This window comes from Streptomyces axinellae, assembly GCF_039532135.1.
In the GTDB taxonomy this organism is placed as follows: Bacteria; Actinomycetota; Actinomycetes; order Streptomycetales; family Streptomycetaceae; genus Streptomyces; species Streptomyces axinellae.
Genome location: NZ_BAAARJ010000004.1, coordinates 171,386 through 227,911, shown reverse-complemented (window position 1 = coordinate 227,911; position 56,526 = coordinate 171,386). Strand labels below are relative to the sequence as shown.

Below are 56,526 nucleotides of genomic sequence, written 5' to 3'. Positions count from 1 at the left end.
CGCGCTCGGCGATCCGCTCCAGCTCGGGGATGGTGAACTCGCCCTCTTCCAGGACGTTGAGCAGGTCACTGGGCAGGTCTATGTCGCTCTTGTCCAGCTCGTCCACGAGCAGCACCCGCGGCGGCGGCTCCTCGCCGGAGGCGGTGGGCGCCGCGGGCAGCAGCGCCGTGCCCAGCGGGCCCAGGCGCAGGTAGGAGCCGATGGGCGGGCGCTCCGCGGGCGCCTTCCGGCCGGCGACGGCGCGGTCCAGCTGGACGTCCTGGAGTCTGCCGATCGCGTCGTAGTGGTAGAGGCCGTCCTTGAGCGTCGTGCGGCTGACGATGGGCCAGCGCAGCACCTTGCCCAGGCCCAGCTCGTGTGCCACCGCGTGCGCGAGGGTGGACTTGCCGGTGCCGGGGTTTCCGGTGACCAGCAGCGGGCGGCGCAGATACAGGGCCGCGTTGACCGCCTCGACCTCCTCGGGACGCGGATGCAGGCTCTCCACCAGCCGCCGCCGCGCGCCCAGCCGCCGCGCCGTGTCCCCGCCGACGCCGCCGGTCGCCTCGGCCCCTTCGTCCCCGGCCCCCTCGTCGCCGTCGTCGCCGTTCGCGTCCGACCGCGCGCGGGTGAAGTCGCGCCATGGCGGTGGCTCGGGCAGCCCGCGCACGCCTTCGTGCGGCACTCCCGCACCCCGGTAGATGCGCCAATCGCTCACGGTGTGCTCCTCACGGCAGTCGGCGGTCTGTGCATGAGCGGTGGTTCGCGCAGCGGTCCGTCCCCCGGGGCCCTGTGGGGCGGATCGTAGAGCAGGACGACGTGCCGTGCCCAGGCCGATGTGGGATCGGGTGCGTCGTCGTCCGCGTTCCCGTTGCGCAGTGTTCTGATGCGCACCGGGAGCTGGCGTGCGGTGCGTGCCTCGCGCAACAGCTCGGCCGCGTGCGCGTGGAACTCCGCACAGTCGGTGTGGCCGGCGTCGGTGTGCCGCCACAGCGCGACGGCGTGCCCCGCCGCCAGCGCGGCAGCCATGGCACGCGCCCCCGGTCCGCTGCCCGCTCGGGCGCAGTAGACGGGCACGGCGCCGGGCGCCGCCGTCAACAGCCTTCCGTACGCGGCCTGTCCGCCCTCCGTGGGCGGCTCGTCGTGGCCGGTGCCCGGTACGTCGCGCCGCAGGGGGACCGCCTCCAGCGGGCCGGCGGCCACGGCTTCGGCGCGGGCCCGCCACTCGGGGGTGACGCCGTGGTCCTTGCGCAGCCGGTCGCGCAGGACGACGAGCCTGCGCTGGCCCAGCGGCAAGGTATGCGGATTGAACGGGTCGGCCGGGTCGTAGGGGCGGGCGCGCCACTGGTCCACGGGCTCGTCGAACAGGGCGCGGGGCAGCATGAATTCGACCGCCGCCAGGTGCTGGTCCACATCGCACTGGGAGAGCGCGAGGGAGAGCGCGCCGCGAACGGCCTCCTCGAGTGCGGTGCGGGGCACGTCCTCACGGCTCTGCGCGACGGTGGTCATCGAGCGCGGCGGCTCGCTCTCGGATGCCACGTCGTATCCCGGCGCCGATGACGGCTCTCCGGATGCTTCGGGATTCCCGCCGGTCTCGTCCTCGTCGGCCGCTTCGGTCTCCAGGAGCGCCACCCGCCAGGCGTGCCGTCCTGTGCCGTAGATGTCGGGGTCGATCTCCACGAGGACGTCGGCGCGGGCGGCCACGGCCGGACGGTGGACGTTCAGCAGCTTGGGCACGAGGGCCCGGACGACGTCGTTGCGCAGCGTCAGGGTGGTGGCCTCCACCCAGGAGTGCAGATCGGCCAGGGCACGCGCCGCCTTCGGGGCGCGGGGCGTGCCCGTGAGGGTGAGGGCCGCGTACACCTTGGCTGCATACAGGACCACGGCCTCCAGCGCCAGGTCGCGCGAGGGCTCGTCGTCCGGGGCCCGTCCGTCGCGCGGGTCATAGAGCAGCCCGGCGCCCTCGCGCCAGCTGCGCGGATCGTGCTCGCGCAGCGTGTAGGGCGACTGGAGGACGTGATTCCGTGCCTCGTTGGCCAGTTGGAGCACCTGGCCGGCGCCCGTGGGCGGCTCCAGGTCGGCGAACAGCGCGTAGAGCTGCGCCCTGCGGTCGGCGGTGAAGCCGTGCGCCGGCTCTCCCGAGGCGGGGCCGAGCCTGGCGTGCAGCCGGGGCCAGCTGTCGCCCAGGCCGTAGTAGCGCCTCAGATGGTGGCGGTCGTGTGCCGTCAGCACCTCGTGCAGCACCCGGGCGCCCCGGGGGCCGGTGTCGCACAGCTGTCGCAGGGCCGTCACCGGCGTGGCCAGCCCGGAGCCCTGCTGACGTCCCTTGCCCTTGCTCACCCCGATGACCGCGCCGCGCCGCACATCGACGACCGGGCCGCCCGAGCACCCCTCGGTGAGCTGGCCGCCGCTGAGCATGACGGGGCCGGCACTGCCGCCGGTGGCCGTGCCGCCGCCGGAGAAGTACATCGGCTCGTCCTTGACGGGGCCCGGCATCCAGCCGTACAGACCGATCTCGGCGGGCGTGAGCGCCGAACGGTCGCTCAGCCACAGGCAGTCGGCGTCCTCGGCTCCCGGCACGCGCACCAGCGCGAGGTCAGGAAAGGGCCACGGCGACGGCGGTGTCCGTGGATCTTCGGGCAGGGGCAGCCCGAACGCCAGCTCGCCGCTGTGGACTTCTTCGTCCCCGATCGTGATGCCGATGGCCCGCTCCCCCCTCCACACGGCCGCGGCGCCCTTGCCCACGACATGGGCGCATGTGAGGACCCACCCTGGCGCGACGAGAAATCCGCTCCCCCAGAACTTTCGCGGGCTGCTGTCGCTGGATCCGTCATACCCCTCGCCGGGTGCCCCGATGCGCACGACGGACGCGCGGACGGCGCCCTCGAAGCCCGTGGGGGCGTTCACGCGGCACAGGGCGCGCACCGCAGCACGCCGGATCGTGGTGTCCCGCATCTCGCGGCTCGCACTCCGGTCACAACCATCCCCCTGTACGCCCTGTCCCTCCGTGGCTTCACTCTGTGAAACGTCTGTGGTAGCAGGCTAGTCGCCGGGTACGACAGACGGGAGGGGCAGCCCCTCAACGGGGACGCCTGGGACGTGAGTTGCCGCTGCGCAGCCGTGGGGCGGACAGCGGCCACGAGTCCTCGCCACGTTGTTCGGGCGGATCGTACAGAACGACGAGATCCCGCCCCCACAGCGTGACCGGATGGCGTTCGAGATGCAGGTGCCTGCGCATGGAGTGCACGAGGTCGAGCAGGTCGTCGGCATCGGCGGCGCGGCGCACCAGGTCGTACGCCCCGGCCTCGAACTCCTCGCGCTCCTGGTGCATCGCGCCGACGCGGCGCCACAGGACGAGCCCGTAGCCGACCGAGAGCGCGAGCTGGAGCGCGTCCGCCCCCTCGTCCGTGCCGTCGTCCAGCGAACCGCAGTGGACCGGGACGGCGTTGGGCGGCGCGGCGAGGAGGCGGCCGTGGACCGCGCGAATGTCCTCGTCGGGCTCTCGCAGGGGAACGGGCACCAGTTCGGGGCCGAGCCCGCGCTGGACCCCGTCCCAGCGGACGATGCGGTCGAACGCGCCGTGGCGGGCCCGTGGGGCTACGGTGACCGGGCACCGCACCCCGAGGGGCGAGCCGTCCGGCGGCACCCGCCACTGATCGACGGGGAGTTCCAGCAGCCGTGTGGGCAGCGAGAAGTGCACCGCCGGCCCGGGCTCCCCGATGTCGGCGAGCCCGAGTACGGCGGAGAGGGGCTCCGCCAGCTCTTCGCGCAGCGCGTCGCGCGCCGGCGCGTGGTCTCCGGCGCGCGCCGTGAGGGTGCTGCGCTCGCCGTGCAGCAGTTTGACCTGCCAGGGGTGGCGGGGCGTGGCGCTCTCTGCGGTGGTGAGGGCATCGATCTCGACGAGGACTCCGTGATAGCCGCGACCGGTGGCGGGATGCGACGCCATGGACCGCAGGAGGCCGCGCGCGTCGCTGTCCGCACCGGGGGCCGCGGCGCCCACCGCCTCCACCCAGGCGTGCAGTTCGTCACGCGGCCCCTGGCGGACTTGCCCTGCGCACGCTGCCCACACGTGGGCCGCGTACCGGGTGAGCGTGCCGGGCATCCGGTCGGCGTCCAGGAAGCGCAACAGGGCCGCGCCGTCCCGCCAGTTGACCGTTCCAGGCCGTCGGCCGGAAATATCCGGCAGGTAGGCGAGCGGCGATGCCCGCCGCACAGCGGTGTGGACGACGGCCCCGTCGGCCGGTGGTTCCAGCCGGGCGAAGATGCCGTACAGCTCGGCACGCGCACTCGGCGTGAGGAGCGTCGGCCGGGCCGTCCCGGCCGCCGTCCGGCCCGGCCAGCCGCCGTCGCCGGTGGACAGGCGGGCCGCGTGGTACAGGTCGTGTGCCCGCAGCGCGGTGGCCCAGGCGGAGGCGGAGGAGGCCGAGACCGCCTGGGCCGCGGCGACAGCGGACACCTCCAGCAGGCGCATCGGGACCGGAGTCCAGTCCAGCGGATCAGGCGAGGGGCCCAGCATTCCCACGACCTCCCCCGTCAGGGTGTCGATCAGCGGGGCTCCGGGGTGCGGCTTGTGGTCCTGCCGCGCCCTCCCGGAAGTGCTCCGGAAGACGAGACCGGCGCCCGACGGCCCCTGCGTCCATCCGAACGCCGTCAACGCGTGGGCGGCCTCGGCCGGATGCTGTGTGAAGTCCGCAAGCCACAGACACTCCGGGGCGTCGGCACCCGGCACGTGGAAGAGCCCGAAAGAGCCGTCCTCCAGTGCCCCGGCCGACTCGGCGCGCAGCCGCTCCCTCTGGGACGTCACCACGGTGACGGGCTCTCCGGAGTTGTCGGGCGAGGGGAGGGAGAGCACCCATTCAGGGGCGATGAAGAACCCGTTCGTCCAGGAACCTTCACCATCCGGCGGCTCGACGCGGACCACGGCGTCACGCACCGCGTTCCCTACCCCGTCACGCACCGGATCCTCATGCGGGCGCGGTGCCGGCTCGGGCTGCCGGGTGGAGCCTGGCACGACCTGCCTCGGGGAGGGCGACACGTCCGCCTGCGTGGCGGGTGCCCGGGGTTCCGCCGGGGCGTTCTTGCTGACCCCGCGCTCGAAGCGGCGGATGACAGCTGCCGGAACCTCCGCGAAGGCGGGCGGCAGAGTGCCGGACCCCGCCGGGTCGGCGAGCAGTCGGCCGGTTTCGGCGCCCTGTACGGTTTCGGCCTGCCGGATGGTGCGCGATTCCGGGCGGGTGAGGCGGGCTAGGGCGTAGGCGGGGAAGTTGCGCGCGCGGCGGCCGAAGTGCCGCTCGACGTATTCCGACAGATGCTTGAGAATCAGCACCGCCTCGCCCTTGGGAAGGGAGCGCAGCAGCGTCTCGCGCACGCCGGGCACGAACTCGTACCAGCCGGTGTCCGCTTCGTACCGGCCCGCCCCGGCCCCGTGCGGGCTCACTCCCGCCTCGTTCCGGTCTCCCTCGGCGGGGGGCCGGTCCGCTTCCGCCGCGCCGGCATTCGGGCCCTCGCTCATCTCCGCCCCCGCCCCAGCGCCCTGGGAGCGTCGCAGCAGCCCGCTCAGGACGACCTCGGCCATGACCTCGGGGCCGGTTCCGGCCAGCATCGTGCGCTGGACGAGCCGCATCACGGGCAGCGCGAGCGGCACCGCCGCCAGGCAGACGGCGAGTTGGACGGCCTCGCGGGAGGCGGACATGCGGAAGGCGCGCAGAATCTCGGCGGGCTCGCGGACGGCGGCGCGCGGCCGGGGCCCCGCCGAGGGATGCTCGGAGCGCACCCATCCGGCGGCTCCCGGCCGGCTCACTCCGGTGCTGCCGGACAGCAGCCGGGCCCAGGTTCCGAACGCGTCCTGGTTGAGGGCGAGCACCGGGACGGGCAGCGCTCCCGCGGGCGGGGCGGGCGCGGCATCCGAAGCGGTGAACGCGAGCCGTGCCGCCGGGCCTTCGGGCCGCCGGAGAATGCCAGGGCGTGCGGGCAGATGCGTGCGCCGCCACATGCGCTGGGGCAGCGGCTGGACAAGCGCGACGGGCGCCGTCAGGGACCAGTGGTGCAGCAGCCGTTGCATCCGGCCCTGCCGCCACAGTGGTCCCGCGCAATCGCTGAGGACGAGGGTGAGCTGCCGCCCCGTGGGATCGCCCAGCGGGGCCGCCGGCCTGGCTCGTTCGTACCCCGCCTGGTCAGGGCTCGCGAACAGGGCGCCGTCCGGGCCTTCGCGCACATAGTGGACGCGCACCTCCGTGAAGGCCCCTGTGACGGCGCAGAGCTGGGCCAGCTCGCTGAGCGCCTCCTGCCACAGCACGGTGGAGCTGGAGAGGTCCATCACCAACTGGAGCCGTGCGGCCCGCCGTTCGGAGGGGCGCAGCACCGGCAGCATCAGCCCGCTCTCCGCCGCACGCTCAGCGGTAGCCTGCTCATCCAGTCGCCGCGCGGGAACCCTGCTGGGCGGCTGGTAGCCCTTCAGGGGGCGCAGTGCCCGCTGGAGCGGCAGCGTACGGGGCAGTGCGGTGGCGGCGGGTACGCGTACGGGCACGGGCTGCCCGGCTCCGTGCACCCCGCGCACGTTCCTGCCGCTGGACGTGCCGGTGGCGGGCCGCCCGGTATGAAGAGTGGCGGTATCCGGTGCGCCGGTTTCCTCCCCGGAGGCAGCGTGGTCTCCGGCGGACACCCCGGCGGTATCCGGTGGCCCGGTCGGTGCGTGGCCGGGTGCGGGGTCCGGTTGGCCCGGGTCGGTCACGCCCCCGGCGGCCCGGCCCGCCGGGGGCGTGACCGTGGCCTCGGCAGGGGTGACGTACCGGGCCAGCCACAGGGCGTCCGCCAGCTCCCGTGGGCCGACGCAGTCGTATGCGCTGCCCGCGCCAGGGCTTGCTGCCGCGCCACCGACCGCGTCTGCCCCCGTGCCCGCCCCCGCCCCCGTGTACTCCGCCGCACGGCGCAGTCGTGCCGCCAGCTCGGCGAACAGGCCCGAGCCGTCGATCCGTTGACGGGAGTCGGCCCGTTGCCGCGCGACAGGGCGCGGCTGCGGGGTGGGTGGTGGCGACGGCGAGTGTGGCGGGGGCGGCGGCTGGGTCATCAGCGGGGCCCGCGCTCGCCGGCGTCGAGGGGGCGCATGAGCAGGTCGGCGAGCCTTTCGCGGTCGGTGTCCTGGCCTGTGGCGGCCTGCTGGGTCAAGTAGATGGCGTTCAGGAGCTGGTCGGCGGCGCGCAGTGAGCCGGGACTGCTGGTGAGGAAGGAGCGGATCAGCTCCTCGCGTTCCGCCACGCCCTCGTCCCCGAAGTGCGCGTGCACCATGGCGGCGAGGCGGTCGGCGCCCGCTCGGACGTTACCGGGCGAGGGCAGGTCGAGGTGGAGACACCGGCGCAGCAGCGGCGCCGGGAAGTCGCGTTCCCCGTTGCTGGTCATCACCACGAGGGGGAACGCGCGGCACTGCACCCTGCCACCGGCTACCACGGCACGTTCGCCGTCGTCGGTGAGCACCTGCGTCTCGGGCTCGCGATCGGCGATCCGCTCCAGCTCGGGAAGCGTGAACTCGCCCTCCTCCAGGACGTTGAGCAGGTCGTTGGGCAGGTCGATATCGCTCTTGTCCAGCTCGTCGATGAGCAGCACGCGCGGGCGTTCGTAGGGGAGCAGCGCGGTGCCGAGGGGGCCGAGGCGCAGGTAGCGGCCGATGGACTGGCCGCCGCTCGGGATTCGGCTCACCTCTTCGCGGCGGCCGGGCCCCCGCTCGGAATCGGGATCGACCGCGGGGTCGGGGGCGGACCCGGAATCGCGGCCTGAATCGGGTGCGGAGCCGGGGTGGGATGCAGACGCGGGGTCAGTCGCTGGTTCGGGTGCGGGTGGCGGGTCAGGTGCGGGTACATGCGTTCGGCCGAGCTGGCTGTCCTGGAGACGGGCGATGGCGTCGTAGGCGTACAGCCCGTCCCGCAGCGTCGTCCGGCTGACGACGGGCCAGCGCAGCACCCTGCCCAGCCCCAGCTCGTGGGCGAGCGCGTGCGCCAGTGTGGACTTGCCCGCGCCCGGGTCGCCGGTGACCAGCAGCGGACGGCGCAGATACAGTGCCGCGTTGACCAGCTCCAGCTCCTCCGTCCGCCATGCGGGGCCGGCCCCTGAGTGCGCGTTGACGCCGAGTCGGCGAGTGGACTCCGTACCGAGGGGCGGCACCCGCGTGTGGACCGGGCCGCCGTCGAACGCTCGCCACGGGGGCGGCGGCGGCAGTCGGTCGATCCCGTCGTGGGGCTCTGCGGTACCCCGGAAGACGAACCAGTCGGGGACGCTCACGGGTTGCTCCTCGTCATTCGGTGGTCCTGTTGGCGGGTTGGCCCTGTCGGCGGGCGTGCGGGTCGACGAACCGAAGGCGCCCTGGACGGCACGCACGCGGGACGAGCACGTGAGGGGCGTACGGGACACGGGGGCGTGTGACGGCCGGGCCGGGGCGCGCGCTGCTGGTGCGACAGGTTCATGGGGAGTCCAGTGGGTCGGTGAGGCGCGGGACGGGGCGGCGCGGATCGTCGTAGAGAAGCGCCATGTGCTCGGCCCAGTACGCCGACTCGTCCCCCAGGCTGATGCGCTCACGCAGTGCGCGCAGCCGCTCCGGGAGTGCCGCCGCGTGCCGGGCGTCACGGACCAGCTGTGCCGCTTTACCGAGCAGCGAGCCGCAAACCTCCTCCTCGCACCCGCCCGGGTGATTCTCGTGACCGCTCCAGAGCGCGAGTCCGTAACCGGCACGGAGAATGTCCCGCAGGGCATCCGGACCGCCGTTTCTCGTACGGCACAGCACCGGTACGGCACGGTCGGGCGCGCCCGCGAGTGGTTCGGACGTGCCCGCGTGCGGACCGTGGGCACTCGCGAGCGGGCCGGAGGCGTCCGCAAGCCGTTCGGACGCGTCCACGAGCGGTTCCGTGTCCTGGGGCGGGTGCAGCATGAGCGCTTCGAGGGCGCCTTCGAGCGCGGCGTGCCAGCGCTTCTCCCACGCGGCGCCCGGTGCGAGGTGTGAGCCCCCGGGGGCGAGTCGGGCCTCTCCGGCCGGACAACGCGACCCGTCAGGTGTGCCGTACCCGGCCCTCCCAGCGTCCGGCTCCTCCTCGTACGGCTCCCCCACCCGGGCCGCGTCGCGCAGTACGACCTGCCGGTGCACCCCGAAGAGCCTGTCCTCCGGGCGGGGCCGCAGCCCGCGCGGGACCAGGTCGGGGCGCCACAGATGGGCCCCGATGTCGAAGTGCTCCACGGGAGCGGCCAGTTCGAGCCGGGCGCGCCGCCGGTCGGTGTCCACCCGGGCGAATGCCTCCCGCAGGGGCTGCGCGAGCTGGAGCGGCAGCTCCTGGCGGGTGGCGCCCTGGCCCGTCTCCCGCCGTGCACCGGCGCGTACGCTCTCCGGGCCCTCGCTCCAGGTCCATATGCGCCAGTAGAAGCGCGCGGCGTCCCGCGCCGGACCCTCGCCGCGCGGGTAGATCGCGCGCTCCAGCTCGACCGCCACCACGGGCCCGCCGTCCCGTGTGTCGGCTTCACGCGGTGCGGGGCACGGCGCGCCGGGTGGCTCGTCCGGCCCGCCTGGCGCCGCCCTGTCGCCGCAGGGCACTCGCGACTGCGCACGAGCATCCGGTACCGCGGTGCCGCCGTTCGGCATGGCGGAGGTGTCGCATGCCGTGGCAGGGTCGCATGCCATGGAGGGGCTGGTTTCCGCATGGGCAGCCGAGTGTGTGGATGCCGCCGAGCCCGCCCTGGCACCCGGCCCGGTATACGCGCCCGAGCCCGCGCAGGCGCCGGGCACCGGATTGGTATCCGGTCCGGCGTAGGCGTCGGCGTCCCCTTCCGCAGAGGCGCCCGGGTCCGCACAGGCGCCCGGCTCCGCGTATGCGTCCGATTCCAGTTCCGCTGCCCAGGCGGCCCGGCGCAGTGCCGCGCGCCGCGCCGGGGGCAGCCGCTGCGCCCGCTCATCCACCCAATCGAGCAGGACCGCGGACTTCTGGGGCGCTTCGGCCGCGCACTCGGCCGCGACCGAGGACAGATAGTGCAGGAAAGCCATCTCCTCGCCCTCCGGGCTCTCATAGAGCCAGCCGTGACCATCGCGCCAGTCGTGCTGGGCTGCCGGGTCCATCCAGAGCGACTCCTCGCCCAGCACCCTTTCGACGTGGAAGGCGACTGCGGAGGGATGGCCCGGCGGAGGCAGCTCGGCCAGCAGCGCGAGGGCGGTCAGATGGTCGCGCGGACTCCAGCCGTCCCCGCCGTCCCTGCCGCCCTCGCCGGTCCGGCTGCGGTGAAGCGTCTCCTGCGCGGCGGCCCAGGAGACGCCCGGCGCCCGGGAGTTGGGCTGCTCGTGGAAGCGGCCCGGTGCCCCTCCGGCCCGCGTTCCCAGCCGGGGGCCGAGCCGTCCGCCAGGCCCTCCGGCCGGCCCTCCACCGGGGCGGTGCGCAGCGGGGGCGGGCGCCTCTCGACGGGCGGTGGACGAAGCGGGCACGCGCGGGTCGTGCCACCGGTCGTGCGCGAGGATGAGCGCGCGGTACGGGTCATACCCGAGACCGCCCCCGCCGCTCGTGGTGGCGGCGCCCGTGAAGCCGCGCAGGGCGGTGGTGACGACGGCGAGCCCGCCGTCCTTGCCCCGTCGCTGGGCCTTGACGATCCCGGCGACCGCTCCTCTGTCGAGATCGAGCACGGGGCCGCCCGAGGCGCCGGAGGGGATCTCCGCCTCGGGTCCGAGCAGCGCCCCGTGTGCGCCGTCGCCTCCGCTGACCGCGCACCTGCCGCTCCACCTCTGTGGTGCGGCCCCGGGCTCCGCGACCCGCCAGCCGTGTGCCTCGACCTGGAAGGGCCGGTCGCAGCGGTCGGTCAGCCACACACACGGGTGTGCCACATCCTCCAGCACCTGTACGAGCGCCAGGTCCTGTTCGGGTGCCTTCGAAGCGGCATCCGAGAGCAGATATCCCACACGCGCCGGGACACTGCCGTGCGCGCCGTGCACCGCGAACGTTCCCGTGCCGTCATCACCGGGCAGGCCGGTCACCACGTGCGCGCAGGTGAGCACCCAGCCGGGTGCGACGAAAAAGCCGCTGCCCCACATGGTCTCCTGGGCCCGACGCCGCGCTCCGGCCGCCGCCTCGGGCACGGCGCGGGGGCCGAGCCATACGGTGGCCCGGCTCACCAGCGCCTCCAGCCTGGCCGTACTCATCCGCCTTGCGGCGCCGTGCCACCTTGCGGACCCGTGGCGCCGAGCGGGGGCGGGACGTTGGTGGGCGCGGTGCCGCGCGGGGGCGTCGCTCCCTCCGACTGCGGGCGCGGCTCCGGGACGGGCGCCGGGCCCGTGACTGTGGCCTTGCGCCAGGTGAGGGTGACGGAGACCGCGGCTTTGGCCTCGCCCTCCGCGAGAACCGCCGCGAGCGCCTTGCCCGACTTGACGGCCAGTTCGACGCCGAAGGTAGCGCTGACCTCGTCGGGCGCCGCTTCTTGTGCGGCGGCGAGCACGGCCGAACCGACGCCGCTGATCACCTCGTTGAGCTGCCGGGCCCGTGCGATGAGCTGGTCGCGCGTGCCGACATCGTCGAACTGGAATTCCTCCGACTCCTCGGGCACCTCGCCCTCGTCCAGAACGTGCACCCGTGCCAGTACGGTCTCCCCGCCCGGCAGCGTGATCTCCCTGATCTCCTGCTCCACGACTCCCCCTGATCCGCGACCCGCCCAGGGCCCCGACTGCCCTGCCCCGAGCCCACATTGAACCCCGCGACGCCCTGTCGCGCGACCACGCCTGTATCGGCGAACACGTGCACGCGATACGTTCACGTGCCCGTACTGAGGCCGAGATGCGGGGTGGTACGCGGGGTGCCGGGGCGATCCGGCCGCACGAGTGAGGTCGCTGTTCCCCACCCGTACGGGTGAACCGAGCCCCGCCGGGCCGGAGCCGGGCGGGGCGCGGTGGGGACGGGGAGCGGATCGAGCCGGGAGGGGCGGGTCGGGGTCAGTCCCGGTGGCCGTCGCCGTGTCCGCCACCTTCCCGGGAGCGGAGTACGACGCCGATGTGGGCGGCGGCTGTGGACAAATGGCGCCGTACGTCGCGGAGTTGTCCACCGGTCACCCCCCGGTCGCGGGCCGCGTCGCGGATGTCGTCGCGGAAGCGGTCGAGGAGACGTTCCAGATCGCGTGCCGGGTCTCCTGACTCCGGCACGGCCTCCCCCAGATGCGCCTCGGCCGACGCCCGCGTGTCCGCATCGTCCCGCACGTCCGCGTCGGCCTGTGCGGCCGTCCGTCCACCGGCCGGCGCGGCGTCCGGATCCGACTTCCACGAAGCATCCGGACCGTGCTCTGCCCGGGTCTGCGCACCGGGTTTTTCCGTAGCATCCGGTGCGACGTCCGAGGGCCCGTCATCGTCGCTCCGGTGGGGGCGGGCGTAGGGGGGCCATGCCGTGGCCTGACCGGTGATGCGACCCAGGTTGCCCATCTCCCGCGCGAGTTCGGACATGCCGTCTCGGACAGCGCCGGACCAGTCGCCCGACCGCATGCGGGTCTGGACCTGGTCCTGGACCTGGCGGGCGATCTTCTGGACCTCCTCCACCGCGGCCGTGTGGGCCTCGCGTTCCTTCTTGGCCTGGCGCCTTGCCTGCTGTGCCTCCTCCTTGGCCTTGCGGGCCTGTTCCTTCCATTCGTCCTTGGCCCGCCGCATCTCCTCCCTGGCCTGCCGCCAGGTCTCCCACTCGCCCCAGTCCGCCTCCTTGCCCCAGTCGCGGTCCCAGTTGCCGGAGGAGGAGGATCTGCCGGAGGAGGAGGATCTACGACTCCGGTCCGTGCCGCGCACGGTGCGGGCCTGCTCGCGCATCTCGCGGCGCAGGTCGTTCGCCGAACCGCTGACGTCCTCGCGGATGTCGGCGGCGAGCGCCGCGAGCGAGTCCCGGATCTCGACCTCCAGCTCGGCCAGCTCGGCCTGCCTGTCGGCCAGTTCGGCACGGCCTGCCTTGGTGATCGCGTACACCTTGCGGCCACCCTCGGTGGTGTGACTGACCAGCCCTTCGGCCTCCAGCTTCGCCAGCCGGGGGTAGACGGTGCCGGCCGAGGGCGCGTACAGCCCCTGGAAGCGCTCCTCCAAGAGCCGGATCACCTCGTAGCCGTGCCGGGGCGCCTCGTCGAGCAGCATCAGCAAGTAGAGGCGCAGACGGCCGTGCGCGAAGACGGGGGCCATGTCACAGATCCTTCGCGGGAGTTGCCGGAGTGGCAGAAGGGCCAGGAGTGGTGGGAGCGGTAGTGCTGCCGTGGGCGTCAGACGCGTGCGGGGCGGGTGGCCGCCCTGGATCGTCCGCTCCCCCGGGCTCCTCGTCGAAGCCGTCCTCGGGGCCCTCGACCGGACGGCGCAGGAGGGCGAGTCCGCCCGAGAGCGTGACGGCCTTCAGCGTGCCGCTGCCGTCGCCAAGGACTCCGGTCACGCGCTGGTCGCCCCAGGTGCCCGAGACCTTCAGCTCGTCGAAGGCGCTGGAGAGCGCGCCACTGGTGGTCTTGGCGTCCACCTCGGTGTCCGCGTCCTCCGGCAGCCGGATCGCCAGTTCACCGGAGACGCTTGAGAGCCGGATCTCACCGGTTTCCCCCACGCCGCCGCGCAGGTCGAGGATCATCGATCCGCTGACCGAGTCCGCCTTGACCGCGCCCCCGGCGCCGTCGATGACGGTCAGGTCACCGGATACCGAGTGGAAAACCAGCCCCCCGGAGAGGCGCTGGGCCTCCACGCTGCCCGAGACAGTTTCGCTGACGACGGGCCCCGACAGGCCGACGAGCGTCGCGTCACCGGATACTCCGCGCAAGTCCGTACGGCCGCGTACTCCGGAGACGACGGCGCGGGCCCCGACCACTCCCACCGACAGCCGGGCCCGTGCGGGGACGGAGACCGAGACCTCCACATCGCGGCGCCACCCCTTGCGGTCCAGCCACTTGAGGAAGCCCTTCCACGGCAGGTCTTCATATGCGACGACGAGCTTGCCGTCCTCACACCGCACGTGCAGTGGCGGGCCTTCAAGGCGGCTGATCTCGACGCGGGTGTTCGGCTCGTCACTGCCGACGACGTTGACGGTTCCGTTGACGACCCGAATGTGCAGCTCTTCCACGGGCTCATCGAAGTCGATCTGCCGAGGTTCGGAGATCTTCCACGAGCGGTCCTCGGATACGGGCACGGCTGACTCCCCAGACTTGAGCGCTGAGCGCTGATCGCTGTTCGCTGAGCGCTTCGGCGTACAGCCACGCCACGGCGGACGCGGACTGTGGACCTGTACGGGACGCGACACGACACCGAACAACGACATATCGCGTCTCCGAGAGACACGATATGTCGCGTATCGCGATATCCGCAAGGCGTCAGCCCGTTGTCCGTCACGGCCGCCGACCGGGCCATCCGGTTCACCGGAAGCCGTCCAGGAGCATCCGGCCCCCGGCACCGGCACGGCCCCGGGCGCAGGGTGGCGCCGGAGGCCGCGTACCGGGAAGGTGCCGGATATCACCAGAAAAGGCTCACTCGTCCTCGTCGTCGTCCTCGTCATCCAGCCTGGCCAGCCAGGTGGCCAGCCGCTCCACCGGCACCTCGAAGTCCGGATTGAGGTCCACGAATGTCCGCAGCTGCTCGGACAGCCACGCGAGAGTGACCTCTTCCTCGCCGCGCCGCTTCTCCAGCTCTTCGATGCCACGGTCGGTGAAGTACACGGTTCCGCTCCTGGGGTTACGTGGGTACGCGCCCGCTAGGGACGCTCCGTCCCAGGGTATGCGGGGTGCACGAGCCCGTTCCGCGAAGGTGGACGGGCACCCTCCGCAAAGGGGGACGGGCGCGCTCCGCGAAGGTGCGCGACCCCGTCCGCAGTGTCGTGAGCCACGGACCCCGCCCCGTCCCCCACCTCACTCCTTCCGCTTCACCGAGTCGCTCGCCGCCCCTACCGCGAGGCCGAGCGCCAGGAGAAGGACGCACACGTAGATCTCGTAACCGTCCAGGAAGGGGATGCGGTGGACAACGGCGGACCAGCGGAACCAGCCGTCGGTGATCTCGTACAAGATGCCGCCGATCCCCTGGGCGAAAAGGATGAAGGCCACGAAGCCGAGAAAATTCTTCATGGCTTCAGGCTGGCGGGCGCCACCAAGGTCACGGATCAGGCATGCGGCTGCCCGGCGCCGACAGAAGTCGCCCATGCGCGGCCCACTTGTCATACGAAAGTTGGCGCCTGTGGACGACCGCGATCGGGGTGGCGACAGGGCCCGTAGATTCGCGGCATGGATCGAATCAACAGCAGCCGTCGCGTGCGACGCGAGACGAAGGACCGGGCCGTGGACATCGCGGCGTTCCTGTTCGCCGCCGCGTTCTCCGTGCTCACCTCCGACGCGGTGGTCATCGATCCCGGCACGTCCGAGACCGCCCTCCTCCTCGACCAGACGGCGGGCGGGGTGGCGTGCGCCGCGCTGTTCCTGCGGCGCAGATGGCCGGTGCAGCTCACGATCGTGCTGCTCGTGGCGGGGAAGTTCTCGCACTTCGCCACCGGTGCCATCCTCGTCGCGCTGTTCACCGTCGCGGCAAGCCGGACGCCGAAGGTGACCGGCTGGGTGACAGCGCTGGCCTTCGCGCCGGTGCCGCTCTTCCTCGCCGGGAGACCGGCGGCCGACGATCCGGCGACGGCTTCGAGCATCACCTACTTCGCACTGATCGCCGGCGCCCTCGGCTGGGGCTCCTACACCCGCTCGCGACGACAACTGGTCGCCTCGCTGCACGAGCGGGCCGAGCGAGCGGCCGATGACGCGCGAAGAGAGGCGCGAGAGAACATCGCGCGGGAGATGCACGACGTACTGGCCCACCGACTGTCGCTGCTGAGCGTGCACGCCGGGGCGCTGGAGTTCAATCCGGGCGGCGAGCCCGCGCAGGTGGCACGTGCCGCCGGGGTCGTCAGACAGAGCGCGCACGAGGCGCTGGAAGATCTGCGGGAGATCATCGGTGTCCTGCGTGCGCCGGAAGTCACCGAAGGCCCCCAACCCGTGCTTGCCGACGTGGAGTGGCTGGCAGCCGAGGCCCGGCAGGCCGGGGCGCAGGTCACCCTCCAACTCTCCGTCGAGGGCGGCCCGGAGGCAGTGGCCTCGACGGTGGGGCGCACGGCGTACCGCGTGGTCCAGGAAGGACTGACCAACGCCCGCAAGCACGGCCGGAGTTCCGGTGCCCCGGTGACAGTGCGGGTACGCGGCGCGCCCGGGGCGGGACTGACGGTCACGGTCCTCAACCCGGCCGAGCGCGAGCACGACAGCCCCATCCCCGGGGCCGGTCAGGGCCTCATCGGATTGGCCGAACGAACAACTCTCGCAGGCGGCCACCTCGAACACGGCTGGGTCCTCCCGCAGCACGACGACGGCCCCGCACCCAACGACAAGGGAGGTGAGAACACCGATGAGCGCAGTAGCGAGTTCCGCCTCTTCGCCTGGCTCCCCTGGCCGGAATGATGTCGGCCACCCCGGGTCGGCGGCGCGAGCAGATCACGAGCCGCCGACCCGGCCGGGATACCGCGCATCGGGCGCGGCCCGGTCAGCCCGCCAGCGAGCGTTGCATGAGCACCGTGTCCACCCAGCGGCCATGTTTGTGGCCGACGGCGTTCAGGGTCCCGGTTTCGGTGAAGCCGTGGCGGCGGTGGAGAGCGAGAGAGGCATCGGTGCCGGTGTCGGAGATGACAGCGATCATCTGCCGCACCCCCGCCTTCTCGCTCCGAAGAATCAGGTCGCTGAGCAGTCGGCCACCGAGCCCGCGCCCCGTGCTGCCGGGCGCGAGATAGATGGTGTCCTCGACGGTGTGCCGATAGGCGGGCTTGGGACGCCACGGGGCCGCGTACGCGTAGCCGTCGATCTCTCCCTCGCTCTCCGCGACCAGGAACGGCAGGCCACGTGCGGCGAAGTCGTCAAGGCGCCGCTGCCACTGCGCGACCGTCAGCGGCACCTCATCGAAGGTGACCACCGTCTCGGCCACATAGTGGGCGTAGATCTCGGCAACGGCTTCGAGGTCGGCGGGTTCGGCGGGACGCACCGTCGATTCGGTAGAGGACATGGAGCGACCTCACGGCTGTGGGCGGCAGCACGAGCCGGCGACGGCGGACCGTGCCCGCGACCGGATGTACGGCAATGGCTGCTGATGACGCCGCCCATCCTAAGAAGCCGCTGTTTCAGCGAGGTTTCCCGAAACCCACCCGCTCCTCACCTGCTCCCCGCGCTTGCACCCCGCGCTCGACGGTTTCACCGCGGAACCCGAAGGCGAGGTCAGCCTCATCCGCGCTCCGAGGGTCTACTCGACATATCGCCCGCCGTCACCCGCCGATGAGCATGAGCATCACCCAGGGCTCGTCCGGCTCACACCCCGGTGGTCGAGCCCGGCCGGACGATCATCAAGACCACGACCACGGCCCACAGCAGGTTGAAGACCCCCGTCACCATGCCCAACCGGGCAGCCACCAAGCGGGCCTTCTCCGGACTGCTGTCCGCGCCGGTATCCAGGAGCCGTTCCTGCGCGGGCAGGATGACGAAGCCGAGAAGGGCGGCGGCGAGGACCGTCAGGATGATCGAGGTGATCAGCCATGCGTCGGTGAGGACACCCAGTTGCTTGCCGGTGGCTATCCCGAAGACGGGAACAACGATGCCGACGACGGCATACACGCGGCAGATCCGATGCAGCAGTGCCGCGGTCCCCTCCTCCGCTCCTGGAGGCTCCGCTCCCGGAGGCACGTGGGCGGTTTCTCGCGGGTGTGTGCGGGCGGCCAGTTGGCGCCCGAAGCGCGGGAACATCGACGCGGCGATCGCGATCGGTCCGATGGCAAGGATCGCCGCGAGGACATGTATGGACAGCAGGAACTTGGTCACCACGGGCCTCATCGGAGAGTCAGAGTGAATATATTGGTTGGCAATAGGTAGCACGCCAAGGGTAGTTATGCATAGGCTGCCTACCCATGAAGACGGATGCGGTGCGAGGGCACCTCGATGGGCTGCTCCTGGCTGTGCTGGAGCCGGGGCCGCTGCACGGCTACGCGATCATCACCGCGGTCCAGGAGCGCAGCGGCGGCGCGCTGGAACTGCGCACAGGCACGATCTATCCTGCGCTCAACCGGCTGGAGCGGCTGGGTCTGCTCGACAGCAGTTGGCAGGCCCAGGGCGAGCGGCGGCGGCGCTGCTACGAACTCACCGAGGCGGGACGCCGCACGCTCGCCGGAGAGCGCACGGCCTGGCAGGAGTTCACCACGGCGATCGGGGCCGTTCTGAACCCTGCCTCCGCACCCGCGTCCGCCCCGGCCTCCGACCCCCGGCCCGCCACATGAGCCCCGCACGCCGCACCGGCGCAAGCTCCGGCTCCGGCTCCGGCTCCGGCTCCGGCTCCGGCTCCGGCTCCGGCTCCGGCACCAGTCTCGGCGCAGGCGCGAGCGCAGGCGCAGGCGCAGGCACAGGCCCAGGCGCGGAGCAACGCGGCACCTGGGCGGGGCCCGTTGGGCCCGATCGCGTCCGGACGGGCCCCGCCGAGGCCGGCCCCGGGCCGACATACGCCACTGACCCCGTTCAGGCGTACGCCGCACGGCTGACGGCGGCGCTGCATGGCCCGGCCAAGGACCGGGCCCGGCTGGTCGAAGAGATCCATGGCGGGCTGGTGGACACCGCGGAGGCTTATGCCGAGGCCGGGTCGGCACCGGAGGAGGCGGGCCGGAGCGCTGTACGGGACTTCGGGCCGGTGGAGGAGGTGGCGCGCGCCTGTCAGGGTGAACTGACTCTCGCGCAGACCCGTCACACCGCACGGGCCGCCGCGCTGAGTGTCCCGCTCCTGCTGGCCTGCTGCTATCTGACGCGCTCGGTGGGCGTCCTGGCCGCACCGCTGGCCGTGCTGGCTCTCCTCAGCGCGGTACTGGCCGGGGCAACGCTGGTCACGACGGGTCTCCTGGCCCGGTGGATGCCGGTTCCGAGGGGTCTGCCCTCGGTCGTGGCATGGGCCGGTACAGCGACGAGTGCGGTGCTGGCCCTGACCACCCTGTCCCTGGCCGCCCTGCCACTGGCCGCCACCGGCCACGTGGCGGCCAGCTGGCCACTGCTGCTGCCGGCCGGTGCCCTCACCGCCGTCTGCCACGCCATGCTGGGTACGACCGCCCGAACCTGCCGCCGCTGCGCCACCGCCTGAGACGAGCGGAGAGGGCGAGGGCGAGGGCACGGCAACGGCAACGGCAACGACCAGAGCGAGAGTATGAGTGAGCGCGAAGGGGCTCGGGTCAGTGCGCGGCGTCGAGCAGCACGGCCTCGCACTCCGCTGCTGTCCCCCAAGCCGACCGCAGGGCCCGGGCTTTGCGGATCAGGAGGGTGAGGTCGTACTCGTCGGTGTAGCCGAGTGCGCCGTGGACCTGGAGGGCCACGCGGCTGGCGAGCAGGGCGGCGCGGGTGCAGGCGAGTTTGGCGGCGGGCAGATCACGGGGGTCGGCCGCGGCGTCACCGCGTACCGTCAAGGCGGCGCCGTACAGCAGCGGGGCGGCGAACTCCAGCGCGACAGCGACATCCGCCAACTGGTGCTTCACCGCCTGGAAAGAGCCGACGGGGCGGCCGAACTGGGTGCGTTGTCCGGCGTAGCGCACGCTCCCTTCCAGTAACGCACGCCCCGCGCCCAGGACTTGGGCGGCCGTGAGGAGCGTCGTGAGAGCACGCAGCCGGGCGGTGCCAGCGGGGACCGGCCGACGGTTTCGCGCGGGTGCCGCCTCGCATCGGACGAGGTGACGAGCGGGGTCCAGGGAGGTGAAGACCTTCCCGGCGCGGGCGGGGAGGAGCTCATCCCCGTCGAGGACGAACACCGCGTCGGCCAGGTGCGCATCGAGTGCGAAAGGACCCGGTGCGGCGGGAGGGCCCGGGGGGCGGGCGGCGGCAACGGTGGCCAGCGCCCCGCCGGACAGCAGCCGCTCCAACAGCCCCCGCCCCTCCCCCGCCTGCTCCCCCTCGGCACGCCTTTCCGCGGCCCGCGTTCCCTCGGCCCGCTCCTCCCCGGCCCGCTCCTCCCCGACCCGTTCTTCCTTGGGGGCTTGCTCTTTCCGCTCGATCGGTTGCCCCTCGCCCCGCACCGCCTCGGCTGATCCGGCCGACAGCGCCGCTGCCAGGGCCACGCTCTCCACGAGTGGGCCCGGTGCGCCGGTACGGCCGATCTCGATGAAGGCGGAGGCGAGTTCGGGCGGGTACCAGCCCATGCCGCCGTGCCGCTCGTCCACGGCCAGCGCGGTGAGTCCCGTGTCCGCGAGCGCGCGCCACAGTTCGCGTCCCGGCGCGTGCTCACCGGCCGCCCAGGCGCGTGCGGCCTTCAACGGCTCGGCGACGACGAGCAGTCTGCGGACGGTCGCGGCGTATGTGCGGTGTTCGTCGTCGGGCACAAAGCGCATGGTGGCCTCAGCGTCCTCTCGGCAGGCCGAGCACGCGCTCGGCGACGATGTCGCGCTGGATCTCGTTGGTACCCGCGTAGATGGGGCCCGCCTGGGCGAAGATCCAGCCGTCCAGCCAGGCGGACGCGGAACCGGAACCGGAACCGGAACCCGGCATGGAAGCCTCGCCCGCGACGGCGACCGCGCCCCCGGCCTCGTCCGTGATCTCGTCGGCGCCGGGGCCGAGCAGGTCGAGCGCCGTCTCGTGCAGGTCGATGTCCAGCTCGGACCAGAAGATCTTGTTCATGGACGAGGCGAACGGCGACGCCCCAACCCCCATCCCGGCCGCAGCCCCGGTCCCAGCCCCGGTCGCGGCTCCCGCCTCGGCTCCGGTTCCGATTCCAGTTCCGGCTCCGGATTCCGCCCCGGCCCCCGTGTCCGCGGAAACCGCCGCGTAGCCCGCGAGTTGGTAGGCGCGGGCCCGTATCCACGCGTCGGCCACCCGTGCCCCGGTGGCCGTATCACCGGGGGCGCCGCACTGCCGCCACAGCCGGGTCAGCCGGTCGGCGGAGGCCATGAAGCGGCCGGGCGAACGCAGCGTCAGCCCCCGCTCGTTGCCCGCCGTGGACATCGCCGCGCGCCAGCCCTGCCCCGCCTCTCCGATCACGTCGGCATCCGGCACGAAGACGCGGTCGAGGAAGATCTCGGCAAAGGCGGGCTTTCCGTCCAGCCGTCCGATGGGGCGCACCGTGACGCCCTCGGCGTCGAGCGGGAACATCAGACAGCTCAGCCCTCGATGGCGTTCCGACGCCGGATCCGTACGGAAGAGTCCGAACGCGCGGTCGGCGAAGGCGGCGCGCGACGACCAGGTCTTCTGGCCACTCACCAGCCAGCCGCCGCCCTCGCGCGCGGTGCGTTCGCCGTACGAGCGCAGCGACGCCAGGTCCGAGCCGGCCTCGGGCTCGGACCACGCCTGGGCCCAGATCGTCTCGCCGGATGCCATGGGCGGCAGGATGCGGGCCCGTTGCTCCTCGCTGCCGTGGGCGAAAAGGGTGGGGGCCAGGAGGTTGATGCCGTTCTGGCTGACGCGTCCCGGGGCGCAGGCGGCGTAGTACTCCTCCTCGAAGATCAGCCACTCGGTGAGGGTGGCGCCGCGTCCCCCGTACTCCGACGGCCAGGAGACCACCGACCAGCCGCCGTCGTGCAGTTCGCGCTCCCATCCCCGATGTGCGGCGAAGCCCTCGGGGGTCTCCAGGGAGGGCAGCCGTTCGGCGGGCACGTGGGCCGCCAGCCAGGCGCGGGCCTCGGCTCGGAACGCGTTCTCGGCCATGCTGAATTCCAGGTCCACCGCTTCCTCAACCCCCCTCTTCCCTAACAAGTGTTTGGTAGATTAACTTGGCTCCAGCGGCGCGTCGAGAGGGCGACGCCGAGGGCGTGCGCCACCTCGGGGCCACACCTCGGGGCCACACCTCGGGGCCACCCCGGGGCCGTCCGGGACCGCCCCGGGCCATCCCGGACCATGACCGGCCCGCCCCCGCTCCGCCCCGACGCCCCGGCTCCGGCCTCGATTCCAGTTCCAGTTCCAGGTCCAGTTCCAGTTCCAGGTCCAGGTCCAGTTCCAGTTCCAGGTCCAGGTCCAGGTCCAGGTCCGGATCCGGTCCTGGCTCCAGTTCCCGCGGAGGTGTCGCCATGAGCAGTGCACAGCCACAGCCACAGCCCTGTTCACAGCCACGGTCACGGCCACAGCCGCCCCCGTGTCCGCCTCCGCACGAGCTGCTGGCCGGGCGGTCCGTCGTGGTGACGGCCGCCGCGGGCAGCGGGATCGGCGGAGCGACGGCCCGGCGGGCGCTGGAGGAAGGGGCAGCGGGAGTGGTCCTCGGGGACGTCCACGAGCGGCGGCTCGCCGAGACCGGGGAAGCTCTCGCGCGCGAGTTCGGGGACGAACGGGTGGGCACGGTGCGGTGCGACGTGACCGCCGAGGCGGACGTGAGGGCGCTGCTGGCCGCCTGTACGGCGCGGCACGGCCGCATCGACGTACTCGTCAACAACGCGGGGCTCGGCGGCACCGCCGAACTCACCGAGATGACCGACGAGCAGTGGAGCCGCGTGCTCGATGTGACGCTGAACGGCACATTCCGCTGTACCCGCGCGGGTCTGCGCACCATGCGGGAGCAGCCGGGCGGCGGCGTCATCGTCAACAACGCCTCCGTCGTCGGATGGCGTGCCCAGCGCGGTCAGGCGCACTACGCCGCGGCCAAGGCGGGCGTCATGGCGCTGACGCGCTGCGCCGCGCTGGAGGCGGCGGACCATGGCGTGCGGATCAACGCGGTCTCGCCGTCGCTGGCCATGCACCCGCATCTGGCGAAGGTCACCACGCCCGAGCTGCTGGCGGAGCTGACCGCGCGAGAGGCGTTCGGCCGGTACGCGGAGCCGTGGGAGGTGGCGAACGTGATCGTGTTCCTGGCCAGCGACTACTCCTCGTACATGACGGGAGAGACGGTCGCGGTCAGCAGCCAGCACCCATGAACGGCCGGAACGCCCAAGAGCGGCCAGACACCCGCGAGTTGGCGGGCGCCCAGGAGCAGCGGGCCGATGCCAGTGGGCGGGCAGGCCCCCGGGGGGCGGGTGCGCCCGCGATCGCCGCGCGCACTCCGCTCCCGCTTGCGGCTGAGAATGGAGGCATGGTGCCCCCGAAGACGAACCGGTCCACCCCGGACACCCCGAACGCCCCAGAGACCCCGGACGCCCCAAAGACCCCGGACGCTCCGGACACTCCGGACACTCCGAAGAAGGTCCCCGCGGGGGCCGGCCGCCGCGCCGAGTTGCTGGCGACCGCGGCGGAGGTGTTCGCGGAGCTGGGCTACAACGCGACGACCGTGCGCACGATCGCCGACCGGGCGGGCATGCTGGCGGGCAGCCTCTACTACCACTTCGACTCCAAGGAGTCGATGGTGGACGACGTCCTCAGCGCCTTCCTCGACGATCTGTGGACGGGCTACCGCCGCGTCGAGGAGGCGGAACTCGCGCCCCGGCCCACCTTCGAGGGGCTGGTCGCCGAGTCGTTCGCGCAGATGGAGCGGCACCGTCCCGCCGTCGTCATCTACCAGAAAGAGGCCCGCAGGCTGGCCTCCCAGTCCGAGGCACGCTTCGGCTATCTCACCGACTCCCAGCAGCGCTTCCAGCAGCTGTGGACGCGGACGCTGGAGCGGGGGGTGGCCGACGGCAGTTTCCGCGCGGACCTCGATATCCCGCTGGCCTACCGGTTCGTACGCGACACCGTGTGGGTGGCGGCGGTGTGGTTCCGCCCGGAGGGGCGCAAGAGCGCGGCGCAGATCGCCGGGCAGTACACCTCGATGGTGCTGGACGGGATCGCGGCCCCCGCCCCCGGCCACCTCCGTGGGCCATAGCCTCCCGCGCAACGTCCCCCATCCATCACGACGATCCGCACCCCGAGCCAGCCGGCCCCGCACCACAACGACAAGACGTGAGGTCACCAGAAGGAGTGAGCGCCATGGCGCGCGGTGAGGCGTACATAGTCGGAGCGGTCCGCTCTCCGGTGGGCAGGCGCGGCGGGGCCCTCGCGGGCGTGCACCCCGCCGACCTGGGCGCGCACGCGCTGCGTGCGCTGGTGGAGCGAACGGGAGTGGATCCGGAGGCGGTCGAGGATGTGGTCCTCGGCTGCGTGGACACCGTCGGCCCGCAGGCCGGCGACATCGCGCGCACCGCCTGGCTGGCGGCCGGGCTGCCCGAGTCCGTGCCCGGTGTCACCGTCGATCGCCAGTGCGGATCCTCGCAGCAGGCGGTGCACTTCGCGGCGCAGGCGGTGATGTCCGGCACGGCGGACCTGGTGATCGCGGGCGGCGTGCAGAACATGTCGCAGGTCCCCATCGCGTATGCCTCGCGCGAGGCGGGCGCGGCACTGGTCCCGCCCGGAGCCCCGCCACAAGGGCCGCGGAGTTCGCGGAGCCCGCGCGGTCCGCACAGTCCGCACACTTCGAGTCCGAGTCCGCGTCCGTACCAGGGCCCCCATCAGGGCTCGTCCGGGTGGCGGGCCCGATACGGGGACGCGCCGGTCGACCAGTTCCACGGTGCCGAACTGATCGCCGAGCAGTGGGGTATCGGCCGCGAGGAGATGGAACGCTGGGCACTGCGCTCGCACCAGCGCGCGCTGCGGGCCACCGACGAGGGCCGCTTCGTGGGCGAGATCGCGCCGTGGGGCGAGCGGTCGGTGGACGAGGGCCCCCGGCGCGGCACCAGTCTGGCGAAGATGGCGGCCCTCGACCCGCTGGTGACGGGCGGCCGGCTGACGGCGGCGGTCTCCTCGCAGATCTCCGACGCGTCCTCGGCGCTGCTGCTGGCATCGGAGGAGGCTCTCACCGCGCACGGCCTGACCCCGCGCGCCCGCGTGCACCACCTTTCGGCGCGCGGCGAGGACCCGATCCGCATGCTGACGGCTCCCATCCCGGCGACCGCGTACGCGCTGCAGAAGGCGGGGATGACGCTGGAGGACATCGACCTGGTCGAGATCAACGAGGCGTTCGCGTCCGTCGTCCTGGCCTGGCTGGCCGACACCGGATGCGATCCGGACAAGGTCAACGTCAATGGCGGCGCCATCGCCCTGGGGCACCCCCTGGGCGCCACCGGCGCGCGGCTGATGACCTCGCTCCTGCACGAACTCGAGCGCACCGGAGGCCGCTACGGGCTCCAGACGATGTGCGAGGGCGGCGGCCAGGCCAACGTCACCATCATCGAACGCCTCTGACAGCGGACGCCTGTGACGACGTGTTCCCCGAACCCTCTTGGAAGTTACAGTTTTTGTACTTTGTCATCGCACGCCTGCACCTTCGGCAGCAGGGACGCACAGCACCTGGCAGCAGCCGCGGAAGGCGCCGTGGTTCAGCCGGGCAACTGGGGGCGGTGGGGTGAGGACGACCAGCGCGGCACGCTCAACCTGCTCGATGAGGAAGTCCGGGCCCGGGGCGCGGCGGAGGCCCGCACCGGGCGAACCGTCTCACTGACGGCCCCGATCCAGCCGACCCCATTTGGTCGATGCCGCCGAGGTGGACGAACTCGCCGCCTTCTGCGGGGAGTTGGGTCGCTAGGCTTTCCTGCTCACTCTGGCGCCGCCGCGTATCCACGGGCTGACCGGAGTGCCCGTCAACCCGCTCGCGGTCTTCCGAGGAACTCACGGGCGGTGTCGCGGCAGGCGATCAGCGGGAACCGCGGAACGCGGCCCCACAGGACGGAGAACACTGATGCGTGCGGGCACGGCCCTCTACGCCGAGACCGTCCTGAGCGCCACCGAGGAGGTGCTGCGCGTCATGGGCGGGGCAAAGTCACGGTGCTGGACGTGGCGCGGGCCCTGGGAGCCACCCACGCCGGCATCTACGGGCTCCCGTCCAAGTCCGCACTGCGCGAGGCTGTCACCCGGCGCCGGCTCGGCCGCGCACACGAGAAGCTCGCCGCGCTCGCGGCCGATACCCGGATGACGGCGCCCGAGCGACTCCGCGCCTGGCTCGTCACCCTGTACACGGCCAAACAGACCCTGGTCCGCGAAGACCCGGAACCCTTCGAGACCTACCGGGTTCTGGCCACCGAGCACAGCGCCGCGCTGGAGGCCGTCCGCACCCTGCTCATCGACGGGCTTCGTCCACGCTGACGGCGCCGTACACCGGTTCGGGCTCCGGTGAGGTGGCGAGCAGGGCGCGAACGGTGTCGTCGAGCTCCCCCGGCTCCCAGCGCGCTCCCTTGTCGGCGTGTGCGGCGCGCCGCCAGCCGTCCATCACGGTGACGCGGCCCGCCTCCGCCTCGAAGACCCGTCCGGTGACACCCTCGGCGGCGTCCGAGCCGAGGTAGACGACGAGGGGCGAGACGTTCTCCGGTGCCATGGCGTCGAAACCGCCGTCCTGGGGTGCGGCCATGTCCTCGGCGAAGGTCCGCTCCGTCATCCGGGTGCGCGCCGCCGGTGCGACGGCGTTGACCTGTACGCCGTAGCGGCCGAACTCCGCGGCCGAGACGAGGGTCAGCGCGGCGATGCCCGCCTTGGCCGCCGCGTAGTTGCCCTGTCCGACAGCGCCCAAGAGGCCCGCGCCGGAGGAGGTGTTGACGATGCGCGCCCTGGGGGTGCGGCCCGCCTTGGCCTCGGCGCGCCAGTGTGCCGCCGCGTGCTTCATGGGCAGGAAGTGCCCCTTGAGGTGCACACGGAGGACGGCGTCCCAGTCGTCCTCGCCGAGATTGACGAGCATCCGGTCGCGCAGAAAGCCCGCGTTGTTCACGAGAGTATCCAGACGGCCGAAACGGTCGAGGGCGGTGCGTACGAGGCGGGCGGCGCCTTCCGAGTCGGCGATGTCGTCGGTGGAGACGGCGGCTTCGCCGCCCAGCTCCCGTACCTCCTCCGCCACTTGACCGGCCGGGCTCGATCCGCCCGTCTCCCCGTCGCCGTTCAGAGCGACGCCCAGGTCGTTGACGAGGACCCGGGCGCCCGCGCGGGCGAACGCGAGGGCATGCGCCCGTCCCAGCCCCCGGCCGGCTCCCGTGACGATGACGACGCGGCCTTGAGCGAGTCCTTGGTGCACGGTCGGCTCGTTCATCGCATGCTCCTCACAGATTCTGGCCCCGGTCCGGGCCTGGACCTGGGTCCGGGCCCGGGGCTGGGGCTGGGGCTGGGGCTGGTGTGCTCTCGCGGGCCGTCACGTCGTGGAGAGCAAGTCGTTCGCCGCCGCCGTGGACCGCGAGGGAGGCGCCCGTGATGTACGCGGCGCCCGGCGAGGCGAGGAAGACGCACGCCTCGCCCACTTCACCGGGCTCGGCCGGCCGCCCCAGGGGGACGGTGCGGTCGAGGGCGGGGCCGAGGCCGTCCCCGCCTCCGAAGTGGTCCCGCAGCCGTTCCGTTGCGACCATTCCGAGGACCAGGGTGTTGACCCGGATCCCGTCTCCCGCCCACTCCACCGCCATCGAACCCGCGAGCGAGGCGAGGCCCGCCTTGGCCGCGCCGTACGCCGCCGTACCCGGCGAGGGGCGGGTGCCGCTCACGCTGCCGATCATCAGGATCACGCCGCCGCCGGGCTGTTGGCGCATGACGGGGCGGGCCGCGCGGGAGAGGTGGAGCGGGGCGAGGAGGTTCAGTTCGACGACCCGCGCGTGCCGATGCGGCTCGCCTTCGGCCAAAGGGCGGTACGGCGTGCCGCCCGCGTTGTTGACCAGCACGTCGAGACTGCCGTGGTCCCGTGCCACGCGGTGGACGAACTCCTCGGCGGCAGCCGGGTCCCGGACGTCGAGCGGCAGGTAGCGGGCCCGACGCCCCGCCTCCGCGAGGGGGCGCTCCGGCGGGTTCCGCCCGCATATGACGACCTCGGCGCCGTCGCGCAGGAAGGCTCGCGCGATCCCCGTGCCGACGCCCCGGGTGCCGCCGGTGACCACCACCACGCTCATCGCCGCTCCCCTTCTGATTTTTCGTCACCAGTCAGACCGGTGACGTTTTCGCAGCCGTCGCCGACCGTCCACCGTCCCGCGTCGCCCTCTTCCACGGGACACGGAGCGCTGCTAACTTCGCACCAAACAAACGTTAGGTGGAAAGGTAGCTGATCCCGCCATGACTGTCTCCACCTCCGCCCCACGCGACGGCATCGCCCTGGTGACCGTCGACTTCCCACCGGTCAACGCCCTCCCGGTGCACGGCTGGTACGGACTGGCGGCAGCCCTCACGGCAGCGGGCCGCGACCCGGACACCCGCGCGGTCGTCCTCACCGCCGAGGGCCGGGGCTTCAACGCGGGCGTCGACATCAAGGAAATGCGGCGCGCCGAGGACCACGAGGCGCTCATCGGCGCCAACCGCGGCTGCTTCGCGGCGTTCGCCGCCGTCTACGAGTGCGAGGTACCGGTGATCGCGGCCGTGCACGGCCACTGCCTCGGCGGCGGCATCGGCCTCATCGGCAACGCCGACGCGGTGGTGGCCACCGAGGACGCCACGTTCGGCCTGCCCGAACTGGACCGGGGCGCGCTGGGCGCCGCCACCCACCTCGCACGGCTGCTGCCCGCCCACCTGATGCGCCCGCTCTACTACACGGGACGCACCCTGACCGCACGCGAACTGCAACAGCACGGCGCCGTCTGGGAAATCGCCCCGGACCAGGCCGCGCTGCGGGAGTGCGCCCTGGAACTGGCAGGCCAGATCGCCGCGAAGGACGGCTACCTCCTGCGCCTGGCCAAGGAGGCAATCAACGGCATCGACCCGGTGGATGTACGCCGCAGCTACCGCTACGAACAGGGCTTCACCTTCGAGGCGAACCTCTCCGGCGTCGCGGCCCGACACCGTGCCGCCTTCGCCACCGGGGAGGAGAAATGAAGGAAGAAGCGGCGGAGGCGAAAGCGCAACCGGAGGTACGGGGCGAGGGCGGCGAGCGGGACAAGACGCTGACGCTCGATCAGTTCGCGTCCCGCATCGAGTCCGGGTCAACCCTGGGCATCGGCGGCTGGGGCGCACGACGCAAACCGATGGCGCTGGTCAGAGCGCTGCTGCGGACCGACATCACAGACCTGACCGTGATCTCCTGCGGCGGCCCCGATGTCGGCCTGCTCATGGCGGCCGGCCGGATCCGCAAACTCGTCGCGCCCTTCGTGACGCTGGACTCGGTACCGCTGGAGCCGCACTTTCGCGCCGCACGCCAGTCGGGGGCTTTCGCGTTCGAGGAATGGGATGAGTCGATGTTCCTGTGGGGGCTGACGGCCGCCGCGCACCGGCTGCCGTTCATGCCCGTACGCGGCGGCCTGGGCTCCGACATACCGCGCCACAACCCCCGGCTGCGCACGGTCACCTCGCCTTACGAGGACGGTGAGGTGCTGATGGCGGCGCCCGCGCTGCGGATGGATGCGGCCCTGGTCCACATGAACCGCGCCGACCGGCGCGGAAACGGGCAGTCGCTGGGGCCCGACCCCTTCTTCGACGACCTGTTCACCGAGGCGGCCGACCGCGCCTACATGTCCTGCGAGCAGCTTGTGGACCGCTTCGAGGGCCCGCCGCAGACCCTGCTGGTGCAACGGCAGAACATCACCGGCGTCCTGCACACCCCGCACGGCGCGCACTTCACCGCCTGCGCCCCCGACTACGGCCGCGACGAGGCGTTCCAGCGCGCCTACGTCCAGACCGCGAGCGAACCCGGCGCCTGGCGGGAGTTCGCGTCCCGCTTCCTGGCCGGGGACGAGGCAGACTACCAGCGGGCCGTCAACGACTTCGCGACCGACGCCGGAGGAGAGGAGTCCGCGTGAAAGGCACGAGCACGGGCATGGGCGCGGGCGCGGGCGCGGCCACGAGCACGAGCACGAGCACAGGCTCAGACGCAGACAGGGGCACAGGCATGGGCACAACACCCGCCCCGGGGGCCGCCCCCACCCGCGCCGAGATCTGCGTCGTCGCCTGCGCCGAAGCGTGGCGCGGCGACGGAGAGGTACTGGCGGCGACAGCCGGCACCGTGCCGACGCTCGGAGCCCGGCTGGCGCGGCTGACCTTCAGCCCCGACCTGCTCCTGACGGACGGCGAGGCCCTGCTGCTGGCCACACCGGCGGATCCCGGGAGCATCGAGGGCTGGCTGCCCTACCGCAAGCACCTGTCGCTGGCTGCGCGCGGCAAACGGCACATGATGATGGGCGCGAGCCAACTGGACCGCTACGGCAACCAGAACATCTCCTGCATCGGCCAGTGGGCACGCCCGGAGCGCCAGCTTCTCGGTTCGCGCGGCGCACCCTCCAACACGGTCAACCATCCGGTCTCGTACTGGGTTCCCCGGCACTCCGCCCGGGTCTTCGTCGCACACGTGGACGTGGTCAGCGGGGTCGGCCACGACCGCGCCGCCGAAGCGGGCCCGGCCGCCGCCCGCTTCCACGGGCTGCGGCGCGTGGTGACCGACCTGGCGGTGCTCGACTTCGCCACGCCGGACCACCGGATGCGGCTGGCGAGCGTCCACCCGGGCGTGACGGTCGCGCAGGTGCGCGAGCGCACCGGATTCCCGCTGGAGATCACCGGCGAGGTCCCCCTGACCCGCGAGCCCACCCACGCCGAACTGCGGCTGATCCGCGAGGTGCTGGACCCGCACGACACCCGGAACCGCGAGGTCCGGACGTGACCACGTCGCCGGACCCGGCCCCCCTGGGCACCCCTCTCAGCACACCGCTCACCCGCCTGGTGGGCGTCCGCCATCCGCTGGTGCAGACCGGCATGGGCTGGGTCGCGGGCCCCCGGCTGGTCTCGGCAACGGCCCGGGCCGGTGCGCTGGGCATCCTGGCCTCGGCGACGATGACGCTGCCGCGCCTGCGCGAGGCCGTACGGGAGGTCAAGTCCCGCACCGAGGCCCCCTTCGGCGTCAACCTGCGCGCGGACGCGGCCGACGCCGAGGACCGCGTACGGCTGCTCATCGAGGAGGACGTAAGCGTGGCGTCGTTCGCGCTGGCCCCCTCCCAGCAGTTGATCGGCCGCCTGAAGGAGGCGGGGATCCTCGTCATCCCCTCGGTCGGCGCGGTGCGGCACGCCGAGAAGGTCGCCGCATGGGGAGCCGACGCCGTACTGGTGCAAGGCGGCGAGGGCGGCGGCCACACCGGACAGGTCGCCACCTCCGTGCTGCTGCCGCAGGTCGTGGACGCGGTGGACGTGCCCGTCATCGCCGCGGGCGGCTTCTACGACGGCCGGGGCCTGGCCGCCGCGCTGTGCTACGGCGCGGCCGGTGTGGCGATGGGCACCCGCTTTCTGCTCACCCAGGAATCGACCGTTCCGGACGCGGTGAAGGCGCGCTATCTGGCAGCGCGGGTCACCGATGTCACCGTCACCACGAAGGTGGACGGGCTGCCGCACCGGATGCTGCGCAGCGACATGGTCGCGGCCCTGGAATCCGCGGGCCCGATCACCTCACTCGTCCGGGCCGTACGCCACGCCGCGGCCTTCAAGAAGCACTCGGGCCAGTCCTGGACGACGATGCTCCGCGACGGCCGCGCCCTGCGCCACGGCAAGGGCCTGACCCTGGGCCAGACCCTGCTTGCGGCCAACACCCCCATGCTGCTGCGGGCCGCCATGGTCGAGGGCCGCACGGACGCGGGCGTCATGGCCGCGGGCCAGGTCGCGGGCCTCATCGCCGACCTGCCGACCGTCGCCGACCTGGTGACGAGGACGATCACCCAGGCCACCACCCGCCTGACAGATCTACCCGCCCACCTCTCCACACCCCGCACCTGACACCCGTTCATAGGATGAACCGCATGACCGCAGACCCGGACGGCGACCTCGCCGCGTTCATCCACGAACTCCTCACCATGAAGGCCGAGGACGAGGCGACCTCGCGCAAGGCCAACAGCGAGAGTCTCACCGAGCAGCTGGCCTGGCGGCGGCTGACGGCACGCAACGGCGATCGGCTGCGCGCGCTGCTGGAAGCGCACGGCCGGTGGCCCGCAGCGGCGGAGGTGGGCGAGGAGGCGACGAGCGCGGCGTGGCTGGTGGCCCAGCACGCGGACCGGCAACTCGATGTGCAGCGGCTGGCGGTCAAGCTGCTGGAGCGCGCGGTCAAGGACGGCACGGCGGGGCCCGACGGCCGCCGCCAGCTCGCCTTCCTCCGCGACCGCCTCCACGTCAACACCGGCTTGCCGCAACGCTACGGCACCCAGATCCATGGCCTCACCGGCGACGGCACCCCGATCCCGTGGCCGATGGAGGACGAGGAGAAGGTCGATCTCTACCGGGCCAGGGCGGGCATTTCAGCCTTCGCGTCCTATACCGCCCCGCACGCTCCCGAGTAGCCGCGCCCCCTCCGCCTCCCCTGCCCCCCGCCTCCAAGACTGTCGGCGTCCCGAACCCGGCGGCGGCCTCAGAGCGTCAGGACGACCTTGCCGAACAGGTCTCCCTCCGCCATCTTCGCGAAGCCCTCGCGGGCCCGGTCCAGCGGCAGCGTCGAGTCGATGACCGGCCGTACGTTCTTGGCGGCGCAGAAGCTCAGCAGCGAGGCCAGCTCCTCCTTCGTCCCCATGGTCGAGCCGACGACCTTCAGCTCCAGGAAGAAGATCCGGTTCAGCTCGGCGGCGGACGGGTTGGTACCGCTGGTGGCACCCGAGATGACCAGGGTGCCGCCGGGCCGCAGCGACTTGACCGAGTGAGACCAGGTGGCGGCGCCCACCGTCTCCAGCACCGCGTCCGCCCTGCGCGGCAGCCGCGCCCCCGGCTCCAGCGCCGCCTCCGCGCCCAGGGCGAGCGCCCGCTCACGCTTGGCCTCATGGCGGCTGGTCGCGATCATGCGCAGCCCCGCCGCCGCGCCCAGCACGATGGCCGCCGTGGCCACGCCGCCGCCCGCGCCCTGCACCAGCACGGTGTCGCCGGGGCTCACCCCGGCGTTGGTGAAGAGCATCCGGTACGCCGTGAGCCACGCGGTCGGCAGGCAGGCAGCTTCCTGGAAGGACAGCTCCTTCGGCTTGGGCAGCACGTTCCACTGGGGTACGGCGACCCGCTCGGCGAAGGAGCCCTGGTAGCGCTCGGTGAGGATCGAGCGGGGCTCGCGGGGGCCGACACCGTGTCCGGTCTGGCCGATGACGGAGTGGACGACGACCTCGTTCCCGTCGTCGTCGACTCCGGCGGCATCGCAGCCGAGGATCATCGGCAGCGACTCCTCGCCGAGCCCGATCCCGCGCAGCGACCACAGGTCGTGGTGGTTGAGCGAGGCCGCCTTCACCGCCACCGTCGTCCACCCGGGCGGGACCCTGGGCTCGGGGCGCTCTCCGAGTTCCAGTCCGTCGAGCGGCTTTTCCTTGTCGATACGCGCAGCGTAGGCAGCAAACATGCCTCGACGCTACGCTGCCCCGCCACCGCCCCGACAGACCTTCCCGACCCAAGAAAAGCCCATGTCACACACTCAGCGCACGTACCTCTTGAACTCCTCGGTCTCCAGCGTGATCCCGACCGGTTCCGGCAGCGCGACCTGTTCGCCGAAGGCGACCGTGTGCGTATCGCGGTACCGGCCGTGCTCGGGGCCGCTGTGCACGGTGACGGTGCACTCGTCCCGGTCCACGAGCAGAGGGACCGGGATGCCCACGGCCGCGTAGGCGGCGGGCTTCTCCCGCCGGTCACGGCTGTCGGTGTCCCGGTCGTACGAGGTGACCTCCACGGTCATCAGCACGCCTTTTGCCTCCGACCACTACCCGTGCGCCGCGAAGTGCCCGTGGGGTGCCAGAACTCCGTCGGCCCGTGCCCGCCCCGTGCGGTGAGCCTCCACGATCAGGCCACGCCGCCCGTACAGCCACAGGTCCGGCCGCAGCTGCCTGCACCGGGTCAGCAGCCATCTGATGATCTCGCCGTGATCTCCGTCCGGCGCCTTCTTGACCCCGATCCGTCCACCGAGGAATTCCAGCGTGACGGTCTCGGGGGAGGCGGAGGCGATCGTCTCGAACTCCTCCACCTGCATCTGCGGTACCTGCTCCACCGCGTTCTGCCCGGTCCTGACCGGCAAGGTGCACCCCCTCCCTGTCCGGGACAGTCTCGGCCGCGCGTACGGCTTGTCGTACGGATAACCGGCGGTGACCGCCCATACGGGTGACAAGCGCCGCGGAGGCGGACCTCAGCCGGCGACCGGCAGCACCTCGGCCAGGGTGCGCCACTGCGGCAGGGGCAGGTCGATGCCGGTGTTCTCGGTGACGACCTGGAGTGCGACGTGGTCGGCGCCGGCGGCGTAGAACTCGTCCACGCGGGCGCGGATCTGTTCGGGCGTGCCCAGGGCGAAGACGGCGTCGATGAGCCGGTCGCTGCCTCCGCCTGCGAAGTCGGCCTCCTCGAAGCCCAGCCGCAGCCAGCTGTTGCGGTAGTTGGCGAAGCCCAGGTACATCGAGAGGTAGCCGCGCGCGGTGGCGCGGGCCGCGTCCCGGTCGCCGCCTTCCGGCAGGACGATCGCCTTGAGTTCGGGCGCGAGCACCGGGTCCGCGCCGAGGATGTCGCGGGCCTCGGAGGTGTGTTCGGGCGTCACGAGGTAGGGGATGGCGCCCAGCGAGCGCTCCTTGGCCAGCTGGAGCATCTTGGGGCCGAGCGCGGCCAGCGCGCGCTGCTGCGCCGGTACGGGGCGCGTCGCGCCGTCCAGCACGTCCAGGTAGCCGCGCATCGCCGAGTAGGGGCGGTCGGCCAGCGGGTGGTTCGCCCGGTGGTCGTTGCCGGTGGGCTTCTCGCCGTGGCTGACGCCGAGGCCGAGGAGGAAGCGCCCGTCGTGTTCGTCGTTCAACTGGGTGTGCCGTGCGGCCACCTGGGGCGCGGCGTGGTCCCAGATACTGAGGATGCTGGTGCCCACGGTGGCCTTGGTGGTCGCTTCGAGCAGCTGCTGCGCCATGTCGGGCGAGGGGCTGCCGCCGATCCAGAGCGTGCCGTAGCCCAGTTCCTCCAGTTCGGCGGCTGCCTCGCCCACCTGGCCGCGCCGTGCGGGGTCGTCCATGCGCAGGGCTGCGGCCCAGATGCCGATCTTGCCGAGTTGTGCGTTGTATGCCATGGCGGCCACAGCATCACATCCGCTCCCGCTATTCCAGCGACCCGTCCGCCGCGCTCCCGAGGGGCGGGGAGGCGGCCGGGAAACCGTCCTCCGGCCGGCCCCGCCCACCGCATGCACCATCCGGCAGAAGCGCCACCCGCCGGGCGGCCGGCGTGACGTCCGAGGGACACCGACCGACGCCACCCCGCGCCCGGGCGACCCGGCGCACAACGCGCCCGCCGCCCGGCCACCCGGCCACCCGGCCACCCGGCCACCCGGCCACCCGGCCACCCGGCGCACAACGAACCGGCCACCCGGCGAACCGCCGGGCCGCGCCGAATCCCCGCACCGCCGAACCCCGGCGTACCCGCGCACCCGCGCACACCCCCGAACCGGCGCCACGGGCGCCGATGGCGCCGCTACAGCACCTTCGACAAGAACGACTTGGTCCGCTCGTGGCGCGGATTGCCGAGTACCTCGCGCGGGTTGCCCGCCTCGACGACGACGCCCTCGTCCATGAAGACCAGCGAGTCGCCGACCTCGCGCGCGAAGCCCATCTCGTGGGTGACGACGATCATCGTCATGCCCTCGCGCGCCAGGTCCCGCATCACGTCCAGGACCTCGCCCACGAGTTCGGGGTCGAGCGCGGAGGTGGGCTCGTCGAAGAGCATCAGCTTGGGGTCCATCGCCAGGGCCCGCGCGATGGCGACGCGCTGTTGCTGGCCGCCGGACAGCTGCGCGGGATAGCTGCTCACCTTGTCACCGAGCCCGACCCGCTCCAGCAGTTGCACGGCGCGCGCCCGGGCCTCGGCCTTGCCGCGGCGCTTGACCTGGAGAGGGGCCTCCATCACGTTCTCCACCGCGGTCATGTGCGGGAAGAGGTTGAAGCGCTGGAAGACCATGCCGATGTCGCGGCGCTGTGCCGCCACTTCGCGGTCGCGCAGCTCGTAGAGCTTGCCGCCCTTCTCGCGGTAGCCGACCAGGGTGCCGTCCACGTACAGCCGCCCGGCGTTGATCTTCTCCAGGTGGTTGATGCAGCGCAGAAAGGTGGACTTGCCGGACCCCGAAGGCCCCACGATGCAGAAGACCTCGCCGGTGCGCACCTCCAGGTCGATGCCCTTGAGCACCTGCACGTGCCCGAACGACTTGTGGACGGCCTCGGCCTTGACCATGGTGTTCATGCTGTCGGTCATCCCGCCTGGGCCCCCGATCCGGTGCCCCGTCCGAAGGTGAAGAGGTTCTGCCGCGCCTTCTGCCACGGCGTGGCGGGCAGCTGGCGGCTGGTGCCGCGCGCGTAGCGGCGCTCCAGGTAGAACTGGCCGATGCTGAAGACGGTGGTGATGGCCAGGTACCAGATGGTGGCCACGAGCAGCAGTTCGACTACGGCGCTGGAGTTGTTGCCGATGTTCTGCGCCTTGCGCAGCACTTCCTCGTACATCACCACGGAGCACAGCGAGGAGGTCTTCAGCAAGTTGATGAACTCGTTGCCGGTGGGCGGCACGATGACCCGCATGGCCTGCGGCAGGACGATGCGGCGCATGTTCTGCGCCTGCGTCATGCCAAGCGCCTGGGACGCCTCGGTCTGGCCCTCGTCCACGGACTGGATCCCGGCGCGGCAGATCTCCGCCATGTAGGCGGCCTCGTTGAGGCCGAGGCCCAGCAGCGCCGCCATGAACGGGGTCATGACGTCGGTCATCTCGTCCTTGTAGATCGGCCCGAGGTTGAGGATCGGGAAGATCAGGGCGAGATTGAACCACAGCAGGAGCTGCACATAGACGGGTGTCCCGCGGAAGAACCAGATGTAGCCCCAGGCGACCGAGGAGGTCACCGGGTTCTTCGACATGCGCATGACGGAAAGGATGATGCCGAGCACCAGGCCCATGAGCATGGACAGCACGCTGACCACGATCGTGTTCCTGACGCCCACGAGTATCTCGTCGTCGAAGAAGAAGTCGCCGACGGCCTTCCAGCGCAGATCGGCACCGGCCACCGCGTTGACGAACAGCGCGAGGAGGGCGAGGACGAGCACGGCGGCGACATACCGGCCGTAGTGCCGCACGGGTATGGCCTTGATGGCCTCGGGCGCGCCGGACGACGGGCGGGGCGCGTCGTCGGCGGGCACCTTGTCGGTGGGTGTTTTCACGGGGCTTGCCTTTCAGCGTCCGTTCGGTGTGTCCGCCCGCTCAGGAACCGGCGTTGATCTTCGCTTCGTCCACTCCGCCGTCCTCGACGCCCCACTTCGCCAGGGCCTTCTTGTACGAGCCGTCCTTGATGACCGCGTTCAGCGCCGCCTTGAGGGCGTCGCGCAGCTGGGTGTTCTCCTTGGTGACGGCCATGCCGTAGGGGGCCGATTCCATCTGGTCGCCGACGACCTCGAAGTCGCTGCCGGACTTCGCGGCGTTCGCGGCGACGGGGAAGTCGGAGACGTCGGCGACCACGGCGCCGGTCTTCAGCCGCACCCGGGCCTCGTCGTCGGTGTCGTACGGCTCGACGTCGATCTTCTTCTTGCCGGCCTTGACGCACTTGTCCGTCTGCGCCTTGAGGATCTCGTGCGAGGTGGTGCCGCGCTGGGTGGCCACCTTCTCACCGCACATCTGGCCGACCTTGTCGACCTTTTCGGGGTTGCCCTTCTTGACCAGGATCGAGGAGCCGGCGGTGAGATAGTCGACGAAGTCGACGCCCTTGCCCGCCTTCTTGCCCTTGTCGTCCAGCCCCTCCTGACGGTCCTTGGTGTCCGTCATCGAGGACATGATCATGTCGAAGCGGCCGGTCTGCATGGAGGTGATCAGACCGTCGAAGGTGCCGTTGGTGAACTCGAAGCGCACGCCGAGCTTCTTGCCCATCGCATCGGCGAGATCGGGGTCGAGCCCGACGATCTTCGCGCCCTCCTTGTACTCCATGGGCTTGTACGCGGCATCCGTGCCGACCTTGACGACTCCGGCGTCGCGGATCTTCTTCGGCAGCTTGGAGGCCAGTTCCGCCTTGTCGCCGGAGCCCGAGCCGCCCTGGGCGCCGTCCGTCTGGTCGCCGCAGCCGGCCAGCAGCAGGGCACCGGAGACTGCGAGGGCTACGGGCACGATCCGGGCGCGGCGCACGGCCACACGTCGCGTGGGGCTTGCGGTCATGGGCGGGTCCTCCAGCAGATGAGGGAGTGGGCCATGGGTCGCGGGGCACACACCTTCGGATGTCGCGACCGTGTCCGAGGGATGAACGGATGAACGGATGGGGGGCATCTTGCCATCCGGACAGGTGGGAGCAGGGGGCCGATGAGGTCAAAATCGGATAACGGAACAGCGATTCCGATTACAGGGCACCGGCTGTTGCGTAAGGCCCCGTTCCCCTTCCTGTCCTTGTTCCCCTTCCTGTCTTTCCCCGGCCGCCTCCTGGTCTCTCTTCTCCTCGGGCGCGCGCCCGAGGAGGGACCGGTGCGCGGGCGTGCGGAACCGGTCGCCCCGCCCGGAGCGCAGCGCCCGCACGCGGTTGTCCCAGCCCGTGGACTTCCAGCAGGGGTCGAGCGCCTTTGCCCAGCATTCACCCGCGTTGGAGACCGCAGTGACCGGAAGCAGGTCGTCCCCGGCGGCCGTTGTCGGGTAGAAAGGTCGATTACACCCCTCACCCGGGGACCAGGGCGCGTGTGCGGCGCGCCCGGCGTCCGTACCTCCCTCCGGGCCGCGGCCAACCGCAGGCCCGGGAATCGGACGCGGTGCCCGCCCGTTCCTCACAACAGGGAGCGGTCACCCTCACACGATTCGACAAAGGGGTTCAACACAGTGGCAGCCGAGATCGTCAATCAGAAGGACGGCCTGGAAGAGAGCGTGATCGACCCGGCCTTCGCCCTGCACCGCGGCGGCAAGATGGCCGTGCAGGCGACCGTCCCCGTCCGCGACAAGGACGACCTGTCCCTCGCCTACACACCGGGCGTCGCCAAGGTGTGCAGCGCCATCGCCGACCAGCCCGAACTGGTCGACGACTACACCTGGAAGTCGCAGGTCGTCGCAGTGGTGACCGACGGCAGCGCGGTGCTCGGGCTGGGCGACATCGGCCCGGAAGCCTCCCTCCCGGTCATGGAGGGAAAGGCCATCCTCTTCAAGCAGTTCGGGGGAGTGGACGCGGTGCCGCTGGCGCTGGCCACCAAGGACGCGGACGACATCGTGGAGACGGTCGCCCGCCTCGCCCCCTCCTTCGGCGGGGTCAACCTTGAGGACATCTCGGCGCCCCGGTGCTTCGAGATCGAGGCCCGTCTCAAGGAGCGGCTGGACATCCCGGTCTTCCACGACGACCAGCACGGCACGGCCATCGTCACCCTCGCGGCGCTGCGCAACGCGGCGAAGCTGAACGGGCGCGGGCTGGGCGAACTGCGCGCGGTCATCTCCGGCGCGGGCGCCGCGGGTGTCGCCATCGCCCGCATCCTGGTCGAGGCCGGTATCGGCGATGTCGCCGTCTGCGACCGCAAGGGCGTCGTCTCCCGCGACCGCGACGACCTCACCGAGGTCAAGCGGGAGCTGGCGGGCTTCACCAACAAGGCGGCGCGTACCGGGTCCCTGGGCTCCGCGCTGGAGGGCGCCGACGTCTTCATCGGCGTCAGCGGCGGCACCGTGCCGGAGGAGGCGGTGGCGACGATGGCGGAGGGCTGCTTCATCTTCGCCATGGCCAACCCGAACCCCGAGATCCACCCGGATGTGGCGGCCAAGTACGCCTCCGTGTTCGCCACGGGCCGCAGCGACTACCCCAACCAGATCAACAACGTCCTCGCCTTCCCCGGCGTCTTCGCGGGCGCGCTCCAGGTCCGGGCGACGGACATCACGGAGGGCATGAAGCTGGCGGCGGCCGAGGCGCTGGCCGCGGTCGTCGCGGACGAGCTGAGCGCCGACCGTGTCATCCCCTCCCCCTTCGACGACCGCGTCGCCCCGGCGGTCACCGCCGCGGTGGCGGCAGCGGCCCGGGCCGAAGGCGTGGCCCGACGCTGATGAGGGGCCCGGCGCGGATGAGTGACCGGACGCGGTTGAAGGGCCCGGCTCTGGTCGAGTGCCCCGCCGTTGTGGCCTTGGTCGAAGAATCGCGCTAGCGCGCTCGTCCTCAATCGCCGGAGGGGCTGTGAACAGCCCGTCCGGCGATTGAGCACCCGGAGCGGCCGGAGTTCCAGTGCGCGAGCCCCCGGCCTCCTCAGCGCGGGGCCCCGCCCCGCTCAGCGCAAGCCGACGACCAGCCCGTCCGTGGGCGAAGCCCACACCGCTCGGGCCTCGGCGAACCCCGCCGCGCGCAGTGCGCCCGCGTGCCATTCCGCGTTCTGGAACTCCTCGCTGTTGTGGTCGTGCCGCACCTCGGCAGGGTTCCCGAACAGCTCGAACCGCTCCTGGGCGACCTCCCGCAGCGCGGGGTCCTTGGCCAGTTCCTGCCACCAGCCGCCCCAGTCGAGCGCCCCCTCCGCGCGCCGCCGCTCCCGCCCCCTCTCCTCGAAGAGGTGCACCGCCGCGTTGAGCCGTGGGGTGGACTCCTCGGGCATGTGGTCGGCGTTCATGAACACGCCGCCCTCCCGGACCACGCCGGCGAGCTGCCCGTACAGCTCCCGCAGGGGTTCGGTGCGCAGCCAGTGCAGCGCGGTGGCGGTCAGTACGGCGTCGAACGGGCCGCCGGGCAGCGCCGAGGGCCAGTCCGGGTCGCTCAGGTCGGCCGTGACGAACGTGGCGCGCGCGTCGTCGCGGAAGGAGCCGCGGGCGATGGCCAGCAGCGCCGGGTCGCGGTCGATCCCCACGGTCGTGGCCTTCGGCATCCGGCGGAGCACCCGGTCGGAGATACTGCCCGTGCCGCAGGCGAGATCCAGCACTCTCGGTTCGGGACCCACCACCGCCTCGACGACATCGAGCATCACCCGGAACCGCTCCTCGCGGTCGGGCATGTACCACTCCTGCTGCCGGTCCCAACTGCGCTGCCAGCCTTGCCAGTCGGCTTCGTTCGCTGCGTGGGTCGTCACAGTGCCCCCTTCGCGTAATACCCTCGGTTGGATTCAGCCATTACCGACGATAGAACGTCCGCCGTAAGGATCACAAGTGGAACTCAACTATTACTCCGATATGGCCGTGCGGCTGGTCAACACCGAAGAGCCCGAGCGCGGGGTGGACACGCTGACCTCGGTCGAGTCCGTGCGTGAGCTGTGCGGCGCCGACCAGGCCGTATCGCGCAAGGCCACCGAGGCGGACGTGGCCAGGCTCCGCGCCGTGCGCACCCGGCTGCGCGCCGTCTTCGCCGCCGCGTCGGAGGGCGATGAGGTACGCGCCGTCGATCTGCTCAACTCCCTGCTGATGGAGTTCCCGACCAGCCCCCAGATCTCGGGGCACGAGGTGCTGGACGACGACGGGCGCCCCCGCTGGCACATGCACCTGGCCGAACACCCGGCGAACGCGACGGCCGCCTACGCGGCGACGGCCTGCATGGGGCTCGCCTTCCACCTCACCGACCTGGGCGTGGACCGGCTGGGGATCTGTCAGGCCACCCCCTGCCGCAACGCCTACCTGGACACCTCGACGAATCGTTCCCGCCGCTACTGTTCGGACCGCTGCGCGACCCGGGCCAACGTGGCCGCCTACCGCGCGCGCAAGCGCCGGGAGAACAGCCCGGACAGCGCCCCGGAAGCATCGGCTCCGCCGCGCGGACGCCCGGGGCCGACGAGCGGACGCAGCGCCGAGACCGACCAGCGGGCAACCGAGGCCAAGGAGGGCTGAACGCCGCGCGGCGGACGCAGCCGCAGCCAGGCACGGGCCACGACCAGTTCGTCGGGCACCGCGCCGAACTCCCGGCTGTCGTTCATGACCAGCGGATTGTCGCCCCGTACCCACCAGCCGCCGGAGCGCCGCTCGACGGCGCGCTTGACGATGAGCAGATCGTGCTGGAACGGGTGCCGCAGCACCACGATGTCACCCGCGCGGACGGCCGCGCCGTAGGTGACCACCAACTGGTCCCCGGGCAGCAGCGTCGGCCGCATCGAGGGGTTGTAGACCTCCGCCAGACCGATCCGCTTCAGCGGCCCGCCGCGCCCGTCACGCCCCCGGCCCTCCGCAGGGCCGTCTTCCCGCGCACCCCGCGCACCCCGCGCACGCTCCGGCATTTTTCCGCCTCCGGTCCTCCGGACCGCGCCCCGGTCCGTTTACTCCAGCAGGTCCAGCCTGTCACTGGACTTTTGTCCTAAGCCCGTGGGGGCACACGCGAAAAGGCTTCCCACACGGAGTAATCTCGCACGTGAGAAGACGATCACGAGGAAGGACGGCTTTATGCTCTCCCGCCTGTTCGCCCCCAAGGTGCAGGTCAGCGCCCATTGTGACCTGCCGTGCGGTGTCTACGACCCGGCTCAGGCCCGGATCGAGGCCGAATCCGTGAAGGCCATTCAGGAGAAGTACCAGGCCAACGACGACCCGCACTTCCGTGCGCGCGCGACCACCATCAAGGAGGAGCGCGCCGAGTTGGCCAAGCACCACGTCTCGGTGCTGTGGAGCGACTACTTCAAGCCTCCGCACTTCGAGAAGTACCCGGATCTGCACCAGTTGGTGAACGACACCCTCAAGGCGCTCAGCACCGCCAAGGGCTCCACCGACCCGGCCACCGGCCAGAAGGCCCTGGACTACATCGCCCAGGTCGACAAGATCTTCTGGGAGACCAAGAAGGGCTGACCGGCCTCGGCCCCGCGTGACCCGCGATGCCTTGATCGTCCGGTCGCTCCGCCCGCACCCGGCCCACGGCGCCCTCGTACGGCGCCGAACGGCCGGGTGCGGTCTTTCCCGGGGCCGGCCGGGAGCCTCGGTCACTTATCCGGTGGCCGCGGCCGGCCACCACTGACTAACGTGCGCGGGGTGTCGTATGCGCCCCGTGAGCATGGTGGTCCTGGCCGTGACGCCTCACCGCGCGCCTGGGTCCGCGCGGACTTCTCCCTCCTGCTGACCGCGACCGAACGCGTCGGCCTCGGCGCCGACACCGCGGCCGAGGTCTGGCACGCGGTGGACGAGGACGGGCTCAGATACGCGGTCAAGTGGAGCGGCGGCGGCTCCCGCGCGGCGCTGCTGGTGCCCGCACTGCTGGCCGCGCGCGGCGTATCCGGTATCCCGGCCCCGCTCTCCACTCTCTCCGGCGCCCTGTGGAGCGAACGGGAGGGCCGCAGGCTGTCGGTGGTGCCGTGGGTCTCGGACGAGGGCGCGCTGGACAGCGGCCTGACGGAAGATCAGTGGCGGACCTACGGCACCCTGCTGGCCCGTACGCACGCCACCGTGCCGGACCCGGAGACGAGGTCGGCGCTGCCGCGCGAGGACCACACGCACGCCGCTGAGACCGCACAAGTACGTGCCTTCCAGCGAGCTTTAGCGCGGGCGGCTCCGGGCAGCGCCCACGGCTCCGGCTCCGATTCCGGCCTCGAATCCGCCGCCGCTGCCACTGCCTCCGCCGCCTCGGACACCGCCGAGGCGCTGCTCGCGGGCGCCGACGAGCTGTGCCGACGGCTGCGCGCCCGTGACCCCGCACCGGCCGTGCTGTGCCACGGCGACCCACATCTGGGCAACGTCCTGCTGCGCGAGGGCCGCCCCTGGCTGATCGACTGGGACGGCGCGGCCTTGGCACCGCCCGAGCGCGACCTGTTGTTCGTACTCGGTGGAGTATTGGCCTCCGCTCCGGTCCGCGTGCACGAACAGGCGTGGTTCTTCGAGGCGTACACCGCCGCCGGGGGCAACCTCGCACATCGACCCCGAGCGTCTGGCCTACTACCGCTGCCGCCGAGCCCTGGAAAACCTGGCGGGGCCCGCCGCTGAGGTACTCGACCCCAGGCGGCCCGAGCCCGAGCGCGCCGAGGCCCTGGCGATCCTGCGCGGCGTCCTCTCCGCCACCGGCCTGGCCGCCGACGCGCTGAGATCTCTCGACGAGACCGGCGCGCGGAGCGGCGCGGCGCTGTGACGTGGTGACGCCGTGAAGCCGTGACGCCGTGATCCCTGTGAAGCCGCCCGTCAGCCCACCGTCGGCTCCGGTCCCGGATCCGGAGCCGACGACAGCCGCCACAGCGAGGTGGTCTCGGCGGCCCGGGCCGCGTGGAGCGGGTCGGACCGGTCGCCGGCACGGGGGTGTCCGGGGCGGACGTCCAGCCGGTCGGTCACGCGCAGGCCCGCGTTCCCGATCCAGGACAGCAGTTCGTCGCGGGAGCGCAGACCGAGGTGTTCGGCCAGGTCGGAGAGGATGAGCCACCCCTCGCCCCGGGGGGCGAGCCGCGCGGCGAGGCCGTCGAGGAATCCGCGCAGCATCCGGCTGCCCGGATCGTAGACGGCCTGCTCCAGTACGGACGTCGGCTTCGCCGGCAGCCACGGCGGATTGCATACGGCCAGGTCGGCGCGGCCGGTGTACGCGCCGGGGCCGGGGAACAGGTCGGCGCGCACGACCTCGACCGTCTCCCGGACGCCGAGCCCGCGTACGTTCTCGCGCGCGCACTCCAGCGCCCGCTCGCCCAGGTCCGTGGCGATCACCCGGCCGATCCCGCGCCGCGCGAGCACCGCGGCCAGGACGCCCGTGCCGGTTCCGATGTCGAAGGCGACGAGGGAGCCGGGCTCGCCCGGCGGCAGCGGGGCCCGCGCCACCAGTTCGACGTACTCGCCCCGCACAGGCGAGAAGACTCCGTGCCGGGGGTGCACCCGGTCGCCGCCCAGCGCCTCGACAGGCACGCCCTTGCGGCGCCACTCATGGGCGCCGAGCACCCCTTGCAGCTCCCGCAGCGGGACGAGCGTCAGCTCCGCGACGGGCGGCCCGTACGCCTCCTCACACGCCTGGGCCACGTCGGGCGCGCGGCGCAGCGGCACGGCGTACGCGCGGTGTTCGTCGCGCGCGCTCTCACTCGTCGCGCCCGTCGCGCCCGGGGTGCCGGCAGCGCTCGGGGCGTCCGGCGCGCCGGGAGCGTGCAGGGGCACCAGGAGCATGCCGAGCACGCGGGCGCGGCGGGAGCGCGCCTGGCGGTACAGGTGGAAGCTCTCGCTGGGAGTGGCGCCCTGCTTGGGCGGCTTGCGGTCCACCCGGCGGGCGAGCGCGGCCAGCAGCTGACGGGCGCCGTGGTAGTCGCCGCGCCACAGCAGCGCGGTGCCCTCGCAGGCCAGCTTGTAGGCGGCGTCGGCGGTCATCCGGTCGTCCGCGACAGTCACCTTCCCTGGCGGGCGCGCGCCGCTCTCGGAGCGCCACAGCGCGGATCGCTCCGCCCCGTCCTCGCTCCAGTGGACCCGCTCGCCCGTCCCCTGCCCGACCTCGGCCGTCTCCTGCTCGTTCACTGTCCGCACCGCTCAACCCTAGGCCGCCGCGTCGCCTCCCCGCGCATCCGCGAGCCCGGCGGCGCTTGCCATCATGAGGTGGGCCCCGGTCCCGCAGCGGTCCGGGTGACAGCGGCGCGTCGCCTCCCGTCGGCCCGGGGAACCGGCTGGTCACCGCATACGTTGACGGGACACGACGGAAGACAGGGCAGGCAGCACGGCTCCCTGTTCCGCACCGCATTCACCGTTCACCAGGAGGCAGGACCATGGCAGGCTTTCTCGACCGCGCCAAAGAGCAGGCACAGCGAGGGCTCGCCCAGGGCAAGGAGAAGGTGGAGGAGGTCCAGGCCCAGCGCGCGGGCAACGACCTGCTGCGCAAGCTTGGCGCTGCCTACTACGCCGAGCAGCGGGGCACCGGCTCCGCGCAGGATGTCCAGCAGGCCCTCTCCGCCCTGGAACAGCACATCGCGCAGAACGGCGACGCCTTCTTGAAGAGCTGACCCCCGCGGGGCCGTCCGAAGCCGTCCCCGGGGCCTGCCCGCAGCGGGCCCCGGGCCCGGGTCCCGGGCTCACCCGAAGCGGAGGCGATGGAGCATGAGCAGCGCCGCCGCCATGTTCGCCGCGGGGACTTCCCCGTTGGCGATCAGGTCGGGCACCTCTTTGAGCGGTACCCACTCGCGCTTCTCGGACTCGAAGTCGTCCTCGGGGTGTCCGAGGTATTCCGCGCTCTGCGCCCAGTAGATGTGGTGCCGCGCGTCGGTCAGTCCGTTGGACGGCTCGACGGTCATCAGGTGGTGGAGGGGCCCGGGCCGCCAGCCCGTCTCCTCCAGCATCTCGCGGGCCGCCGCCCGGGCCAGGTCCTCCCCCTCCTCGACGACTCCCGCCGCCAGTTCCCACCCCCAGCTGTCGGTGATGAAGCGGTGCCGCCACAGCAGCAGCACCTCGTTGCGCTCGTTGACCGCGGTCGCCATCGCGACGGGACGCAGCCGGATCAGATAGTGATCCAGGTGCCGTCCGTCGGGAAGCTCCACGTCCGCCAGATTCACCCGAAGCCACTGGTTTTCGTACACAGTGTGTTCACCCAGGTTCTTCCATTGCACGTATGTGCCCCCTTCCTGACGGAGGTTGGGCACATCCCAGCATGTTGTGCTCTTCCTCTGACAGGGGCACTCCGCGTGCCCCGGCTCAGAAGGGCACGCTCAGCGCTTCCTCGATGAGCTTCGCCGCCTCGGCGGCTGAAGTCCCGGGGTGCTGTGCCAGCCGCTGCCGCACCCTGCGCATGCGCCCGCGCAGCCGCTGCGACTCGATGCCCTGCGCCATCCCCACCATTTCCGCCGCTGTGACCGCCGCCCGCTCGGGGTCTCCGGCGTGCAGTGCCACGTCGGTGAGGGTGGCGAGCCGGTTGACGCGGCCCCGTACGTGCGCCGGCGCACGCGCGGCTTCCTGGGCGTAGGCGGCTGCCGCGCGCAGCTCTCCCAGGAGCAGCAGCGCCTCGGCCAATCGGACCTCCACCAGGCCCGGTTGGACGTAGCCGGTCTCCTCGGGCTCCTCCTCGGGGCGAATGCGCTGGGAGTAGGACTCGGCCCTGCGCATGCAGGTGTGGGCCGCGCGCCGGTCGCCGAGTCGGGCGTACGCCTTCGCCTGCATCGCGTACAGATCCGTGGCGAGCGCGGGGCTCGTGCGCGGGCCCGCCACCCGCAACACCGCCTCGGCGCAGGCGAGTGCGTGCCTGTTGTCGCCCAGGAAGAGCGCCTGGTTGACCAGGAGCGCCACGACATAGCCGCCGAAGAAGAGGTCGCCGGATGCCTTGCCGAGCCGGAGCGCCTGGTGGAAGTAGCGCTGGGCCAGGCCCTGCGCGTCGGCGTCGTAGGCGCAGATGCCGCTGATCGCGGCCAGCGACCCGGCGGCCCGGCACAGTTGGCGGCCGGTGCTGTCGTCGTAGCTGCCGCGCAGCAGGGGGGCGACTTCGCTGTTGAGGAAGCCGACGACGCGGGCGCGGGTGGCGACGCCTCCCGCATTGCGGTACAGGTGCTCGTAGTGGCCGCGTGCGGTGTGCAGGACGGTGACGTCCGCCTCGGTGACCGGCACCCCGGCGCGGCGCGAGACGTCCTGGTCCTCGGGCGGGTTCTCCCACTCCCATACGGGCGCCACCGCCGCGGCGCCGGTCAGCAGGGAGGGGCCGGGCCAGTCGTCGTGGACCTGGTCCGAGCGCCACAGCGAGGCGGCGCGTTCCACGAACCTGCCCAGTCCGTCGCCTTCGCCGCCGGGGAGGCCAGCGGGGAGACGTCCGGCTGTCGGCATCGCCATGCCGATGTCACTGAGGGTGAGAGTCCGGTTGAGCTTGGCGCCAAGGACCTCGCAGATCAACTCGGGGACCGTGCCGCGCGGGCGCTGCCCTCTGAGCCAGCGCGCCACAGCTGTGTGATCGTAACGCAGGGTGATTCCTGCTTGGCCGCCTAATCGGTTGACCCTGGTAGCGAGACCGGCCCGGGATATTCCTGACTGGTCAAGCAGTGCGTCCAGTTGACTATTGGGCTCCATGCCGCCCTCCGTCGTCCAACGTGTTGTTTCGCAGAGTAACGGACGTGTGTTCACACGGGGTGTGAAAGCACCACGTACGCGTGCGCTCGGCACATGCTCCCGACGCTTCGGAGAATGCGCTTACCTAAAAACATCCGCGTGCATGACAGCACATTCAGCACACGGAGAGCTACGGAAAGACACCCAACGAGCGTCGCAGAGAGGCAGATTCATGAACGACCCCATCCGGCTCCGCCACGGGAACAGCCATGCGCCCCTCTGACCCCACCCACGCCCCGGCGCACGCCGCCGGCCGCGCCCGGACCCGCCCCCCGAACCGCGCGCTGCGAGCCCTCCTGGAGGAGACCGAGTGGACGCAGGCGGCGTTCGCGCACGCCATTACTCGTCTCGGTGTCGAGATCGGCATACATCTTCGGTATGACAGGACTTCAGTCGCCCACTGGCTGCGCGGCAGCCGCCCCGATCCCCGGGTGCAGCACCTCATGGCGGAGGCGCTCTCCCGACGCCTCGGCCGCCGGGTGACGGTGAGCGAACTGGGCATGCGGAGCACCCAAGGGGCGCGCGGCGCACGCGCGGGCGCCGGAGCGCGGCGGCGGAGAGGTGCGGACGGCGACGAGGAGGGGCCACATGCCGGGAGCCGGAACTACGCCACGGCGACCTTGGACGCCCTCCTCCCGGACCCCGGCGGGCATACGCACCCCGCCGACCGGCTCACCGCGCTCACGGCCCCTGTGGTCCCTCCGCCCCGTGCCGACGCTCCTCCCCCGGCGCCCTACACGCTGAGGTTGCTGGAGGAGTCGGTACGCCACGACCGGTCCCGTGACAGCGAACAGCCCCGCATCCGGGCGCAGTTCGACCCCGAGGAGCGGCGGCCCGCCCGTCACGAACGGGCCGCCACGCACGAGCCGCCCGCCGCCCCCGAACCCTCCGGCCACCCCGCGCCGTCCGGCCTCTCCACACCGTCCGGCGGCCGGATGGCGCACCCCGGCCACCGGACCCCCCCGGCCACCGCGCCCGCACCGGACCCGGCGACCTTGCCCGCCACCGCGCCCGCTGCCGCCGCACGCAACACCTGTTCCGCGCGCGGCACACGGCCCAGCGCGCCGCCCGGCCCCGGCGAGGTGGCCTCGGTCCACGAGCACGCCCGCTTCTTCGCACTCCAGGCCGACCGGTACGGCGGCGGCCACATCCGCACCTCGCTGGCGGCGTACCTGTCCGGGCTGGTGCGTCCGCTGCGCTGCGGTGAGGAGAGCGCGGCCCACCGCGGCATGCTGGCCGGCGGCGCCCGGCTGAGCTACCTGCTGGCGCGGGTCTACGCCGACGAGCAGCGGCACGGACTGGCCCAGCGCGCCTTCTTGACCGCCGCCGACCTCGCGAGCGAGGCGGATGACCCCGAGGGCGTCGCGCTGGCCCGCCGCGCGCTCAGCTCCCAGGCGCACCAGCTCGGGCACCCGCGCGCGAGCCTGGCGCTGGCCGAGGCCGCCTGCGAGGGGGCACCGGCCGACGCCGATCCCTCGACGCGGGCGTTCTTGTACGCGGGCCTGGCCGTCGCCGAGGCGGCCGGGGGCGACCGTACCCGGGCGCTCGCGGCGCTGGGCCGGGCCGAGCGCCAGCTCGCGTGCGCCCCGGCGGACTTGACGACGGGCCCGGCGAGCCCCGGCCGCGAGCCGGTCGGCTCCTACCAGGACGCCGCCCTGCTCTACCAGTCCAGCCAGTTGCATGCCGCGCTCGGCGATCGTACGGGCGCCATCCGCGACCTGCGCTCCTCACTGCGCGCACGGCCCAGCGGCGAGCGGCGCTCGCGCGCGCTGTGCCAGGCGGAGCTGGCCGAACTCCTGCTCTCCTGCGGCCGGCTGGAGGAGGCGTGCGTCTCCTGGCAGGACTTCTTGGCGGAGTGCGCGCAGGTCCGCTCGGGGCGCGTCCTGGCGGCCCGCTCCCGGATGCCGGTCCTGCTGCGCCCGTACGCGCGCGAGCGCTGCGTCCAGGCGCTCCTCGCACGGACGAGGGCGCCCGCCGCCGGGCGTCGATACGGCTAGAACCCCGCCGGTCCGGGGTATGACGACCCCACACCGGAGGAACACTCCGGCCACAGCACGAGCAGAGACGGGGGCGAGGATGGCCACACCCATCACCGCGACAGCTTTCGTCCAGGCCCTCAAGAAGGAGGGCGTACGGATCGAAGAGGTACGCGACTGGCGCAACCACAACCGCAACAAACAGGGGCCGTGGGGCCCGGTGCACGGCATCGTGATCCACCACACGGCCACCGAGGGTTCCGCCCAGACGGTGGACCTGATCTACGACGGCCGCTCCGACCTGCCGGGCCCGCTCGCGCACGGCTGCGTCACCAAGGACGGCACCGTCCATCTGACCGGTCACGGCCGGGCCAACCACGCGGGCCTCGGCGATGACGACGTACTGCGCGCCGTCATCGCCGAGCGGAACACCCCCTCGCCGAACGAGCAGAACAGCGACGGGAACAGGTATTTCTACGGCTTCGAGTGCGAGAACCTCGGAGACGGCAAGGACTCCTGGCCCGAGGAACAGCTGGACGCGATCGCGCGGGCCGCCGCCGCGCTGTGCCGGCACCACGGCTGGCACGCGCGGTCGGTCATCGGCCATCTGGAATGGACGGACCAGAAGGTCGATCCGCGCGGCTTCAGCATGGACGATCTGCGGGACAAGATCGCCGAGCGTCTCAAGTGAGCGGCTGATCTTCCCCGTCCGGGGCCGCCGCACGCGCCTCCCGGCCGGGCGCCCACCGGGCCCCGGCCGGGCACAGCGCCCACAATGGACCAATGGTGCTGCTTCCGTTGTGTGGGAGAAATGCCAGGGCAGTTGCGTCGCTCGACAGAGCCGGTCGAAGGCCGCATGCCTGGCCGGGGCCGCGGTAAGCCGCGCCAAACGGCGTGCCGAAGGCTCGCCTTGAGGAACAAGCGTGCGCTTGAGGAGTAACAACAGCGAGGCCCCGTCTCCAGACTCGAAGAGACGGGGCCTGCGCGGTCGGGTCATCACATACGGTCGAACCGGCCGCGTGCCGTGCTTCTGATGAAAGCCTGCCACTGCTGGGGAGAGAAGCTGAGAGTCGCTCGCTCTCGGTCCTTGGTGTCCCGCGCCGCTACCCCACCGCCGAGGAGAGCCACCTCTACGCAGTTCCCTTGCCCGTCGCTGCGGCTGGATTTGATCCAGACCGTAGCCGTTTCACGCTCGCTCATGTCTCCCTGCCATTTCTGAGATCAGGGCCAGTGAGTCCTGATCGCTGTGTGCTGCCTGCCAGATGCCCGAGATCGCGTGCTCGTAGCTTGCGATCTCGTGCGGCTTGTCGAGGTACAGGCTGCCGGTGTAGCCATCCGTGTAGACAGTCGGGGGCTCCCCTGGCGCCCGGTCCCCGTTCGACGGGAACCGCAGGAGCATGAACGCCTTGGTCAACAGACCCGCGTGCGCCCCTGCCGCATACGGCACAACCCTGATCGACACGTTCGGCATTTCGGATACGTAGACCAGGTGCGCGAGTTGACGTGTCATCACCTCGTGTCCGCCTATGGGCCGGTGAAGCACAGCCTCGGCCAAAGCTACGTGCAAGTTGGGAGGAGTCGGCACTCGGCTGAGCAACGATTGACGCTCGACCCTCAGCGTGACGCGTCGAGCGATCTCCGCTTCGGTCGCGTCGGGGTTGTGCAGCCGGATCAAGGTCTCGGCGTAGTCCTCGACTTGCAGTAGTCCGGGGATCAGCTCTGCCTCGTACGTGAACAGCTCCGAGGCGGCTTCCTCCAGCCCGATGTATACATCGAATCCTGCCGGGATGATGTCGCCGTAGCTGTGCCACCACCCCTTGGACTTCGACTCACTGGCAAGCCCGACCAACGCATTGGTCGTCTCCTCGGATGCCTTGTAGGTCCGGCACATCGCCTCGACGTCGTGGCGCTTGAGCGGCGCCTTACCCGTCTCGATCCGCCAGACCGTGGTCTCAGACAGCTCCATGGCACGCCCCGCTGCCTTCTGGGTTAACCCTGCCGCTTCGCGCAGTTCCTTCAGATGCCGTCCTAGCCGGCGCCGGGGAACCGTCGATCCGCTCGCGTCCGCCACTGCCTGTGCCTCCTCCGCCTCAGTGTCTCTCCGGAGCACCTTTCAAAGTGAAAACGCCAGACCCTTCAACTTGAGGACCCTCCTAAGAAATTAAGGCTTCAAAATGGGATTCCAACTTTGAAAGCTTGCAGATGGATCCTCCCAGCCGACATCGTGGTTCCGCTACCACCGGCGCCCGAACTGCGGCTCATTCGCTGGGCATTGAGCCCATGACGCGTGCTGGTGGTCATCCATCCCGTGCATGTGTTCGCGGGCTCAGTGATGTTCACCGGGAGGCGTCGTGGGTGGCCCATCAGACCTCGGTATCGGATACCGGGTCGGTGTTGTCGTGGTTGACCGCCGTACGGGCACGCTCGACCGTGTTGTCGACAGGGACGGCGGCGACCCGCTTTTACAGCCCTTTGGCGGCGGCCGTGAATGGACGTGTCCGCCGAAGCACGCTGCGCTCGCCCAGTCTCAGGACACGTGCTGCCTCGGGGTGCCTCCGTCATCTATGGAGAGAGGAGCCACGTCGTGAACGACCGGCCGTCTCAAATGCTCTACATCCTGGTAGTGGCCGTGCTGGCTGGCGCTCTGGCCTTCGCTGCTGTGCAAGGGGGGCGACAGTGACCAACCTGTTCATGGACTGTCCCGTGCTGTGTGTACTGGGCGCGGCGGACCGCGATCGCGTCATCGCGCTCTTCCCCGGGGTCGAAACCGGCGAGCTCCAGGGGCCGCACTGGTGTGAGCTGGGCCGCGAACACCAGATTCATCGATCGGCGCTGCATCTGTATGACGACAGCACCACCCTGTGGGTGACCTGGACGAGCACGGGGCACCTCCCGATTGCCTCGCGCACGAGCCTGACCCGATGGGATCAGCCTGCTTCCTCTCCCGGCAACACGAGGGGCCGCACTCGTGGGAGTTCCTTGACGATGCGATTCGTCTCGGCATCTACGGCTTGGAACTACCTACGTAGGGTCCTCCGCCCACACGCTCGGCCCCGTCTACGCCTGCCCCCTGCGCGTAGACGGGGCTTCTCTGCTGCTGGGCGTCTGTGATCTGCGCATATCCCCAGGATCCAAGCCCGGGAGCATCCCGAGGACAACGGCCACAATGGACATGTGGACCACCCTGTAGATCTCGCCACCGCACTCCGGCCCCGCCCTCCCTCTCCGCTCCAAGAGGTCGAGGACGAGCGGTTCGCCCGCCGGGGCGTACGCCTGCTGCTGAAACGGGAAGACCTCATCCACACGACGCTGCCGGGGCCGTGGGACACGGCTGCGCTTGGACCAGTGGACCTGTACCCTCCCGGCAACAAGTGGCGCAAACTCGCCCCTAACCTGCGAGCTGTCGCCGCCTCGGAGCATCGCAGCCTGCTGACGTTCGGGGGCGCCTACTCCAACCATCTGCGGGCCACGGCCGCGGCCGGCCGGCTGCTGGGGCTGCGCACCGTCGGGGTGGTGCGCGGCCAGGAGTTGGCAGACCGGCCGCTGAACGCGTCGCTGGCACAGTGCGCGGCCGACGGCATGCTGCTGCACTTCGTCTCACGTGCCGACTACCGCCGTCGGGCCGACCCGGACTGGCACCGCGAGCTGCGCGACCGGTTCGGCCCGTGCACGGTGGTGCCGGAGGGCGGCAGCAACGAGGCGGCCGTACGCGGGTGCGTGCCGCTGGGTGAGGAGTTGCGCGGGCACACGGACTTCGCCGCCGTCGCCTGCGGGACCGGCGGCACTCTGGCAGGCATGGCGGCCGGGCTTTCCGCAGGTCAGCGGGGTATCGGCGTGGCAGTGCTGAAGGGCGGGTTCCTGCCGGGAGAGGTGCGCCGGCTCCAGACCGCCGCCTTCGGCGGGCCGCGCGGCGACTGGTCGGTGGAGGAGCGGTTCCACGGCGGCGGCTACGCGCGCACCACTCGGCAGCTGGCCGTCTTCGCGCGGGAGTTCGCCGGGCGGCACGGGCTGCCGCCGCTGGATCACATCTATGTCGCCAAGTTGCTCTTCGCGCTCACCCGGCTCGCCGAGGAGGGTGCCTTCCCCTCGGGCAGCACGGTGACGGCGGTCGTCACGGGGCAGGCGCACCCCGCAGCCCGTGACGCAGGGTGACAAAATGCATCACTTTCCGTGTTCATCAACTCACAGCCCCCCACCCCTTCCTGACCGTCCGTAGTCGATTCACAGACCCCCGCCGCCGCTCTCCCCCGCTCCGGGCCTCCATCAAGGGGCGGGTTTCGGCCCTTGTCGGAGCGTGTGCCTCGCGGGGTTATGAACGCATCAGGTGACGGGTAATGAATTGACAGGCCCCTCCGCCGACCGTTCCGACCCCCGCAGCCGGACACACTCGGTGGCCGAAGGAGCCCGGGCTCCCTCTGGGGAAGCTGCCAGTGGCATTGCCACATTGCCAACAGAGCGTAATCGTCAAGGATTTGAGGGGCCCAACCCCTAGCCACAGAAAGTACCCATATGTTTACTATGGGTGACGCTCGCGGTGTGGGCGGCGTAGATCCATGCGTGCGGCATCGTGGCACGGATCGCGATAGCGTCGCTGACGAAAACGAACCAGCAGCCGCTTCGGCCCGCGAAGGCCCAACGGCTCGTGTCACCTTGGAGGTGAGGGTGTCCCAGATCGCAGGCGAGCCCGCATCGCAGGACTTCGTCGAGGTCCGGCTGCCGGCCGCGGGTGCCTATCTGTCGGTGCTGCGGACGGCCACCGCCGGGCTCGCGGCCCGCTTGGACTTCACCCTCGACGAGATCGAGGATCTGCGGATCGCCGTGGACGAGGCGTGCGCGATCCTGCTCCAGCAGGCCGTCCCCGGCTCCGTGCTCAGTTGTGTCTTCAAGCTCGTCGGCGACTCGCTGCGCGTCACCGTCTCGGCGCCGACGACCGATGGCCGTGCCCCGGAACGCGACACCTTCGCGTGGACGGTGCTCTCGGCCCTGGCCGGTGAGGTGGATTCAACAGTGTCCGACGACCGTACTGTCAGCATCAGCCTGCACAAGAAGCGCGGTGCGGGCCCCGGAGCGTCGTGACCGAGCACGAGGCAAGGGAGATGTGGGCCGGCCGCCACAGCGCGGCCCCCCTGGGCATTCCTGAGCAGCAGGCCCGGCCGCACCCGGCCGACCCCGCGAGTCAGCGACCGGAGCAGGCAGATCGGGCGGACGCGATGGACCAGCAGCAAGAGAAGCGCGAGCGGCCCGGCCACGGCAATGCGCGCGGGCTGGACCCGAACGACCGCAGTGGCGCGCGGGCGCTCTTCATCGAACTGCGCAAGCTGCCCGAGGGGCCCGAGCGCTCCGAGTTGCGCAACCACCTGGTGCGCATGCACCTACCGCTCGTGGAACACCTGGCCCGCCGCTTCCGCAACCGGGGCGAGCCGCTCGACGACCTGACCCAGGTCGCCACGATCGGTCTGATCAAGTCCGTCGACCGGTTCGACCCCGAACGCGGCGTCGAGTTCTCGACCTATGCGACACCGACCGTCGTCGGCGAGATCAAACGGCACTTCCGCGACAAGGGCTGGGCGGTGCGCGTGCCCCGCCGGCTCCAGGAGCTGCGGCTCTCCCTCACCTCCGCGACGGCGGAGCTGTCCCAGCAGCACGGGCGCGCCCCGACCGTGCACGAGCTGGCCCAGCGCCTGTCGATCTCGGAGGAGGAGGTCCTGGAGGGCCTGGAGTCGGCCAACGCGTACAGCACGCTCTCGCTGGACGTGCCCGACACCGACGACGAGTCGCCGGCCGTCGCCGACACGCTCGGCGCGGAGGACGACGCGCTGGAGGGTGTGGAGTACCGCGAGTCCCTCAAGCCGCTGCTGGAGGAGCTGCCGCCGCGCGAGAAGAAGATTCTGCTGCTGCGGTTCTTCGGCAACATGACCCAGTCCCAGATCGCGCAGGAGGTCGGCATCTCCCAGATGCACGTCTCCAGACTCCTCGCCAGGACCCTGGCCCAGCTGCGGGACCGGCTGCTCGTCGAGGAGTGATCTTCCGTGCGCATGCTGCTGGGGAGGGCGGTCGCCCTCCCCAGCAGCATGTGTGGCCACGGATCGCGCACCGGGCCCGCGGGTGCGGCAGTGCGGTCGGGCTCAGCCTCTGGGGCCGATACCCAGCGCCTTCGTCGCCGTCGGGTTCACCAGGCAGGCCAGCACGGCCACGGCAGCGACGGCCAGCGCCACCGCGGCGGCGCTCAGCAGACCGCCGGAGCGCACCAGCTGCCAGGCCACCGGCAGGGCGAGGAGCTGGACGATCATCGCAGGGCCCCGGCTCCAGCGCCGCAGCAGCCACAGCCCGCGCGCGGCGGCCAACGGCAGCGCGGAGAGGGCGAGAACGGTCACGGAGAGCGTGGCGGCCTGCACCGTGTCGTCCGGCTTCCCGGTGACCAGCAGCACCAGCGAGACGACCCCGAACCCGGCCACCACCAGCCCCTCCAGACCCGTCAGCACGGCGGCTGCCAGGATCCGGCGCGGCCGGGTCGCCCCCGGGCTCTCCGTATCGGCCACGGTCTCCGCCTCGGTCACGGTCTCGGTCTCGGCCTTGCTCTCGCTCACAAGGGAAGCCTAGCCCTCCCCCGCTCCGCGAGGGCTGGGCCGCCGTACCCCGCGGTAGGTACGCTTCACCTCATGCGCGCACTCCTCGTGGTCAATCCGGCAGCCACCACCACCAGCGCGCGGACGCGTGACGTGCTGGCCCACGCGCTCGCCAGCGACCTCAAGCTGGAGGTCGCCACCACGGAGTACCGCGGCCACGCCCGCGACCTCGCCCGGCAGGCCGCGCAGAGCGGCAGCGCGGAGCTGGTGATCGCGCTGGGCGGGGACGGCACCGTCAACGAGGTCGTCAACGGGCTGCTGCACGAGGGCCCCGACCCCGACCGGCTGCCGCGACTGGCGGTCGTGCC

General features: G+C 71.9%; 51 protein-coding genes and 2 pseudogenes (2 of these 53 only partly in view). 23 read left to right on the top strand and 30 right to left on the bottom strand.

Features of this window, described 5'->3' with window-relative positions:
- From ABD339_RS07495 to ABD339_RS07450, 10 genes are all read right to left on the bottom strand, one after another.
- A protein-coding gene (locus ABD339_RS07495; RefSeq protein WP_344563462.1) for an AAA family ATPase crosses the window boundary here: on the bottom strand, positions 1–694 show its 5' portion. The gene continues 392 nt to the left of window position 1, outside the view; 694 of the gene's 1,086 nt are visible here — the first part of the coding sequence; its start codon is at positions 692–694; the stop codon falls past the left edge of the window.
- Positions 691–2,883 carry a VMAP-C domain-containing protein gene (locus ABD339_RS07490; protein ID WP_344563461.1) on the bottom strand — a complete coding sequence of 731 codons (2,193 nt, stop codon included), beginning with the start codon at positions 2,881–2,883 and terminating at the stop codon, positions 691–693. Before ABD339_RS07490 ends, ABD339_RS07495 begins: the two co-directional genes overlap by 4 nt.
- Before the next feature lie 172 nt (positions 2,884–3,055).
- Positions 3,056–7,042 (bottom strand): SAV_2336 N-terminal domain-related protein, encoded by a 3,987-nt coding sequence (locus ABD339_RS07485; protein ID WP_344563459.1) that lies wholly within the window; start codon positions 7,040–7,042, stop codon positions 3,056–3,058.
- Positions 7,042–8,247, bottom strand: coding sequence for an AAA family ATPase (locus tag ABD339_RS07480; RefSeq protein WP_344563458.1), 1,206 nt, complete (start codon positions 8,245–8,247; stop codon positions 7,042–7,044). The genes ABD339_RS07485 and ABD339_RS07480 overlap by 1 nt, the downstream gene beginning before the upstream one ends.
- Positions 8,248–8,425: 178 nt before the next feature.
- Positions 8,426–11,131 carry a VMAP-C domain-containing protein gene (locus ABD339_RS07475; RefSeq protein ID WP_344563456.1) on the bottom strand — a complete coding sequence of 902 codons (2,706 nt, stop codon included), beginning with the start codon at positions 11,129–11,131 and terminating at the stop codon, positions 8,426–8,428.
- The gene (locus ABD339_RS07470) at positions 11,128–11,613 is read right to left on the bottom strand and encodes a CU044_2847 family protein (RefSeq protein WP_344563454.1); all 486 of its coding nucleotides are present in this window, start codon (positions 11,611–11,613) and stop codon (positions 11,128–11,130) included. Before ABD339_RS07470 ends, ABD339_RS07475 begins: the two co-directional genes overlap by 4 nt.
- Before the next feature lie 301 nt (positions 11,614–11,914).
- Positions 11,915–13,129, bottom strand: a complete 1,215-nt coding sequence (locus ABD339_RS07465; protein ID WP_344563452.1) for a PadR family transcriptional regulator — start codon at positions 13,127–13,129, stop codon at positions 11,915–11,917.
- Position 13,130: 1 nt separating this feature from the next.
- Positions 13,131–14,108 carry a DUF4097 family beta strand repeat-containing protein gene (locus tag ABD339_RS07460; RefSeq protein WP_344563450.1) on the bottom strand — a complete coding sequence of 326 codons (978 nt, stop codon included), beginning with the start codon at positions 14,106–14,108 and terminating at the stop codon, positions 13,131–13,133.
- 334 nt (positions 14,109–14,442) lie between these two features.
- Positions 14,443–14,631 (bottom strand): DUF6104 family protein, encoded by a 189-nt coding sequence (locus ABD339_RS07455; RefSeq protein WP_344563448.1) that lies wholly within the window; start codon positions 14,629–14,631, stop codon positions 14,443–14,445.
- 189 nt (positions 14,632–14,820) lie between these two features.
- A complete protein-coding gene (locus ABD339_RS07450; protein ID WP_344563446.1) occupies positions 14,821–15,033 on the bottom strand; it encodes a hypothetical protein in 213 nt (70 codons plus the stop codon).
- Positions 15,034–15,189: 156 nt separating this feature from the next.
- Between ABD339_RS07450 and ABD339_RS07445 the strand changes: the two genes are divergently transcribed.
- Positions 15,190–16,398, top strand: coding sequence for a sensor histidine kinase (locus tag ABD339_RS07445; protein WP_344563444.1), 1,209 nt, complete (start codon positions 15,190–15,192; stop codon positions 16,396–16,398).
- A gap of 82 nt (positions 16,399–16,480) precedes the next feature.
- On the opposite strand, the gene ABD339_RS07440 is transcribed toward ABD339_RS07445, so the two are convergent.
- A complete protein-coding gene (locus ABD339_RS07440; RefSeq protein WP_344563442.1) occupies positions 16,481–16,993 on the bottom strand; it encodes a GNAT family N-acetyltransferase in 513 nt (170 codons plus the stop codon).
- A gap of 299 nt (positions 16,994–17,292) precedes the next feature.
- Complete coding sequence (locus ABD339_RS07435; RefSeq protein ID WP_344563795.1) at positions 17,293–17,799, bottom strand: hypothetical protein; 507 nt, start codon at positions 17,797–17,799, stop codon at positions 17,293–17,295.
- Positions 17,800–17,885: 86 nt separating this feature from the next.
- Here ABD339_RS07435 and ABD339_RS07430 point away from each other — a divergent pair, with 86 nt between their 5' ends.
- Both ABD339_RS07430 and ABD339_RS07425 read left to right on the top strand, forming a co-directional pair.
- The gene (locus ABD339_RS07430) at positions 17,886–18,251 is read left to right on the top strand and encodes a PadR family transcriptional regulator (protein WP_344563440.1); all 366 of its coding nucleotides are present in this window, start codon (positions 17,886–17,888) and stop codon (positions 18,249–18,251) included.
- Positions 18,248–19,096, top strand: coding sequence for a permease prefix domain 1-containing protein (locus tag ABD339_RS07425; RefSeq protein ID WP_344563438.1), 849 nt, complete (start codon positions 18,248–18,250; stop codon positions 19,094–19,096). The genes ABD339_RS07430 and ABD339_RS07425 overlap by 4 nt, the downstream gene beginning before the upstream one ends.
- 88 nt (positions 19,097–19,184) lie before the next feature.
- Here the strand turns inward: ABD339_RS07425 and ABD339_RS07420 are convergent, their stop codons facing one another.
- Positions 19,185–20,321 carry an acyl-CoA dehydrogenase family protein gene (locus ABD339_RS07420; protein ID WP_344563436.1) on the bottom strand — a complete coding sequence of 379 codons (1,137 nt, stop codon included), beginning with the start codon at positions 20,319–20,321 and terminating at the stop codon, positions 19,185–19,187.
- Between the two features lie 16 nt (positions 20,322–20,337).
- Positions 20,338–21,657: an acyl-CoA dehydrogenase family protein gene (locus ABD339_RS07415; protein ID WP_344563435.1), complete on the bottom strand. Its 1,320-nt coding sequence runs from the start codon at positions 21,655–21,657 to the stop codon at positions 20,338–20,340.
- 341 nt (positions 21,658–21,998) lie between these two features.
- Between ABD339_RS07415 and ABD339_RS07410 the strand changes: the two genes are divergently transcribed.
- From ABD339_RS07410 to ABD339_RS07395, 4 genes are all read left to right on the top strand, one after another.
- Positions 21,999–22,835 carry an SDR family oxidoreductase gene (locus tag ABD339_RS07410; protein WP_344563434.1) on the top strand — a complete coding sequence of 279 codons (837 nt, stop codon included), beginning with the start codon at positions 21,999–22,001 and terminating at the stop codon, positions 22,833–22,835.
- 155 nt (positions 22,836–22,990) lie between these two features.
- Positions 22,991–23,716 carry a TetR/AcrR family transcriptional regulator gene (locus ABD339_RS07405; protein ID WP_344563431.1) on the top strand — a complete coding sequence of 242 codons (726 nt, stop codon included), beginning with the start codon at positions 22,991–22,993 and terminating at the stop codon, positions 23,714–23,716.
- A 104-nt stretch (positions 23,717–23,820) separates the two neighbouring features.
- Positions 23,821–25,071, top strand: coding sequence for an acetyl-CoA C-acyltransferase (locus ABD339_RS07400; protein WP_344563429.1), 1,251 nt, complete (start codon positions 23,821–23,823; stop codon positions 25,069–25,071).
- A 588-nt stretch (positions 25,072–25,659) separates the two neighbouring features.
- Positions 25,660–25,968 (top strand): hypothetical protein, encoded by a 309-nt coding sequence (locus ABD339_RS07395; protein WP_344563425.1) that lies wholly within the window; start codon positions 25,660–25,662, stop codon positions 25,966–25,968.
- Here ABD339_RS07395 and ABD339_RS07390 read toward each other — a convergent pair.
- Together ABD339_RS07390 and ABD339_RS07385 are read right to left on the bottom strand one after the other, a co-directional pair.
- Entirely contained in the window at positions 25,943–26,899 is a 957-nt protein-coding gene (locus tag ABD339_RS07390) for an SDR family oxidoreductase (protein WP_344563422.1), read from the bottom strand. The two genes, ABD339_RS07395 and ABD339_RS07390, sit on opposite strands and share 26 nt — an antisense overlap.
- 10 nt (positions 26,900–26,909) lie before the next feature.
- Positions 26,910–27,740: an SDR family oxidoreductase gene (locus ABD339_RS07385; protein ID WP_344563420.1), complete on the bottom strand. Its 831-nt coding sequence runs from the start codon at positions 27,738–27,740 to the stop codon at positions 26,910–26,912.
- Positions 27,741–27,900: 160 nt separating this feature from the next.
- Here ABD339_RS07385 and ABD339_RS07380 point away from each other — a divergent pair, with 160 nt between their 5' ends.
- The 5 genes from ABD339_RS07380 to ABD339_RS07360 all read left to right on the top strand — a co-directional run bounded on the left by ABD339_RS07380 (position 27,901) and on the right by ABD339_RS07360 (position 32,084).
- Complete coding sequence (locus ABD339_RS07380) at positions 27,901–28,653, top strand: enoyl-CoA hydratase family protein (protein WP_344563418.1); 753 nt, start codon at positions 27,901–27,903, stop codon at positions 28,651–28,653.
- Positions 28,650–29,573 carry a CoA transferase subunit A gene (locus ABD339_RS07375; RefSeq protein WP_344563416.1) on the top strand — a complete coding sequence of 308 codons (924 nt, stop codon included), beginning with the start codon at positions 28,650–28,652 and terminating at the stop codon, positions 29,571–29,573. Before ABD339_RS07380 ends, ABD339_RS07375 begins: the two co-directional genes overlap by 4 nt.
- An 89-nt stretch (positions 29,574–29,662) precedes the next feature.
- Positions 29,663–30,427, top strand: a complete 765-nt coding sequence (locus ABD339_RS07370) for a CoA-transferase subunit beta (RefSeq protein WP_344563414.1) — start codon at positions 29,663–29,665, stop codon at positions 30,425–30,427.
- Positions 30,424–31,527 (top strand): NAD(P)H-dependent flavin oxidoreductase, encoded by a 1,104-nt coding sequence (locus tag ABD339_RS07365; protein WP_344563412.1) that lies wholly within the window; start codon positions 30,424–30,426, stop codon positions 31,525–31,527. Before ABD339_RS07370 ends, ABD339_RS07365 begins: the two co-directional genes overlap by 4 nt.
- Before the next feature lie 23 nt (positions 31,528–31,550).
- On the top strand, positions 31,551–32,084 hold the full coding sequence (locus tag ABD339_RS07360) for a DUF6624 domain-containing protein (RefSeq protein WP_344563410.1): 534 nt from the start codon (positions 31,551–31,553) through the stop codon (positions 32,082–32,084).
- Between the two features lie 68 nt (positions 32,085–32,152).
- On the opposite strand, the gene ABD339_RS07355 is transcribed toward ABD339_RS07360, so the two are convergent.
- The 6 genes and pseudogenes from ABD339_RS07355 to ABD339_RS07330 form a co-directional block, all read right to left on the bottom strand.
- Positions 32,153–33,115, bottom strand: coding sequence for a zinc-binding dehydrogenase (locus ABD339_RS07355; RefSeq protein ID WP_344563408.1), 963 nt, complete (start codon positions 33,113–33,115; stop codon positions 32,153–32,155).
- A 72-nt stretch (positions 33,116–33,187) separates the two neighbouring features.
- A pseudogene (locus ABD339_RS07350) lies at positions 33,188–33,736 on the bottom strand (Uma2 family endonuclease).
- A 153-nt stretch (positions 33,737–33,889) separates the two neighbouring features.
- Positions 33,890–34,801, bottom strand: a complete 912-nt coding sequence (locus ABD339_RS07345; protein WP_344563406.1) for an LLM class F420-dependent oxidoreductase — start codon at positions 34,799–34,801, stop codon at positions 33,890–33,892.
- Positions 34,802–35,199: 398 nt separating this feature from the next.
- Positions 35,200–35,961 carry an amino acid ABC transporter ATP-binding protein gene (locus ABD339_RS07340; RefSeq protein ID WP_344563794.1) on the bottom strand — a complete coding sequence of 254 codons (762 nt, stop codon included), beginning with the start codon at positions 35,959–35,961 and terminating at the stop codon, positions 35,200–35,202.
- Positions 35,962–35,969: 8 nt separating this feature from the next.
- Complete coding sequence (locus ABD339_RS07335; RefSeq protein ID WP_425575917.1) at positions 35,970–36,923, bottom strand: amino acid ABC transporter permease; 954 nt, start codon at positions 36,921–36,923, stop codon at positions 35,970–35,972.
- A 40-nt stretch (positions 36,924–36,963) separates the two neighbouring features.
- Entirely contained in the window at positions 36,964–37,905 is a 942-nt protein-coding gene (locus ABD339_RS07330) for an ABC transporter substrate-binding protein (RefSeq protein WP_344563404.1), read from the bottom strand.
- Positions 37,906–38,550: 645 nt separating this feature from the next.
- On the opposite strand from ABD339_RS07330, the gene ABD339_RS07325 reads away from it, so the two are divergent.
- Positions 38,551–39,747, top strand: coding sequence for an NAD(P)-dependent malic enzyme (locus tag ABD339_RS07325; RefSeq protein ID WP_344563402.1), 1,197 nt, complete (start codon positions 38,551–38,553; stop codon positions 39,745–39,747).
- A gap of 218 nt (positions 39,748–39,965) precedes the next feature.
- Here ABD339_RS07325 and ABD339_RS07320 read toward each other — a convergent pair whose 3' ends face one another.
- Complete coding sequence (locus ABD339_RS07320; RefSeq protein ID WP_344563400.1) at positions 39,966–40,751, bottom strand: class I SAM-dependent methyltransferase; 786 nt, start codon at positions 40,749–40,751, stop codon at positions 39,966–39,968.
- A 100-nt stretch (positions 40,752–40,851) separates the two neighbouring features.
- Between ABD339_RS07320 and ABD339_RS07315 the strand changes: the two are divergent.
- Positions 40,852–41,316, top strand: a pseudogene (locus tag ABD339_RS07315) (ABATE domain-containing protein); the annotation flags it as partial.
- A 44-nt stretch (positions 41,317–41,360) separates the two neighbouring features.
- Here ABD339_RS07315 and sodX read toward each other — a convergent pair.
- Positions 41,361–41,882, bottom strand: a complete 522-nt coding sequence (gene sodX, locus ABD339_RS07310) for a nickel-type superoxide dismutase maturation protease (RefSeq protein WP_344563398.1) — start codon at positions 41,880–41,882, stop codon at positions 41,361–41,363.
- Positions 41,883–42,045: 163 nt separating this feature from the next.
- Between sodX and sodN the strand changes: the two genes are divergently transcribed.
- On the top strand, positions 42,046–42,441 hold the full coding sequence (gene sodN / locus ABD339_RS07305; protein WP_344563396.1) for a superoxide dismutase, Ni: 396 nt from the start codon (positions 42,046–42,048) through the stop codon (positions 42,439–42,441).
- A gap of 180 nt (positions 42,442–42,621) precedes the next feature.
- Positions 42,622–43,566: a phosphotransferase gene (locus tag ABD339_RS07300; protein WP_344563394.1), complete on the top strand. Its 945-nt coding sequence runs from the start codon at positions 42,622–42,624 to the stop codon at positions 43,564–43,566.
- A gap of 192 nt (positions 43,567–43,758) precedes the next feature.
- Here ABD339_RS07300 and ABD339_RS07295 read toward each other — a convergent pair whose 3' ends face one another.
- On the bottom strand, positions 43,759–45,057 hold the full coding sequence (locus ABD339_RS07295) for a methyltransferase (RefSeq protein ID WP_425575931.1): 1,299 nt from the start codon (positions 45,055–45,057) through the stop codon (positions 43,759–43,761).
- A 245-nt stretch (positions 45,058–45,302) separates the two neighbouring features.
- Between ABD339_RS07295 and ABD339_RS07290 the strand changes: the two genes are divergently transcribed.
- On the top strand, positions 45,303–45,536 hold the full coding sequence (locus tag ABD339_RS07290) for a hypothetical protein (RefSeq protein ID WP_344563390.1): 234 nt from the start codon (positions 45,303–45,305) through the stop codon (positions 45,534–45,536).
- 69 nt (positions 45,537–45,605) lie between these two features.
- Here ABD339_RS07290 and ABD339_RS07285 read toward each other — a convergent pair whose 3' ends face one another.
- Both ABD339_RS07285 and ABD339_RS07280 read right to left on the bottom strand, forming a co-directional pair.
- The gene (locus tag ABD339_RS07285; protein ID WP_344563388.1) at positions 45,606–46,136 is read right to left on the bottom strand and encodes an NUDIX hydrolase; all 531 of its coding nucleotides are present in this window, start codon (positions 46,134–46,136) and stop codon (positions 45,606–45,608) included.
- An 85-nt stretch (positions 46,137–46,221) separates the two neighbouring features.
- The gene (locus ABD339_RS07280; RefSeq protein WP_344563386.1) at positions 46,222–47,577 is read right to left on the bottom strand and encodes an NsdA family TPR-like regulatory protein; all 1,356 of its coding nucleotides are present in this window, start codon (positions 47,575–47,577) and stop codon (positions 46,222–46,224) included.
- Between the two features lie 248 nt (positions 47,578–47,825).
- On the opposite strand from ABD339_RS07280, the gene ABD339_RS07275 reads away from it, so the two are divergent.
- Both ABD339_RS07275 and ABD339_RS07270 read left to right on the top strand, forming a co-directional pair.
- A complete protein-coding gene (locus tag ABD339_RS07275; RefSeq protein ID WP_344563384.1) occupies positions 47,826–49,613 on the top strand; it encodes an NsdA family TPR-like regulatory protein in 1,788 nt (595 codons plus the stop codon).
- Between the two features lie 79 nt (positions 49,614–49,692).
- A complete protein-coding gene (locus ABD339_RS07270) occupies positions 49,693–50,283 on the top strand; it encodes an N-acetylmuramoyl-L-alanine amidase (protein WP_344563383.1) in 591 nt (196 codons plus the stop codon).
- Between the two features lie 305 nt (positions 50,284–50,588).
- Here the strand turns inward: ABD339_RS07270 and ABD339_RS07265 are convergent, their stop codons facing one another.
- Together ABD339_RS07265 and ABD339_RS07260 are read right to left on the bottom strand one after the other, a co-directional pair.
- Positions 50,589–50,792 carry a DUF397 domain-containing protein gene (locus ABD339_RS07265; protein ID WP_344563382.1) on the bottom strand — a complete coding sequence of 68 codons (204 nt, stop codon included), beginning with the start codon at positions 50,790–50,792 and terminating at the stop codon, positions 50,589–50,591.
- Positions 50,779–51,663 carry a helix-turn-helix domain-containing protein gene (locus tag ABD339_RS07260; protein ID WP_344563380.1) on the bottom strand — a complete coding sequence of 295 codons (885 nt, stop codon included), beginning with the start codon at positions 51,661–51,663 and terminating at the stop codon, positions 50,779–50,781. The genes ABD339_RS07265 and ABD339_RS07260 overlap by 14 nt, the downstream gene beginning before the upstream one ends.
- 1,103 nt (positions 51,664–52,766) lie before the next feature.
- Here ABD339_RS07260 and ABD339_RS07255 point away from each other — a divergent pair.
- The 3 genes from ABD339_RS07255 (at position 52,767) to ABD339_RS07245 (ending at position 55,615) form a co-directional block, all read left to right on the top strand.
- Complete coding sequence (locus ABD339_RS07255) at positions 52,767–53,744, top strand: 1-aminocyclopropane-1-carboxylate deaminase/D-cysteine desulfhydrase (protein WP_344563378.1); 978 nt, start codon at positions 52,767–52,769, stop codon at positions 53,742–53,744.
- A gap of 510 nt (positions 53,745–54,254) precedes the next feature.
- The gene (locus ABD339_RS07250) at positions 54,255–54,668 is read left to right on the top strand and encodes an ATP-binding protein (RefSeq protein WP_274040747.1); all 414 of its coding nucleotides are present in this window, start codon (positions 54,255–54,257) and stop codon (positions 54,666–54,668) included.
- Positions 54,669–54,688: 20 nt separating this feature from the next.
- The gene (locus ABD339_RS07245; protein WP_344563791.1) at positions 54,689–55,615 is read left to right on the top strand and encodes an RNA polymerase sigma factor SigF; all 927 of its coding nucleotides are present in this window, start codon (positions 54,689–54,691) and stop codon (positions 55,613–55,615) included.
- Between the two features lie 102 nt (positions 55,616–55,717).
- Here the strand turns inward: ABD339_RS07245 and ABD339_RS07240 are convergent, their stop codons facing one another.
- Positions 55,718–56,179, bottom strand: coding sequence for a hypothetical protein (locus ABD339_RS07240; RefSeq protein ID WP_425575916.1), 462 nt, complete (start codon positions 56,177–56,179; stop codon positions 55,718–55,720).
- Positions 56,180–56,251: 72 nt separating this feature from the next.
- Here ABD339_RS07240 and ABD339_RS07235 point away from each other — a divergent pair, with 72 nt between their 5' ends.
- Positions 56,252–56,526, top strand: partial view of a diacylglycerol/lipid kinase family protein gene (locus ABD339_RS07235; protein ID WP_344563374.1) — the 5' end (the start) only. 694 nt of this gene lie beyond the right edge of the window; only the first 275 of its 969 coding nucleotides appear in the window; its start codon is at positions 56,252–56,254; the stop codon falls past the right edge of the window.

What these genes read in the sequence shown, in the direction of transcription:
- ABD339_RS07485 (WP_344563459.1), bottom strand. Translation starts at nt 7,042, where the DNA reads ATGACCCAGCCGCCGCCCCCGCCACACTCGCCGTCGCCACCACCCACC.
- ABD339_RS07475 (WP_344563456.1), bottom strand. Translation starts at nt 11,131, where the DNA reads ATGAGTACGGCCAGGCTGGAGGCGCTGGTGAGCCGGGCCACCGTATGG.
- ABD339_RS07465 (WP_344563452.1), bottom strand. Translation starts at nt 13,129, where the DNA reads ATGGCCCCCGTCTTCGCGCACGGCCGTCTGCGCCTCTACTTGCTGATG.
- ABD339_RS07450 (WP_344563446.1), bottom strand. Translation starts at nt 15,033, where the DNA reads ATGAAGAATTTTCTCGGCTTCGTGGCCTTCATCCTTTTCGCCCAGGGG.
- ABD339_RS07445 (WP_344563444.1), top strand. Translation starts at nt 15,190, where the DNA reads ATGGATCGAATCAACAGCAGCCGTCGCGTGCGACGCGAGACGAAGGAC.
- ABD339_RS07440 (WP_344563442.1), bottom strand. Translation starts at nt 16,993, where the DNA reads ATGTCCTCTACCGAATCGACGGTGCGTCCCGCCGAACCCGCCGACCTC.
- ABD339_RS07430 (WP_344563440.1), top strand. Translation starts at nt 17,886, where the DNA reads ATGAAGACGGATGCGGTGCGAGGGCACCTCGATGGGCTGCTCCTGGCT.
- ABD339_RS07425 (WP_344563438.1), top strand. Translation starts at nt 18,248, where the DNA reads ATGAGCCCCGCACGCCGCACCGGCGCAAGCTCCGGCTCCGGCTCCGGC.
- ABD339_RS07410 (WP_344563434.1), top strand. Translation starts at nt 21,999, where the DNA reads ATGAGCAGTGCACAGCCACAGCCACAGCCCTGTTCACAGCCACGGTCA.
- ABD339_RS07405 (WP_344563431.1), top strand. Translation starts at nt 22,991, where the DNA reads ATGGTGCCCCCGAAGACGAACCGGTCCACCCCGGACACCCCGAACGCC.
- ABD339_RS07400 (WP_344563429.1), top strand. Translation starts at nt 23,821, where the DNA reads ATGGCGCGCGGTGAGGCGTACATAGTCGGAGCGGTCCGCTCTCCGGTG.
- ABD339_RS07390 (WP_344563422.1), bottom strand. Translation starts at nt 26,899, where the DNA reads ATGAACGAGCCGACCGTGCACCAAGGACTCGCTCAAGGCCGCGTCGTC.
- ABD339_RS07385 (WP_344563420.1), bottom strand. Translation starts at nt 27,740, where the DNA reads ATGAGCGTGGTGGTGGTCACCGGCGGCACCCGGGGCGTCGGCACGGGG.
- ABD339_RS07380 (WP_344563418.1), top strand. Translation starts at nt 27,901, where the DNA reads ATGACTGTCTCCACCTCCGCCCCACGCGACGGCATCGCCCTGGTGACC.
- ABD339_RS07375 (WP_344563416.1), top strand. Translation starts at nt 28,650, where the DNA reads ATGAAGGAAGAAGCGGCGGAGGCGAAAGCGCAACCGGAGGTACGGGGC.
- ABD339_RS07370 (WP_344563414.1), top strand. Translation starts at nt 29,663, where the DNA reads ATGGGCACAACACCCGCCCCGGGGGCCGCCCCCACCCGCGCCGAGATC.
- ABD339_RS07360 (WP_344563410.1), top strand. Translation starts at nt 31,551, where the DNA reads ATGACCGCAGACCCGGACGGCGACCTCGCCGCGTTCATCCACGAACTC.
- ABD339_RS07355 (WP_344563408.1), bottom strand. Translation starts at nt 33,115, where the DNA reads ATGTTTGCTGCCTACGCTGCGCGTATCGACAAGGAAAAGCCGCTCGAC.
- ABD339_RS07345 (WP_344563406.1), bottom strand. Translation starts at nt 34,801, where the DNA reads ATGGCATACAACGCACAACTCGGCAAGATCGGCATCTGGGCCGCAGCC.
- ABD339_RS07340 (WP_344563794.1), bottom strand. Translation starts at nt 35,961, where the DNA reads ATGAACACCATGGTCAAGGCCGAGGCCGTCCACAAGTCGTTCGGGCAC.
- ABD339_RS07330 (WP_344563404.1), bottom strand. Translation starts at nt 37,905, where the DNA reads ATGACCGCAAGCCCCACGCGACGTGTGGCCGTGCGCCGCGCCCGGATC.
- sodX (WP_344563398.1), bottom strand. Translation starts at nt 41,882, where the DNA reads ATGCCGGAGCGTGCGCGGGGTGCGCGGGGTGCGCGGGAAGACGGCCCT.
- sodN (WP_344563396.1), top strand. Translation starts at nt 42,046, where the DNA reads ATGCTCTCCCGCCTGTTCGCCCCCAAGGTGCAGGTCAGCGCCCATTGT.
- ABD339_RS07290 (WP_344563390.1), top strand. Translation starts at nt 45,303, where the DNA reads ATGGCAGGCTTTCTCGACCGCGCCAAAGAGCAGGCACAGCGAGGGCTC.
- ABD339_RS07280 (WP_344563386.1), bottom strand. Translation starts at nt 47,577, where the DNA reads ATGGAGCCCAATAGTCAACTGGACGCACTGCTTGACCAGTCAGGAATA.
- ABD339_RS07275 (WP_344563384.1), top strand. Translation starts at nt 47,826, where the DNA reads ATGCGCCCCTCTGACCCCACCCACGCCCCGGCGCACGCCGCCGGCCGC.
- ABD339_RS07270 (WP_344563383.1), top strand. Translation starts at nt 49,693, where the DNA reads ATGGCCACACCCATCACCGCGACAGCTTTCGTCCAGGCCCTCAAGAAG.
- ABD339_RS07265 (WP_344563382.1), bottom strand. Translation starts at nt 50,792, where the DNA reads ATGAGCGAGCGTGAAACGGCTACGGTCTGGATCAAATCCAGCCGCAGC.
- ABD339_RS07245 (WP_344563791.1), top strand. Translation starts at nt 54,689, where the DNA reads ATGTGGGCCGGCCGCCACAGCGCGGCCCCCCTGGGCATTCCTGAGCAG.